The following is a 57,671-nucleotide window of genomic DNA, read 5'->3' on the forward strand; positions in this document are numbered from 1 at the left end:
GGAGGTGTCCACCGAAACCCCGGAGACCGCTCCTGCGGCCCCGGAGACCGTCCCCGAGGCCGGGGAAGCCGTGGCCGAGGACGCCGCTCCGCGCCGTTCCCGGCGTCGTGCGACGCGCAGCGTGACCTCCCCGGAGGTGTCCACCGAAACCCCGGAGACCGCTCCTGCGGCCCCGGAGACCGTCCCCGAGGCCGGGGAAGCCGTGGCCGAGGACGCCGCTCCGCGCCGGACCCGGCGTCGCGCCACGCGGCGCGCCGACGCGCCCGCCGCCGAGGAGACCCCGGTGACCGAGGCCCCCGAGCCCGTCCAGGCTCCCGAGCCCGTCCAGGCTCCCGAGCCCGCACAGGCTCCCGAGCCCGTCGCCGACGAGGCCGCTCCGCGGCGCCGGCGCCGGGTGGTCCGTAAGGCCGCCGCCGGTTTCGCCGAGCCCGCCGGGTCCGGCGAGGCGGAGACCCCGTCGCGGCGCCCCGCGCGTCCGGCCGTCGCCGTGTTCCAGCCGCCGGTGTTCACCGAGCCCCGCTTCCAGACCCCGGAGCGGGCCGCCGCCGAAGCGGCCGCCGAGGTCGCCGAACCGGTGGCGGAGCCGGAGCGGACCGAGGAGCCGGCCGAGGAGCAGCCCGCAGCCTCCCGCCGCCGTCGCCGGCGCCGGGGTGAGGAGCCCGAGGCCGCTCCCGTGACCCCCGCCGAGGACGAGGCGGAGGAGGACGAGGCGGAGGAGGCCGAGGACCACGCCGAGGCCGACGACCAGGACGACAGCGAGGCCGCCGGCTCGCGCCGGCGTCGTCGCCGCGGCGGCCGTCGCCGCCGGCGGGGTGACTCCGCCGAGACCGACATCGAGGGCGGCGAGCCCGCGGACGTCTCCGCCGAGCAGGCCGCCCAAGACGCCGAGGACACCGCCGAGCAGGTCGAGGAGGACGCCGAGGAGGCGGCCGAGCAGGCCGAGGACCGCGAGGACTCCGGGTCCAGCAGCAGCCGGCGCCGCCGTCGCCGTCGTCGCCGCGCCGGTGACGGCGGCGGTGAGACCGAGGCCGAGGCGACCGCCGACGACCCCGAGCGCACCGTCGTCAAGGTCCGCGAGCCGCGTCCGAAGGCCGAGCCGTCGGACGAGGTGCAGTCCATCAAGGGCTCCACGCGTCTGGAGGCGAAGAAGCAGCGCCGCCGCGAGGGCCGTGAGCAGGGCCGCCGCCGGGTGCCGATCATCACCGAGGCCGAGTTCCTGGCCCGCCGCGAGGCCGTCGAGCGCGTGATGGTGGTGCGCCAGCACGGCGACCGCACGCAGATCGGCGTCCTGGAGGACGACGTGCTCGTCGAGCACTACGTCAACAAGGAGCAGGCGACCTCGTACGTCGGCAACGTCTACCTCGGCAAGGTGCAGAACGTGCTGCCGTCGATGGAGGCCGCCTTCATCGACATCGGCAAGGGCCGCAACGCCGTGCTGTACGCCGGTGAGGTCAACTTCGAGACGCTCGGCATGTCGGGCGGCCCGCGCCGCATCGAGTCCGCGCTGAAGTCGGGCCAGTCGGTCCTGGTGCAGGTCACCAAGGACCCGATCGGGCACAAGGGCGCCCGCCTCACCAGCCAGGTCTCCCTCCCGGGCCGCTACCTCGTGTACGTCCCCGAGGGCTCGATGACCGGCATCAGCCGCAAGCTGCCCGACACCGAGCGGGCCCGGCTGAAGACCATCCTCAAGAAGGTCGTCCCCGAGGACGCGGGCGTCATCGTGCGCACCGCCGCCGAGGGCGCGAGCGAGGACGAGCTGCGCCGGGACGTCGAGCGGCTGCAGGCGCAGTGGGAGGAGATCAAGAAGAAGTCCAAGAACGGCGGCAGCGCGCCGACGCTGCTGTACGGCGAGCCGGACATGACCGTCCGGGTCGTGCGGGACATCTTCAACGAGGACTTCTCCAAGGTCGTCGTCAGCGGTGACGACGCCTGGGAGACCATCCACGGGTACGTGTCGCACGTGGCGCCGGACCTGGCCGGGCGGCTGTCCAGGTGGACCAGCGAGGTCGACGTCTTCGCCACGTACCGGATCGACGAGCAGCTCGCCAAGGCGCTGGACCGCAAGGTGTGGCTGCCCAGCGGCGGCTCGCTGGTGATCGACCGGACCGAGGCGATGGTCGTCGTCGACGTCAACACCGGCAAGTTCACCGGCCAGGGCGGCAACCTGGAGGAGACGGTCACCAGGAACAACCTGGAGGCGGCCGAGGAGATCGTGCGCCAGCTGCGGCTGCGCGACCTCGGCGGCATCATCGTGATCGACTTCATCGACATGGTGCTGGAGTCCAACCGGGACCTGGTGCTGCGCCGTCTGCTGGAGTGCCTGGGCCGCGACCGTACGAAGCACCAGGTCGCCGAGGTGACCTCGCTGGGCCTGGTCCAGATGACCCGCAAGCGGGTCGGCCAGGGCCTGCTGGAGTCGTTCTCGGAGACCTGCGTCCACTGCAACGGGCGCGGTGTCATCGTGCACCTGGACCAGCCCGCCGCCGGTGGTGGAGGCAAGCGCCGGAAGCGGGCGCGGGCCGGTGCGGCGGACCAGCCGCACGAGCACGAGGCGGTCGCGGGCGTGGAGACGGCCGAGCAGGAGGCGGAGACGGAGACGGCGGCCGAGGTCGCCGCCGAGGCCGCCGAGCCGGTCGCGCTCCCCGCTCCGGAGTTCGTGCCGGACGAGGAGCTGTACAGCAGCGCCGCCGAGGCGGAGGCCGCGGCCACCCGCGGGCGCACGCGCCGCCGGGCGAGCCGGCGGGCGTCGGCCCCGGCGGGCGCGCCGAGGCGGGAGACCGCCAGGGACAGGGCCGGCCGGCACAGGGCCGAGGAGAGCGAGCAGGCCGAGGTCGAGGCCCCGACGGCGCAGGACGTGACGGCCGCCGAGGAGGCCGCGCGTCCGGTGCGGCAGGAGCCGGCCGCCGAGGCGCTGGCCGAGCCCGCGGCCGTCGAGGACGCGGTGGTCCCCGAGCCGGCCGAGCCGGCCGCGGAGGAGGCCGCGCCCAAGGGCCGTACGCGGCGCCGGGCCACCCGCAAGGCGTCCGCGCCGGCCGGTTCCCCGGCGGGGGCGGAGGCCACGGTGGTGACGGTCGCGGAGCCCGCGGCCCCGGTCGCCGAGGCGCCCGCGCCCAAGCCCGAGGAGGCCCCGTCCGAGGCACCCGTCGAGGCACCCGCCGAGACCGGGGCCCCGGCCCGTCCGCGCCGCCGCGCGGTGCGCAAGCCGAGCACGTCGACAGCGTCCGAGGAGACGGCCGTCGTGGTCGTCCCGTCGGCGGTGACGGAGACGGTGACGGAGGCGGCGCCTGCCGAGGCGCCCGTCGAGGAAGCCGGAGCTGAGGCCGAGGCCGAGGCCGCTCCGGCCAGGAAGACCGCCCGCACGGCGGCCAAGAAGGCCACGGCGAAGAAGGCCGCCACGAAGAAGACGGCGGCCAAGAAGACCGCCGCCAAGAAGACGACGGCCAAGAAGGCGGCGGCGAAGACCACCAAGTCGGCCGCCACCAAGACGACCACCGCCAAGACGACCGCGAAGAAGGCGGCGTCGAAGAAGACCGCGGCGGCGGCCCAGCAGCCGCCGTCGTCGGTGACCGCCTCGACGGAGGACTGATCTCCGAATCGTTCGGTGATCGTGATCCGCCCCCGGTTCCGGCCGGGGGCGGATCATTTTTTGCCATTAGGCAACCACTCGGGGTTCGAATGCGTGAATGGCTGGTGAATCGTTGTTCCTGTCGCGTGGTTATGATGTGCCGACAGATTGACTGCGAAATCAGGCAAACGGGGATTTTCCATCCCTGTCAAGGTCCACAGTATTGGGGCGCCACACGTGAAGGCTCTCGTGCTTTCCGGGGGAGCGGGAACCCGCCTCCGTCCGATCACCCACACCTCGGCCAAACAGCTCGTACCGGTCGCCAACAAGCCCGTGCTCTTCTACGGACTGGAAGCGATCGCCGACGCCGGGATCACCGAGGTCGGGATCATCGTCGGTGACACCGCGGACGAGATCCGCGAGGCGGTGGGGGACGGTTCCCGGTTCGGCATCGAGGTCACCTACATCCCGCAGGACGCGCCGCTGGGCCTCGCGCACGCCGTGCTCATCGCCCAGGACTTCCTCGGTGACGACGACTTCGTCATGTACCTCGGTGACAACTTCATCGTCGGCGGCATCACCGGCCTGGTGGAGGAGTTCCGCACCGAGCGGCCCGAGGCGCAGATCCTGCTGACCAAGGTCCCCAACCCCACCTCCTTCGGTGTCGCCGAACTCGGCGCCGACGGCCGCGTGGTGGGCCTGGAGGAGAAGCCGAAGCAGCCGAAGAGCGATCTCGCCCTCGTCGGCGTCTACCTGTTCACCCCCGCCATACACGAGGCCGTCCGCTCCATCGAGCCTTCCTGGCGCGGCGAGTTGGAGATCACGCACGCCATCCAGTGGCTGATCGACCAGAAGCGGGACGTCCGTTCCACCACGATCTCCGGCTACTGGAAGGACACCGGCAACGTCACCGACATGCTGGAGGTCAACCGGTCCGTCCTGGAGGCCCTGGAGCCCCACGACGCGGGCACGGTGGACGAGGCCAGTGAGATCATCGGCCGGGTACGCATCGAGGAAGGCGCCCGGGTCAGCGGCAGCCGGATCGTCGGGCCCGTGGTCATCGGCGCCGGTACGGTGGTCAACGACGCGTACATCGGTCCCTTCACCTCGGTCTCCGAGGGCTGCCGGATCGAGGACAGCGAAATCGAGTACTCCATCGTCCTGCGGGGTGCGTCCGTGACCGGCGTGCGCCGGGTGGAGGCCTCGCTCATCGGGCGCGACGTCGAGGTCACGCCCGCTCCCCGTAACCCCAAGGCCCACCGGCTCGTGCTCGGTGATCACAGCAAGGTGCAGATCTCCTCATGACTACCAGGATCCTGGTGACCGGCGGCGCCGGCTTCATCGGCTCGCACTACGTCCGTACGGTGCTCGGCCCCCAGGGCCCCGGTGACGTCTCGGTCACCGTCCTGGACAAGCTGACGTACGCGGGCAACCCGGCCAACCTCGACGAGGTGCGCGAGCACCCCGGGTTCGCCTTCGTACAGGGCGACATCTGCGACCCGGAGCTGGTCGGCAAGCTGATGGCCGAGCACGACCAGGTGGTGCACTTCGCCGCCGAGTCGCACGTCGACCGGTCCATCGACGGCGGCGCGGAGTTCGTCCGTACGAACGTGGTCGGCACCCACACGCTCGTCGACGCCGCGCACCGGGCCGGCATCAAGACCTTCGTGCACATCTCCACCGACGAGGTCTACGGCTCGATCGACGAGGGCTCCTGGCCCGAGACCCACCCGCTGGAGCCCAACTCGCCCTACTCCTCGGCGAAGGCGTCCAGTGACCTGATCGCGCTGTCCTACCACCGCACCCACGGCCTGGACGTCCGCGTCACCCGCTGCTCCAACAACTACGGGCACCACCACTTCCCCGAGAAGGTCATCCCCCTCTTCGTCACCAACCTCCTCGACGGCAAGAAGGTCCCGCTGTACGGCGACGGCGGCAACGTCCGCGACTGGCTGCACATCGACGACCACGTCCAGGGCATCGAGCTGGTCCGCACCAAGGGCCGCGCGGGCGAGATCTACAACATCGGCGGCGGCACCGAGCTCTCCAACAAGGAGCTCACCGGGCTGCTCCTGAAGGCGTGCGGCGCCGACTGGGAGGCCAGCGTCGAGTACGTCCAGGACCGCAAGGGCCACGACCGCCGCTACTCCGTCGACTGCACGAAGATCCGCGAGGAACTGGGCTACGAGCCCCGCAAGAGCTTCGAGCAGGGCCTCGCCGAGACCGTCCAGTGGTACCGCGACAACCGCGCCTGGTGGGAGCCGCTGAAGGAGCGTGCGGCGCTGTGAGCGGTACGCGCAGCTGGCTGGTGACCGGCGCGGGGGGGATGCTGGCGCGGGACGTCCTGGCCCGGCTCACGACCGCCGGGATCCCGGCGGTCGCCGTCACCCGCGCCGAGCTGGACATCACCGACCCCGCGGCGGTGCGCGAGGTCCTCGCCGGGCATCGGCCCGCGGTCGTGGTCAACTGCGCGGCCTGGACCGCCGTCGACGACGCCGAGACCCGTGAGGACGACGCCCTGCGCATCAACGGCGACGGCCCGCGCCACCTGGCCGAGGCCTGCCGCGAGCTCGACGCCGTGCTCCTGCACGTCTCGACGGACTACGTCTTCCCCGGCGACGCGGACAAGCCGTACGCGGAGGACGCCCCGACGGGCCCGCGCAGCGCGTACGGCCGCACCAAGCTGGCCGGGGAACAGGCCGTCCTGACCACGCTCCCCGACCGCGGATTCGTGGTCCGCACGGCATGGCTGTACGGGGCGGGCGGCGGCAACTTCGTCCATACGATGATCAAGCTGGAGGCCGTCAAGGACACCCTCGACGTCGTCGACGACCAGCGCGGCCAGCCCACCTGGACCGTCGACCTGGCCGACCGCCTGGTGCGCCTCGGCCGGGCGGCCCTCGAGGGGAGCGCTCCCGCGGGTGTGTACCACGGCACCAGCGCCGGCGAGACGACGTGGTTCGGGCTCACCCGGGAGATCTTCCGGCTGCTGGGCGCTGATCCGGAGCGGGTCCGGCCGACCACCAGCGCGGCGTTCGCCCGCCCCGCGCCCCGGCCCGCGTACAGCGTGCTGGGGCACAGCCGCTGGCGGCAGGCCGGCATCGAACCGATACGCGACTGGTCCGAAAGTCTCAGCTCCGCGATGCCCGTGCTGGTCGCGGAGCTCCAGGAGGGGAACCCATGACCGTGAAGGTCAGCATCATCATCCCGGTGTACAACGCGGGGGTCTACATCGAGCGCCCGATCAACTCGATCCTGAAGCAGTCGCTGCCGCAGGACGAGCTCGAGGTGATCTTCGTCGACGACGGATCCACCGATGACTCCGCGGAGCGGCTGCAGGAACTGGCCGACGGGGCGGAGAACATGCGGGTGCTCTCCATGCCGAACTCGGGCTGGCCCGGCCGCCCTCGCAACGTCGGCGTCGCCCATGCGCGTGGTGAGTACATACATTTCCTCGACCAGGACGACGCCTTGGGCCCGAAGGCGCTGGAAGTGATGTACGACCGGGCACGGAAGAACGACTCCGACATCGTCGTCGGCAAGGTCAAGGGCAATATGCGCGGCCCCATACGCCTTTTCCGCGAGTCGGCCGACAGCGTCGGCCCGGAGTTCGCCGAGCTGTACGAGACGCTGACTCCGCACAAGATGTTCCGGCGTCAGTTCCTGCTCGACAACGACATCACCTTCCAGGAGGGGCGCTGTCGTCTCGAGGACCAGATGTTCCTGGCGAAGGCCTATCCGCTCGCCAAGAGCATCACGATCGTCGGCGATGTCGTGTGTTACGACTGGAGCAAGCGCGACGACGGCAGCAACAACAGCAAGAGCCGCACCGAGCCGGAGGACTACTACCCCTGGCTCGCCAAGACCGCGCAGATCGTCAAGGCCAACACGGACCCGGGACCGGTGCGCGACGCCTTCCTGACGCGTAACTACCGGGTCGAAGTCCTGCGGAACACCTCCACGCAGGGCTTCCTGAAGGGCGACCCCTTCAGCATGGGGCACTACGAGGCGGCCCGTAAGGTGGTGATGGAGGAGTACTCGGACTCCGTCCGCGAGGGGCTGCCGCCGCTCTGGCGGTTCCGCGCCGAACTGCTCGAGGCCGACCGTGTCGAGGACCTGCGCAAGGTGGCCGAGCGCTACCGCGACACCGTCAGCGAGGTCGAGTTCAGCGGCCCGGTGCGCTGGCGGCGGGGTGTGCTGGTGGCACCGTTCCGCGCCCGGCTGCGCTACCCGAGTGGCGCCACGGTGAAGGTCAGGAAGCTGGGCGACGGCTACGGCCTCGACCTCGCCGTGGTCCACGGGATAGACGGCGGACCGGAATGGTCCTTCAAGGACATGGAGAACCGTGCGGCCGTGGACTTCCAGCTGCGCCAGCGCAACAAGGCGCAGGCCTGGTTCGCCGACGTCGAGTCCAAGCTGAACGTCGCCTCCGACGGGACCGTGGAGATCACGGGAACCGTCCGTATCGACCCCGACACCGCGGCGTGCGGAGGTCGGCTCCCCAAGGGGCTCTACGACGTCTACGTCAACGTCCAGCTGCTCGGGATCGACCGCATGGCCCGCGTCGAGGGCGGCCCCGTGAGCGAGCTGCTGCCCTGCGGCGGTGAGCGGTCCCAGCGCCGGAACATCCAGGCCGCCCCCTACTGGACGAGGGACGGGCGGCTCGCTCTCGACATCGGCGGGAACATGCACCCGGTCCCGGAGAAGCCCGCAGAGTCCCAGGCCGCTTGGCGCAAGGTGGCCAAGAAGGTCAAACGAGCCCTCACATCCTGAACCGGAGGTTCCGCTACACCATGAAGCCCCTTTCGATCGAAGGCGCCTGGGTCCACGAGCCCAGCGTCTTCCCGGACGAGCGCGGCAGTTTCCACGAGTGGTTCCGCGGAGCGGATTTCCGCGCGAGCACCGGGCACGACCTGTCCCTGGCCCAGGCGAACTGCTCGGTCTCCCGCCGCGGCACCCTCCGCGGCATCCACTTCGCCGACGTGCCGCCGAGCCAGGCCAAGTACGTGAAGTGCGTACGCGGCGCCGTGCTCGACGCGGTCGTCGACATCCGGGTCGGCTCCCCCACCTACGGGCAGTGGGAGCTGGTCCGGCTCGACGACGAGACGCACGCCTCGGTCTACCTCTCCGAGGGCCTCGGGCACGCCTTCCTGGCGCTGACCGACGACGCGACGGTCGTCTACCTCTGTTCCGAGGGTTACGCGCCGCAGCGGGAGCACGGCATCCACCCCCTCGACCCCGAGCTGGGCATCGAATGGCCGGCGGATGTGGAACCGCTGCTTTCGGACAAGGACGCCGCCGCCCCGACGCTGGCGGAGGCGGCGGCGCGGGGACTGCTGCCCCGTTACGAGGACTGCGTCGCCTACCGTTCGGCACTCTGAAAGCCTTTTAAGTTACCGAACGGTAGGTGTTTACTCCCCGGTCGAACCCCGGCTAGCTTCCGTGAATCGCTTAGTCGTCACCCACCAGTGAAGGGCGCGCTTTACGTGGATCGGCACGGGTTCCTCCGCCAGTTGCACAAGGTTTACCGCCCCCGTAACTACCTTGAGATTGGAGTGAATGACGGTCGCAGCCTGACGCTGTCCCGGGTTCCCACGGTCGCCGTCGATCCGGCGTTCAAGGTGACGTCGGAGGTCAGCTGCGATGTGCACCTGGTCAAGGCGACGAGTGACGCCTTCTTCGCCCGCAAGGATCCGCTGATCCATCTGCGCAACGGCCGCAACCCGTTCCGTGCGCTCGCCCGCCGTGATCCGCTGAACCTCCTGGGCGGCGAGCCGCGGCTCGACCTGGCGTTCATCGACGGCATGCACCTCTTCGAGTTCGCGCTGCGGGACTTCATGAACGTCGAGCGGCACTCGCGCTGGTCGAGCGTGATCGTCCTGGACGACATGCTGCCGCGCGACGTCGACGAGGCGGCCCGCGACCGGCACACGGGGATGTGGACCGGTGACGTGTTCAAGGTGGCGCAGGTGTTGCGGCGCTTCCGCCCCGATCTGGTGGTGGTGGAGCTCGACACGAAGCCGACCGGTGTCGTGGCGGTCTTCGGAGCCGATCCGACCAGCACCGTGCTGAAGGACAACTACGACAGGATCATCGAGGAGTACCGCGCCGACGACCCGCAGGTCGTTCCGGAGGAGGTCCTGCTGCGCAAGAACGCCGTCCAGGGCGAGATCCTGCTCGGGGCGGACTTCTGGCCGGCCCTCATGCGGGCCCGCAACCTGCGCCGCCCCCGCTCGGCGTTCGCGCCGATCCGTCGCCGCATCCAGGCCGTGGCCGGCTGACGCCGGCTGCTCCGCCGGGCCGGACGCCTCCGGCCCGGCGGACGCGCGTCCGGTCCGGTCCCGCGGCCACTCCCGTTCCCCGGCCGGCCCGAGGTCCGGTTTGACCCTCACGTCGGGGCCCCGTAACCTTGACCGTCGGCGTGTCCATCGGGGCCGCCACGTCCCCGTAAACCTCTTCCTTCCGGGTGCTCCGGTGTCCGGGAGAGGTCGTCCGTGTTCTTGGCCGGGCGGCTGGCCTGCGGGGATGCCGTTCTTCGAGTGAGAGTGAGATCCGCGTGTACGCCATCGTGCGCAGCGGTGGTCGCCAGCACAAGGTTGCTGTCGGCGACATCGTTGAGGTTGACAAGATTTCCACCGCCAAGGTCGGCGACACGGTCGAGCTCTCGACCCTGCTCGTCGTCGACGGCGACGCTGTGACCAGCGACCCGTGGGTGCTGGCCGGCATCAAGGTCCAGGCCGAGGTCGTGGACCACCACAAGGGCCAGAAGATCGACATTCTGCGCTACAAGAACAAGACCGGCTACCGCCGTCGTCAGGGCCACCGCCAGCAGTACACGGCGATCAAGGTCACTGAGATCCCCGCGGCTGCGAAGTAAGGGACTGAGGAGACATGGCACACAAGAAGGGCGCATCGTCCACCCGGAACGGTCGCGACTCGAACGCTCAGCGGCTCGGCGTGAAGCGCTTCGGCGGTCAGGCCGTCAACGCGGGTGAGATCCTGGTCCGCCAGCGCGGCACCCACTTCCACCCGGGCGCCGGCGTCGGCCGTGGCGGCGACGACACGCTGTTCGCCCTGCAGGCCGGTGCGGTGCAGTTCGGCACCCACCGTGGCCGCAAGGTCGTGAACATCGTTCCGGTCGCCTGATCGGAAGCTTTCGAGAGGCGGACCTCACTTCCCGGTCGGGAAGGCGGGTCCGCCTTTCGCGCGTTAAGACAAGAAACCCCTGATACGTCTCTGGAGGCACCCCACCATGACCACCTTCGTGGACCGCGTCGAGCTGCACGTCGCCGCGGGTAACGGAGGCCACGGCTGTGCCTCCGTCCACCGTGAGAAGTTCAAGCCGCTCGGCGGACCCGACGGCGGGAACGGCGGACGCGGCGGCGATGTGATCCTCACCGTCGACCAGTCCGTGACGACCCTCCTCGACTACCACCACTCCCCGCACCGCAAGGCCACCAACGGCAAGCCCGGCGAGGGCGGCAACCGGTCCGGGAAGGACGGGCAGGACCTGGTCCTCCCCGTGCCGGACGGGACCGTCGTCCTGGACAAGGCGGGCAACGTGCTCGCGGACCTGGTCGGGCACGGGACGTCGTACGTCGCCTCCCAGGGCGGACGCGGCGGGCTCGGCAACGCCGCCCTCGCCTCCGCGCGCCGCAAGGCGCCCGGGTTCGCGCTGCTCGGCGAGCCGGGGGACCTGCGGGACATCGTCCTGGAGCTCAAGACCGTCGCCGACGTGGCGCTGGTGGGGTACCCGAGCGCCGGCAAGTCGTCGCTGATCTCCGTGCTCAGCGCCGCCAAGCCGAAGATCGCCGACTACCCCTTCACCACCCTCGTCCCGAACCTCGGTGTCGTCACCGCCGGGTCGACCGTCTACACCATCGCCGACGTGCCCGGCCTCATCCCCGGCGCCAGCCAGGGCAAGGGGCTCGGCCTGGAGTTCCTGCGGCACGTCGAGCGGTGCAGCGTGCTCGTGCACGTGCTGGACACCGCCACGCTGGAGTCCGACCGCGACCCCGTCTCCGACCTCGACATCATCGAGGAGGAGCTGCGGCAGTACGGCGGCCTCGACAACCGCCCCCGCGTCGTCGTCCTCAACAAGATCGACGTCCCCGACGGCAAGGACCTCGCCGAGATGGTGCGCCCCGACCTGGAGGCGCGCGGCTACCGCGTCTTCGAGGTGTCGGCCGTCGCCCACATGGGGCTGAGGGAGCTGTCGTTCGCGCTCGCCGAACTGGTGGCCCAGGCGCGGGCGGCCAGGCCGAAGGAGGAGGCGACCCGCATCGTCATCCGGCCCAAGGCCGTGGACGACGCCGGCTTCACCGTCACCCGCGAGGACATCGACGGGGAGCCGCTGTTCCGCGTGCGCGGCGAGAAGCCCGAACGCTGGGTCCGCCAGACCGACTTCAACAACGACGAGGCCGTCGGCTACCTCGCCGACCGGCTCAACCGCCTCGGTGTCGAGACCGAGTTGATGAAGGCCGGCGCCCGGTCCGGTGACGGCGTCGCCATCGGCCCCGAGGAGAACGCGGTCGTCTTCGACTGGGAGCCGACCGTCACGGCGGGCGCGGAGATGCTCGGCCGGCGCGGCGAGGACCACCGCTTCGAGGCACCCCGCCCGGCCGCCCAGCGGCGCCGCGACAAGCAGGCCGAACGGGACGACTCCGAGCAGGAGTACGACGACTTCGAGCCGTTCTAGCCGGTGCGGTGACGGCGGGTGAGGCCGTGGTGAACACCCGGGCAGCCAACGGGTGTCCCGGCCGGCCGCGCTGAAGGGCGACCCGACCGGTTCTACGACAGGACGCCCGCCATGACCGCGCCTTCCCCACGCCACGGGAACCTCACCCGCCCCGCACGGGTCGCGCTCGCGACTGGCGTGGCATTCGTCGCCGGCGCCCTCGCGGTGCCCGGAGCGTACGCGGCGCCCGCCGAGGGACCGGCCGCCGTCGCCGCGCAGCCGCGCGACGACTTCAACGGCGACGGCTACGCCGACCTCGCCGTCGCCGCGCCGGGGGAGAACTCCGGCGCCGGGTCGGTGTGGTACTTCCGCTCCACCCCGGCGGCCGTCACGGGGAGCGCCGGGACCTTCGGCGCGGGCACCCTCGGCACGGTGGCGACCGGGGCGAAGCTGGGCACCGCCTTCGCCGACTGACCGTACGGGCTCCGGCGGCCGTCGCCCGCCGCTCACCCGGCAGACCCGTCGTGGCCACGGGATGTTCCCGTGCCGCGGCGGGTTTTCCGTTGTCCCCCTGCTTGTCATGCACGCGAACTGCGGCGTTCAGCGGACGGACCGTCCGGACCGCGAGCTTCCCAGTGTCCGAGTGTCTTACGAGGCAGGGGAGTTCGCCCGATGTCCGGAGCAGTTCAGCCCGACCGCCGCCGCGTCCTGACCGCCGGTGCCGCCGTGCTCGGCGCCGCATCCGCCCAGCTGTGGCTGCCCGCCACCGCGCACACGGCCGGAATGAAGCTGCCCGACGGCGTGTTCGCCCTGGGGGTGGCCTCCGGCGACCCGCTGCCCGACGGGGTCGTCCTGTGGACCCGGCTCGCCCCGGACCCGCTGAACGGCGGCGGCATGCCCGACTACACCGTGGCCGTGGAGTGGCAGGTCGCCCGGGACTCCCGCTTCAAGAAGGTCGTCCGCCGGGGCGCCGCCCTGGCCCGGCGCATGTACGGGCACAGCGTCCACGTGGACGTACGCGGGCTGGACCCGGACACCACGTACTGGTTCCGCTTCCGCGCCGGCGGGCAGCTCTCGCGCGTCGGCCGCACCCGGACCGCGCCCGCCCCGCACAGCTCCGGCGGCCGGCTGAAGGTCGCGCTCGCCTCCTGCCAGAACTGGCAGCAGGGCTACTTCACCCCGTACGCCGACATGCTCCAGCAGGACCCGGACGTCGTGGTGTTCGTCGGCGACTACATCTACGAGTCCACGCCCTCGGCGACCGGCGTACGACGCCACGAGGGCACCGGTGAGCCGTACAGCCTCACCCAGTACCGCAACCGGTACGCCCAGTACCGCTCCGACCCGGACCTCGCGGCGATGCACGCGAACGCGCCCTTCGTGGTCACCTTCGACGACCACGAGGTCGACAACGACTTCGCCGGAGAGATCCCGCAGGACCCCGACAAGCAGGCGCACGACCCGTTCGTCGCCCGGCTGACGGCCGCCTACCAGGCGTACTACGAGCACATGCCGGTCCGCGCCACCGCCGTCCCGAACGGCCCGCACATCCGGATGCACCGCCGGCTGGAGTTCGGCCGGCTGGCCCGGCTCAACGTGCTGGACACCCGCCAGTACCGGAGCGACCAGGCCACCAGCCAGGAAGGCGCCCAGGACCCCTCGCTGACCATGCTCGGGGCCGCGCAGAAGCGCTGGCTGGTCGACGGGCTGCGGCACTCGCCCGCCCGCTGGAACCTGATCGCCTCGCAGATCATGATGGCGGAGACCGATCTCCAGGCCGGTGAGGGCAAGCTCTGGGCCTACGACGCCTGGGACGGTTACCAGGTCGAACGCAACGCGTTGCTGCGGGAGTTCCGGCGGGTGAGCAACCCCGTCGTCCTCACCGGTGACCGCCATCTGACCATGATCAGCGACCTGAAGGCGGACTTCGCCGATCCGAGGTCGGCGGTCGTGGGCGCGGAGTTCGTCGGCACGTCCATCTCCAGCAACGGCGACCAGGACCAGGCCGCGTTCCGCGCGCAGTGGGATCCGCGGCGCGCGGACAATCCGCACTGGAAGCTGCTCGACGCTCACCGGGGGTACCACCTGTTCGACATCCGTCGTGACGGCATCGACGCGCGGGTGCGGGTGGTGGACACGGTGGTGCGGCCGCGGGCCACGTCCCGCACGCTGGCCGCGCTGCGGGTGGAGGCGGGGAGGCCGGGCGTGCACCTGGTCTGAGCGGGGCGGGGGTGGGTCCGCGGCCCGGCGCTTTGCGGGGCGCCCGGTGTCGGGGTGGGCCGGGGGGTGGGGTTGCGCGGCCCGGCGCTTGCGGGGTGCCGTCGCGCCCACCCGTGCCGCCCTGCGGCACGACTGCCCGCGGATGCGGAGGGTGCGGCGGTCCGCGGATGTGGAGGGTGCGGCGGTCCGTGGGTGCGGAGGGTGCGGCGGTCCGTGGGTGCGGAGGGTGCGGCACTCAGCCGGGTCCCAGGTTGCTCTCACGGGATCCTCAGTGAGGCGTCCTACCGTGCCTCGGCATGGACACCGACTGTACGAGAGAAGAACTCCGCACCCCCGCCCTCCCCGCCGGTACCCGCCTGCTGCACATCGGTCCGCACAAGACCGGCACCACCGCCGTCCAGGGCGCGCTGTTCGCGGCGAAGGAGGAGATGGCGCGGCACGGCGTCGACTTCCCGGCGCACAGCCGGCACCCGATCGAGGCCGTCCTCGCCGCCTGCGCCAGGCCCGCGATGATGGGGGACACCGTCCCCACCGAGAAGCACTGGCGGCGGCTGCTGGACCAGGTGGCGGCCACGGGGGAGCGCACCTCCGTGATCAGCAGCGAGTTCTTCGCCGACGCCGAGGACGACGCGACGATCGCCCGGATCGTCGAGCAGCTCGGCGGCGACCGGGTGCACGTCCTGGTCACCCTGCGGCCCCTGGCGCGGATCATGCCCTCGCAGTGGCAGCAGTACGTGCAGAACGGACTGCGGCTGGGGTACGAGCCGTGGCTGGAGCACATGCTCCGCCGGGCCCCGTACGACAGGCCCACCCCCAGCTTCTGGCGCCGGCACCGGCACGACCGGCTGGTCGAGCGGTGGGTTGGGGCGACCGGTCCCGACCGGGTGACCGTCGTCGTGGTCGACGACCGCGACCGGGACGCGCTGATGCGCACCTTCGAGGCGCTCCTCGGACTGCCCGGGGGGCTGCTGCGGCCGGTCCCGGAGACCGCGAACCGTTCCCTCACCCTCGCCGAGACCGAAATGCTGCGGAACCTCAATAAGGAATTCCGCGGCAATGAGCTTCCGGAAGAGCTGTATTCGAGGCTGGTGCGGCACGGCGCGATCGCGCATATGAAGAACGCGTGCAGCCCCACCCCGCAGGACGTGAGGATCCGTACCCCGCAATGGGCCCTGGAGGCCGCCGCCGGGATCGGCGCCGAGACGGCCGCGCGGATCGGCTCCCTGGGCGTACGGGTCCTCGGTGACCCGGAGTCGCTGTCCCGCGTACCGGCGTCCGGGGGACAGCCGGGTGAGCCGCGGCTCGCTCCCGAGGTGGCCGCGCAGGCCCTGTTCGGGATGCTCGCCACGGTCGCCGCGACGAACGGCACCGACAAAGGGCGTACTGTTCACCGGACATCGTCGAAGGAACTCGTGAAGGTCCTCGGCCACCGCTGCCTGAAACGGCTGCGCCTGCGCTGAGCCGACCGGGTGGTGTCACGCCTGTCACGCACAGCAATGACACAACTCCTGTGGAGTTACTCACAAGAATTCACCGTGCGTCCCTGGAACCCTCACCGGGCGCCAGGAGTCCTAGGTGAATGACAGGTGGCGCGCACATATGCGGCAGAGGTCGCTCACCTTGCACTGCGGTAACCCCAAGTGGGACCATTTCGAAGTTCCCTGTCGCCCCAAGGTAGGTCACCTGTGTCCCAGCACATAGCCAAGCCCCGTACCACCGCAGTGATCCTGGCCGGCGGTACCGGTCAGCGGGTGGGTCTCTCGATCCCCAAGCAGCTGCTGAAGATCGCCGGCAAGGCAGTCATCGAGCACACCCTGGCCACCTTCGAGAAGGCCGACTCGATCGACGACATCATCGTGCTGATGGCGCCGGGATACGTGCCCGACATCGAGAAGATCGTCGCCAAGGCCGGGTTCACGAAGGTCACCAAGGTCATCGAGGGCGGCTCGACCCGGAACGAGACCACGGAGCGGGCCATCGCCGCGCTCGGCGAGGGCCTGGCCGAGGGCGAGGACCGCAACGTCCTCTTCCACGACGCCGTGCGCCCCCTGCTGTCGCAGCGCGTCATCGACGACTGCGTGACCGCGCTGGAGCGCTACCAGGCCGTCGACGTGGCCATCCCGTCCGCCGACACCATCATCGTCACGCGCACGCACGGCGGGGACGGCGAGTTCATCACGGAGATCCCGGACCGCTCCCGGCTGCGCCGCGGCCAGACCCCGCAGGCCTTCAAGCTGTCCACCATCCGCCGCGCCTACGAGGTCGCCGCCGGCGACCCCAACTTCCAGGCCACGGACGACTGCTCGGTCGTGCTCAGGTACCTGCCGGACGTGCCGATCCACGTCGTGGCGGGCGACGAGTACAACATGAAGGTCACCCAGCCCGTCGACGTCTTCATCGCCGACAAGCTCTTCCAGCTCGCCTCCACCGCCGCCCCCGAGCAGGTCTCCGAGGAGGCCTACCGGCAGCTGCTCACCGGCAGGACCATGGTGGTCTTCGGCGGTTCGTACGGCATCGGCAAGGACATCGCCGAGCTCGCCGAGTCCTACGGCGCCACCGTCTACGCGCTGGGCCGCTCCACCACCGGCACCCACGTGGAGAACCCGGAGGAGGTCGACGACGCGCTGTCCAAGGCGTACGGCGAGACCGGCCGCATCGACTACGTCGTCAACACCGCGGGCGTGCTGCGCATCGGCAAGCTCGCCGAGACCGACAACGCCACCATCGAGGAGGCGCTGAAGGTCAACTACCTGGCCCCGGTGCAGATCGCCCGCTCCGCCTACAAGTACCTCGCCGAGACCAAGGGACAGTTGCTGCTGTACACCTCCAGCAGCTACACCCGCGGGCGCGCCGAGTACAGCCTGTACTCCTCGACCAAGGCCGCGATGGTGAACCTCACCCAGGCCCTGTCCGACGAATGGGCCGGTGACGGCGTCCGGGTGAACTGCATCAACCCGGAGCGCACCGCCACGCCGATGCGCACCAAGGCTTTCGGACAGGAGCCGGCGGGCAGCCTGCTCTCCTCCGAGGCAGTCGCCCGGACCTCGCTGGACGTGCTGTTGTCCGAGCTCACCGGCCATGTCATCGACGTACGGCAGCAGGATCCGACGGCGGGCGCGGCGCGGGCCACCGGGTTCGAGCAGGCGCTGGCCGCGGTGCTGGACCGTCAGGACGGCGTGTAATAATTGCCGCCAAATAGTCTTCCGTAATTCAGGCCTCCACGGCCTCCTGTTCACGTAGTCAGTCGACGGGAGTTCGCGGGGGCCTGAATCCGTACCTCCCGAATTGCGCACAGGCACACAACCGGCACTCCCCCTCCAAGAGCAGGTTATTCGTGATATCCACCGCTATTCGCGTCGCCCGGGTGGGCAGCGCGGCCGAGCTGGCCGCGGCGGTCCTCATGTTGCTGGGCTTCCCCTGCCTCATGCTGGCCGCGCTCGTCCCGAGCATCCCCGCCTTCGCGGCAGCGGCCGCAGTGACGTACCTGGCGGACCACTATCTGCACCGCAAGGGCAGCTACCTGGTCAGCCGCCTCAGCAAGGTGCGGGCCGGCCTGTCGATCCGCTTCCTGATCCGGCAGCTCCTGCTGATCCTGCTGCTGGCCCGCCTGTCCCTCGCGGACAACCTGATCTACTACGGGGCGATCGCCTGCTTCATCGCCTTCTACGGTCTTCAGGCCCCGCACGGCGCGCTCACCACGCTGATCCGCAACCGCCGCCGGATGCCGGTCGCCACCCGCAACGTCGACCTGGCCTCCCGCATCCGCATCCCGGACGCGCCGCCGCAGGTGCTGCTGAACCGTGCCGCGGAGAAGATGCTCCACCTCGACCTCGCGGCGGTCGTCGGCATACTCGTCGGTGCCTTCCTGGAGTCGGCCGCCGTCGGCTACACCGGCATCGGCGTCACGGTCGCCGCGGGCGTCCTGTACGTCCTCGCCCTGCTGCCCTACGTGCGCGGCCGGAAGACCCCGCCGGTCCCGGAGAAGGTGCTGGACGCGGTCGACGACTGGCTGCGCGAGTACCGCCCGGAGACCGTGCTGTACTTCTCCGGCTCCAAGGACTCCGCCTACCAGGTCAACATGTGGCTGGAGACCATGGAGCAGCTGGACACCCGTCCGCTGGTCCTGCTGCGCGAGCGGGTCATCCTGCAGAACCTGGCGCCCACCACGGTCCCCGTCGTCTGCGTGCCCGGAGGGGTGCACCTGATGAACATGGACCTGTCCACGGTGCGGGTCGCGCTGTACGCGGCGAACGTCGGCAAGAACATCCACATGCTGCGCGTCCCCACCATGAAGCACGTCTTCATCGGCCACGGCGACAGCGACAAGCTCGCCAGCGTCAACCCGTACAGCAAGGTCTACGACGAGGTGTGGACGGCCGGCCGCGCGGGCCGCGACCGCTACGCCATCGCCGACGTCGGTGTCCGCGACGACGACATCGTCGAGGTCGGCCGCCCGCAGCTGGCCCCGATCCGGACCTGGCAGGGCGTCCCCGGCGACCGCATGCCGACCGTCCTGTACGCCCCCACCTGGGAGGGCTGGGACGACAACCCCGGCAACACCTCGATCCTGCTGGCCGGCGAGAACATCGTGAGGAAGCTGGTCGAGGCCGACCCGGCGGTGCGCGTCCTGTACAAGCCGCACCCCTTCACCGGCACCCGCAGCGCGAAGGCGAAGGCCGCCCACCAGCGGATCACCGCGCTGATCGAGAAGGCCGCCGCCGCGCGCGCCGCCGACCCGCGCTTCACCGCCGACACCACCGCCCAGGCCGAGGCCGGGGCCGAGCTGGCGCGCATCGAGGCCCGGCTGGCCGAGCTGACCGGCGGCACCGAGAAGGGCGACGAGGCCGAGGCCTCCCGCGACGGGGTGCTCGACGTGGCCCGGCACGAGGAGACCGCCCGGCTGCGCGCCGAGTGGAACACCGCGTACTGGCGCTCCTTCCCCGACTGGGAGCACCGCGTCATCACGGGCGCCGAGCCGCGGCTGTACGACTGCTTCAACGTCTCCGACGCGATGGTCTCCGACATCTCCAGCGTGGTCTCCGACTTCATCGCCAGCGGCAAGCCGTACGCCGTCACGGACTCCGCCGAGCTGGGCGTGGAGGAGTTCAAGCGGCAGAACACGGCGGTGCGCGCCGCGGTGATCCTGTCCAACGGCGCGAAGGAGCTCGGCGGGCTGCTCGACGCGGTCCGCGACCCGGCCGCCGACCCGCTGGCCGGGGACCGGGGGGAGCTCAAGCGCTACCTCCTCGGCCCGGACGAGCCGAAGTCCATCGACCAGTTCAACACCGCGGTCGGGCAGCTCGCGCTGAAGGCCGAGACCCGCAACCTCGGCCAGGAGTCCCGGATCACCACCGGCGGCCCCGACGTGGAGCTGGCGGACGCGGTGCCCGTGCCGCGGGCGTCGGCGGCCGGTGAGGCGGACGGCGTCGACGCCGTCTGACCGGCCCGGCGGGTTCAACGGGGCTCGGCCCCCGAGGAGTTGATCCTCGGGGGCCGAGCCCTTTCGCACACCCGACGGGCGACGGCGCCCCTATGACGTGGACCACCGAAACAGGTGTCCGGGCAACCCCTTGTCCCGAACGCCCGTCTAACAAGCAGCGAATGAGGCGGTACGGGGGCTATCAACGTGAACAGGGGGAAATGTGACCGTGGCGCAGCCTGATGTCACCGTGGTCATCGGGGCGTACGAAGCGATGCCGTATCTGGTCGAGTGCCTCGCCTCCGTGGAGGCACAGACCATCGACCCGGAGCGCATCGAGGTCATCGCGGTCGACGACGGCTCGACCGACGGCACGGGGGAGTACCTGGAGGAGTTCGCGGCCCGCGCGCCCATGCCGGTCACCGTGCTGAGGCAGGAGAACTCGGGCGGCCCCAGCGGCCCGCGCAACGTGGGCCTGGGCGAGGCCACCGGGCGCTACGTCTTCTTCCTGGACGCCGACGACCGGCTGGGCCCCGAGGCCCTGGAGCGGATGGTCGGCATGGCCGACCGGGCCGGCACCGATGTCGTACTGGGCCGGATCGAGGGCGTCGACCGGGGCGCGCCGAAGTCCATGTGGAGGAAGACGCTGGAGCGTACGGACGTCTACTCCTCCAACATCAAGTTCACGCTCAGCGCGCAGAAGCTGTTCCGCCGCGCGTTGCTCGACCGGCACGGCATGCGGTTCGACGAGTCGCTGTTCACCGGCGAGGACGCGCTGTTCACCATGGAGGCCTATCTGCGGGCCGACGGTGTCTCCGTGATCGCCGACTACACCTGCTACTACCTGGTGGGCCGCGACGACGGCAAGCACGTCACCAGGAGCGGCGGCTACCCCCTGCGGTTCGACTCCGCCCGCGCCCTGATGAACCTGATCGCCGGCCTCGTCCCCGAGGGCCCCCGCCGCGACCTGCTCATGGTGCGGCCCTTCACCATCACCCTGCTGCCCCAGTTCGGCCCCCGGTTCCTCAAGGACACCGACGACGTCCGGCGGCGCAAACTGGAGCTGGCGCGGCCGCTGACGGACGTCCACTGGACCGAGGGCGTCGCCCGGCTGCTGAAGACCGAGGAGCGGCTGCGGCTGCACCTGGTGGCCGGGCAGCGGCTGGAACTCCTCCTGGACGTCCTCCGGTTCGTCCAGGAGAAGAAGCAGCCGCAGGCCGTGCTGGAGCGCCGGGGCCGCCGCGTCTACCTGGCCTACCCGCACTTCCGAGACCGCGCGGCCGGCATCCCCGACTCCGTGTACCTGGCCACCCCGCGCGAGGCCCGCGCGGTCCCCGGCCACCGCGCGGGCGGCACGGGCTCCGTACTGCGCCGAGTCGCCCGCAAGGTCCGCCGTCTGCTGACCCCGTCCCGCAAGGCCGCACCGGCCTGAACCTTCCTCGCCCCCGCCGCCCCTTCCCGTCCCGACCTGGGGCTCCGCCCCAGACCCCGCTCCTCAAACGCCGGAGGGGCTAAATCCAGCCCCTCCGGCGTTTGAGGAGCGGGAGTCCGGGGGCAGCGCCCCCGGGATGGGACGGGTAAGGGCGGCGGGGGCGAAAACCCTCCTGTGCGGCGCGCCCGCCCGGCCGTGGTGTTACGCGGGGCGGGACGGCCGGTGCGGGATGAGTGTGACGGGTGCCGGCGCGCCGGCGGTCTGATGGCGCTGACCGGGAAGTTCCGCGGCGAGGCGGCGGGTCGCACGGGCCCTGTGCTCCTGCGCCGCCGCACACAGGGCTTGGACGGCCGCCGCGAAGCGCTGCTGGGACGTCGGCGCGGCCGGGCCCAGCAGGCGCCGCTTCAACTGCGCACGGGCGGCCACGAAGTCGTCCTTGCGCGGATCGCGGACCGACTCCAGCAGGGCCGGCACCCCGGTCGCGTCCGGCGTCAGCACCGTCGCCGCCGCCACCGTCGGGAACGCCGTACGGAACGCCTCCTCGGACAGCCCGCTGGTGTTCACCACCGCGTACGGCTTCTCGCTCGCCAGGAAGTCGCTGATCACGCTCGACACATCACTGATCAGCAGGTCGGCGACGTCGAAGCAGGAGTACAGCTCGGGCCGGGCGTCCGTGACGACCTGGTGCTCCCACTCCGGCAGCGACGCCCAGTACGCCTCCTCCCAGGCCGCCGTCGCCCGCGCCACCGCCTGTGCCCGGCCCGGCTCCGGCGCGGACTGCACCAGCATCCGCTCGACCTGGTCGGCGCCCGCCCGGAACACCGCCGTGGTGAGCCGGTCCAGCTCCGCGGCGCGCCGGTCCGGCTCCCCCGACGGCGCGGGACGCGGAGCGGACCGCTCCCGGTTCGCCGTCCGGATCAGCTCCCGCACGCGCAGGTCGGCGGCGCCCGCCCGCGGATCCACCGAGCCGGTCAGCGGATGCGGCTTGTACAGCAGCCGCACCCCCGGGTCGGCGAGCAGCGCCCGCACCAGGTTCTCACCGGCCGTGACCACCGACGTGTTGCCCGGGTTGCCGTCCCAGCCCTCCCAGGTCGGCGCGTACAGCACGGTCGTGTACGCGCCGGTGGGCGGTCCCGCGTACGGGCGTACGGCGTCCAGCTGCGGGCGGCCGATCTCCACCACGTCCTTGTCCTCGACCCCCACCTCGGCCAGCGCGTACCGCTCGCGCGCCGCCGGACCGGCCACCCACACCTCGTCGTACGCCTTCGCGTACGGGTTGCAGGACGACAGCTTGTCGCTCTCGCCGTGGTTGACGAAGGCGTGCTTGATCGTGGGGATCCGCAGCACCTGCGAGGTCTTGCCGGAGTTCGACGGGTGGATGAGCACCTGGAGCGTGGACTGCTCCAGCCGCATCAGCGTGGACACCTTCGGCAGGCACACGACGGGGATGTCGGTCGCCGCGATCCTCGGCACCATGAACCGCTCCCGCAGCACGATCACCGGCCGCCCGCCGAGCCCGGCCAGCGGCTCCAGCCACATGTTGGCCTGGTAGGCGGAGGACGGGCCGCCGGAGAAGTACAGGCCGACCGTCGGCCGGTACTCGGCCAGCCACGCGTCGAACCAGTCGAGCACCTCCTGCTCGCCCGCCGGACGCCGCCCCGGCAGCAGCCGCAGCAGCAGCGCGCACAGGCCCGCGGCCGTGAGCAGCAGCGCCAGCGCGACACCGGCCGCCGCGTACCGGGCGTCGTCGGTGACCGCCGTCGCGGCCAGCCCGGCCGTGGCCGGCAGGCCGAACACCAGCAGCCGCTGGCCGGGGCGGCGCAGCAGTACGGCCGGGGCGGGGGACAGGCGCAGCGCCGAGGCGTCGATGTTGCGGGTCAGCACCGGCAGCGTGCGGGTGCGGCGGACCAGTACGGACACCGCCTGGACCGTGCAGTGCAGCGCGTAGAAGGCGAGCAGTCCGGCGACCAGCGGGGCGTACTGCGTCTCCCGGTACTGCTCGCCGAGCCGCAGCAGGCCCACCACCAGCAGCAGATCGCGCAGCACATGGCGGACGGTGACGTCCGCGTGCGACTTGGCGAACAGCGACACCATGCCGGGCTGCCACCGGTACAGCACGCCCTCGACCGCCAGGGACACGGCGGTCGAGACGAGCAGCAGCGGCGCATGGGGGCGCAGCGCGGCGACGGCCTGCGCGGCGAAGGCGGCCGACAGGACGGCGAGGACGAGCAACTGGGCGGCGGTCCGCCGCCGGGGGGACGAGGGTTCGGGCACTGCGGTCACTCCAGGGTCGACGCAGAAGCGGGCGCCCGGGTTAACGCGCGCCCACCTCCGGACGACACGCGGGTGTCCTCGTCGTAGGGAGTGACCAGGGGGCTACGACCCCCCGGAACCCTGGTTCCGGCCTCCCCGCAGCGCCCGGCGCAGGGGGGCGCCCACCACGCGGCGGGCCCGGCGGTACACCGACGTGGTCGCGGGACCGGCCGCGTACCCGCGCGCACCGGACCTCGCCCGGTCCAGGTCCCGCCTCAACCGGGTGTTCTCCTCGGTCAGTTCGCCCACCCGGTTGTTCAGCCAGCCCATGCGGGAGGCGAGGGAGGCGAGGTCGGTGTCGATCCAGGGGCGCACGCCCGCCGGGAAGTCCAGCGAGCGCAGCCTCTTCTCGAAGGCCGCTCCGCCGTCGCCGTGCGAGAAGGTGTTCTCCAGGCCGTTGCGGTCCAGGAACGCGGTGAACCGCTCGAACCGCTCGTGGTGGTTGCCCGTCAGCGCGCCGAGGTCCGTCTCCTCGTACAGCCGCGCCGGGTCGACGTCCTCGGGCAGCTTGTCGATCCGGCGGTGCGGGATCTCGAAGTAGCGGCACAGCTCCAGCGTCCGCGAGTCCGAGCACAGCACGGTCGCGGGCGTGCCGGCCAGCAGCGCGGCGATGTTGCCGTGGATGCGGGAGCCGAAGGAGTAGTCGAAGTCCCGCAGGTCGTCGATCCAGGTGACCGGGTCGACGTAGACGCGGGCCTTGTCCTCCCGGTACATCGGGTGGTCGGGATGCGTCGGCATCGCGGTGACCTTCCCGTTCGGGTCGGACAGGTCCCGCCAGTGCAACTGCTTGGCGTCGCTGAGGTTCTGGCCTATGAACCGCAGGTTCGGGTAGCGGGAGTGGGTGCGCGAGATGATCCGGCCCATGCCGAGTCTGCGCACGGCGTTGTGCGAGCCGTTGACCGCTATGCGCGAGTCGGCGGTCAGCGCCTGCGTCCGCTTCTGTACGACGAGTTCCTTGCCGTACATGAACAGCGACGGGCAGCCGATCACCTCGACGTCGCGGAAGCCCATGTCCTTGAGGTACTTCTCGGTGAACTCGCCCCGCACGCCGATCGAGGCGCTGTGGTCGAGCACCGCGGAGACGAAGGCGCGCACGGACGGCTCCATCGGCTTCAGCCGGTCCGGGTTGTAGTTCAGCCCGGTCTGCGCGCCGACCCCGAGGACGACCACGGGGATCTTCAGCCGGCCGATCAGCCGCGTGAGCCGCTTCAGGCCCGGCTCGAAGGACGGGCGGAAGGCGTTGGCGAGCGGGACGACGAAGGCGTCGTACTCCTCGTCGATACGCGCCGCCGCGGCCACCTCGGTCCGCATCTCGTTCGAGACCACCTCGGTGCGGGGCGTCTCGAGGATCTTGTGCGCGGCGTCGCTGAAGATCAGGTTGCCGGAGTTGGTGGCGATGACGTCACGGTGGAGGGCCTCCTCCACGGACATGACCGCGTAAGGGCTCTTGCCGGATCTGAGGAGGATGCGCTTCGTGGGGGGAACGTTGTGTGACACGGAGTTCAAAGTACGTTCGCGGAATCTTTGATTTCTATAGGCAACCGACACAACCTTTCTCTTGTGAGCGAGCCGTGACCGCACGGTTATCCGCACCGGCCCGTTCCGGAGGCTGGAACGACCGCGCGCCGTGCGATCCGCTTCGCGTAGATTGCCTGACGGGTGATCGATCGACGTGAGGGACGGGCGGCAAGGTGGCAGGGGCAAGGCAGGCCGTGGGCGAGGCACGCAGGATCGTCGTCAAGGTCGGCTCCTCGTCGCTGACCACCGCGGCGGGCGGTCTGGACGCGGACCGCGTGGACGCGCTCGTCGACGTGCTGGCCAAGACCCGCAGCGGAGGGGAACGGGAGATCGTCCTCGTCTCCTCCGGCGCCATCGCCGCCGGGCTCGCCCCGCTGGGCCTGCGCCGCCGCCCCCGGGACCTGGCCCGGCAGCAGGCCGCCGCCAGCGTCGGCCAGGGGCTGCTGGTCGCCCGCTACACCGCCTCCTTCGCGCGCTACGGCGTCCGGGTCGGCCAGGTGCTGCTGACCAGCGACGACATGAGCCGCCGCGCCCACCACCGCAACGCCTCCCGCACCCTGGACAAGCTGCTGGCGATGGGCGCGTTCCCGATCGTCAACGAGAACGACACCGTCGCCACCGACGAGATCCGCTTCGGCGACAACGACCGGCTCGCCGCCCTCGTCGCCCACCTGGTCCACGCCGACCTGCTGGTCCTGCTCTCCGACGTGGACGGCGTCTACGACGGCGACCCCAGCCGCCCCGGCACCTCCCGCGTCGCCGAGGTCAGGGGCCCCGAGGACCTCGCCCACGTCGAGATCGGCAGCGCCGGCAAGGCGGGCGTCGGCACCGGCGGCATGGTGACCAAGATCGAGGCAGCCTCGATCGCCGCCGCCGCCGGCATCCAGGTGGTGCTGACCAGCGCGGTGCACGCCGCCGACGCCCTCACCGGCGGCGACACCGGCACCTGGTTCCACCCCACCGGCCGCCGCTCCGCCGACCGGCTGCTGTGGCTCCAGCACGCCTCCGCCCCGCAGGGTTCGATCACCCTGGACGACGGCGCGGTCCGCGCCGTCGTCCAGGGCCGCAAGTCGCTGCTGCCGGCCGGGATCGCGGGCGTCGAGGGCGAGTTCAGCGCGGGCGACCCGGTGGAGCTGCGGGACGGCGAGGGGCGGGCGGTGGCCCGGGGGCTGGTCAACTTCGACGCCAAGGAGATCCCCCTCCTGATCGGCCGCTCGACCCATGAACTCGCCCGGGATCTCGGACCGGAGTACGAACGTGAGGTCGTACACAGGGACGATCTGGTGGTCCTGCATCCGTAATGTGCCGAAACGTCCGCCCTCGGTGGTGGACGTTCCGCAAAAGTGCCCCGCGGGCCCCGGCGGCCTGCTCAACTTTGTCGCGAGGACACATCCGCCCGACCACCGGGTGGGTCCGCGCGTGAAGGAGGCCGTCGTGAGACGAGTGCGCCCGGGGACGACATCGTCTCGCGGTGCCGGCTCCCGTGCGGCCGGCGACGAGCGCGCCCTGAGCAGCGTCGCGGCCGGTGACCGGTTCCAGGGCGGCGACGACCCCCGGGACCTGCCGCGCCTGTGGCACGTCACCCTCAGCGTCTCCGGCCGGCCGGCCCCGGTCACGGAGGTCCGGCGGGCGCTGGAACAGCTCGCCCACGACCACCCCTTCCTGCTGACCAGCCGCTACGCCGACGACCACGCGGAGATCCGCTACTGGGAGGAGGCCCGCGACCTGCACGACGCGGCCGCCGTGGCGCTGCGCCTGTGGGGCGAACACCGCCGGACCGCCGGACTGCCGCCCTGGGAGATCGTCGGCCTGGAGGTCATCGACCGGGCCACCTACCACCAGCGCGTCGCGGCGGGCTACGGACCGGTCCTGGCGACCCCTGCCGGCGTCCACCCGTTTTGAACCTGTGTCTCATGGTTCGGGATGACCGCCGATCGCGCCTGCCGCCCGCACTACCCTTCCCCCATGACCACGCTCTCGCCGTACGACTCGATGTCCCCGGTCAGCCAGGCCGCCTACCGGGCCAAGGGGGCCGCCGCCACCCTCGCGCCGCTGCCGCGGGCCGCCAAGGACGACGCGCTGCTCGCCATCGCCGACGCGCTGGAGGTCCGTACGAGTGAAATCGTCGAGGCCAACGCCCAGGACGTGGTCAGGGCCCGCGAGGCCGGCGTCAGCGAGGGCATGATCGACCGGCTCACCCTGACCCCCGAGCGGGTGCGCGCGATCGCCGCCGACGTGCGGGACGTGGCCGCGCTGCCCGACCCGGTCGGCGAGGTCGTCCGTGGTTCCACCCTGCCCAACGGCATCGACCTGCGCCAGGTCCGGGTGCCGCTCGGCGTCGTCGGCATCATCTACGAGGGCCGGCCGAACGTCACGGTCGACGCCGCCGCCCTCTGCCTGAAGTCCGGCAACGCGGTCCTGCTGCGCGGCTCGTCCTCCGCGTACCGGTCGAACACCGCGCTGGTGCGCGTCCTGCGCGACGCCGTGCACGGCGCCGGGCTGCCCGCCGACGCCGTCCAGCTGGTGCCCGGCGAGAGCCGTGACAGCGTGCGCGAGCTGATGCGCGCCCGCGGCCTGGTCGACGTGCTCATCCCGCGCGGCGGCGCCTCCCTGATCAACACGGTCGTCCAGGAGTCGGTCGTCCCGGTCATCGAGACCGGCACCGGCAACTGCCACGTCTACGTCGACGCGGCGGCCGACCTCGACATGGCCGTCGACATCCTGGTCAACTCCAAGGCCCAGCGGGTCGGCGTCTGCAACGCCGCCGAGACCCTCCTGGTCCACCAGGACATCGCCGCCGAGTTCCTGCCGCGCGCCCTGGACGCCCTCGCCGACGCCGGGGTGACCGTGCACGCCGACGAACGCGTGATGGCGTACGCCAAGGACTCCCGCGCCACCGTCGTGGAGGCCACCACGGAGGACTGGGAGACCGAGTACCTCTCCCACGACATCGCCGCCGCCGTCGTCGACTCCCTCGACCGGGCCGTCGAGCACATCCGGCTGTGGACCTCCGGCCACACCGAGGCCATCGTCACCACCTCGCAGCAGGCCGCCCGCCGCTTCACCCAGTTGGTGGACTCCACCACGGTCGCGGTGAACGCCTCCACCCGGTTCACCGACGGCGGCCAGTTCGGCTTCGGCGCGGAGATCGGCATCTCGACGCAGAAGCTGCACGCCCGGGGGCCGATGGGCCTGCCCGAGCTGACCAGCACGAAGTACATCGTCACCGGCGACGGACACGTACGGCGCTGACCCGCCCACGGAGGGGGAGCGGCGGCGGGGCCGTCCCAGCGGACGGATGAATTTCCGTACCGTCTGCCCAAAATGACCCCCCAGGTCTACTCTGGATGCGTGCCGGAGGACGTGGGGGGCACGCCGTTCCCTGACGGCTGGGAGCCCGACGACGACCACGACCGCGGGGTGTCGGACGAAGAGTTCGCCTCCGTGGTCTTCGACGAGGCCTTCGTACGGGCGGCCGAGGTCCACGAGCCGACCGCCGTCGAACGCCTCCTGGCCGCCGCGCAGGCCAGAGCCGAGGCCTCCGAGGCCGAGGCCCACCGGGCCCGCACGCGCGGCGAGCGGTACGACGGGTACGGCGGCCACCGGGGCGGCGGCTACGACGACCCGGACGACGACCTCGACGTCCTGGAGGACGACTACGGCTCCCCGGGCCCGTACGGCAGGCAGGTGCGCTGGCACCGCCCCGTCGCCTGGGTGCTCGCCCTGGTGATGGGCATCGGCATGGTCGCGCTCGCCTTCTCGGCCGTCTACCGGGGCGCCTCCGGGAGCCGCCAGGACCCGGCCCCGCCGCCCGCCACCACCGGCGTGGAGCAGGGCGGCGCGGCGGCACACTCCGCGGCGCCCTCCGCGTCCGCCGACTACTCCCAGCCGACCGTCCCGGTGATCCCGCGCGGCGGCCCCTGAGACCGGCCGCCGGCCTGGTGAGAACCTGTCAGAACTTGTGCCCCGGCCGGGCGTTTACCGGGACCTCCCCGGACCTACCCTGAAGATATGGGAGGGCCTTCGGACCCACCCGAGGGGACGCCCGAGGGAGCCCCCTCAGGTGGCGAGGACGAGTACAGGTCCGTCGTCTTCGACGAGTCCTTCGTCCGCGCTGCCCGGCTCCAGGAGTACTCCGCCGAGCAGCGCGTCACCGACCACGCGCCCGCCGTGCGCCGCCGCCCGCCACGGAGCCGCGGCGGCCTGCCCCGGCAGGCGCTGGTCCTGGTCCTGCTGATCGCCGTGGCCTTCGGTACCGCCGTCTACATGGGCCTGCGCCACCCCTACCGCAACCCCGCCGCCGACGACCCCGCCGAGCCGCTGCGGATGACCGTCGTCCCACTCGCCCCGCAGGACGAGGTCCCCGGCACCGCCGACGTCGAACAGCTGTACGCGCACAGTCCGGCGGCGCAGTTCCGGCCCGGCGCCGAGGGGGTGCCGCTCCCGGCGTCCCGGCGCACCGCGCACTTCTCCGACGGCCAGGTGGTGACCGCGCTGCTCACCGCCAAGGACTACCTCGTGCGGTCCGCCCTCGACCCGGGCGTGCTCACCGGCGGCGAGACCAGGCCCGTGCGGGCGCTGCTCGACTCCGGGCAGCTCGACCAGTTCGACCGGAGCTTCGACCGGCCCACCGCCGACGGACGGCACGCGCCCACCGGATGGCTGGTCCGCTTCGACCCCGCCCGCGTGCGGCTGGCCGACCGCGAGATCCGGGCCCAGGGCACCATGCGGGCCGCCGAGACCGACTCCTCCACCCTCGAGGTCACCACGGACCACACGTTCGTCTACGCGCTGCGCCCGGCCGGCACGGGACCGGACGCCGAGGCGTCCCTGTTCACCGTCCGGCGCGAACTGCACTTCCGCTTCGACCGCGACGACCTGCGCCTGCACCAGGCGGAACTCGTCGTCGCCCAGGTCCAGGCCGGCCCGCTCTCCTGCGCCGAGGACTCCGCCGCCCGGCTGCGCCCGCTGCTGGCCGGTCAGGCGGCGAAGGAGGCCGCCCCCGCCGGCACCGACCCGTACGCCACGGGCAGCACCCCGGCCCTGTGCGGCGCCCTGGCGCCGGGCGCCCAGCCGAAGTTGTGAGCGCGGGGCGGCTGCTGCGGGTCCGAGAGGGTTTTTTCGCCCCCGCCGCCCCTTCCCGTCCCGAAACTGGGGCTCCGCCCCAGATCCTGTTCCTCAAACGCCGGAGAGGCTGATATTCAGCCTCTCCGGCGTTTGAGGAACAGGGGTTCGGGGGCAGCGCCCCCGGGGGGACGGGAACGGGAAGGGACGGCGGGGGCGAAAAACACCGTGGTCCGTCGGCCCGCGGCCGGACGGACCTACGCGCTGTCGCGCGGCGGCTCGTCGTCCTCCGTGCCCGGCTTCGGCGGCCTCGGCTCCGAGGACGTGAACCCGCCGAAGCCGCGGCGCACCCGGCCGCCCAGGTCTCCGGCACCGCCCGCGATGTCGCTGACCAGCTTCATCAGCGGGTCCTTGGAGTTGCGCACCTCGTCCGCGTAGCTGCTCGCCGACTCCCGCCAGGAGTCCCGTACCGAGGCGTCCTTGTCCTCGTCGCGGCGCGGGTAGTGGCCGTCCATGATCCGCTGGTGGTCGCGGGAGGCCGCCCACTTCTTCAGCTCGGCGGCCCGCACCGTGGTGAACGGGTGCGAGCGGGGCAGCACGTTGAGGATCTTCAGCACGGAGTCGCGCAGGTCGCCCGCCGCCTCGTACTCCTCGGCCTGCTCCAGGAACGCGTCCACGTTCATCTCGTGCAGGTGGTTGCCGCCCGCGATCTTCATCAGGCCGCGCATCGAGGCCCGCACGTCCTGGCCGACCAGCAGCCCCGCGCGGTCCGCCGACAGCTCCGACTTGCGGAACCACTCGCGCAGTGCCGTCACGATCGCCATGATCGCGACGTTGCCGAGCGGGATCCACGCGACGCGGACCGCCAGCGACGTCAGGAACAGCAGGATCGTCCGGTACACCGAGTGCCCGGACAGCGCGTGCCCGACCTCGTGCCCGACGACCGCCCGCATCTCCTCCTCGTCGAGCAGCTCCACCAGCCCCGTGGTCACCACGATGATCGGCTCGTCCATGCCGATGCACATCGCGTTCGGATTCGGGTCCTGCTTGACGTACATCGGCGGGACCTTCTCCAGGTCCAGGATGTAGCAGGCGTCCCGCAGCATGTCGTTGAGATGTGCGAACTGCCGGTCCGAGACCCGCACCGAGTCGGACAGGAACAGCAGCCGCAGACTGCGCTCGGGCAGCAGACCGCTCAGCGCCTTGAACACCGTGTCGAAACCGGTCAGCCTGCGCAGCGCCACCAGCGCGGAACGGTCGGCCGGATGTTCGTACGCCCGCGTGGAGATCCCGGGGAAGCGCCTGCGCTGCCTGCTCGGCACGCTCTCGTGCCCGTTGTGCTGATGGCCGTCGGACATGTATCCCCCATGTGCGTCTGAGTGACCCTTCGCGGAGCCTCGTACGGCCCTTCGCTCCCCGAGGCGATGCCCGGCCCAGGCGGAGGTGCCGTGGACGGGCGGTGACGGACGGGACGGCCGAGGAGATGCGGGGATCTTGCTCCGGGTGCTTCTGATCGTGATGGTGGTGGGCTGTGCGCTCACCGCGTGGTTCCTGTCGCGCGGCTACAGCCGGAAGGACGACTGAGCGGCGGGGAAGGTTCCTTCCGCCCACCACCGGGCCCGCAACGGCGGAGTCGGCGTGATCGACGCGAAGGCCCCCGCATACGATGAGGCGACGTCTTTATACCGCCCACACGCGATAGGTTCTGCCGAAGATGAGCATCCACAGCACCGCTGCCCAGTTCGCCACCCTCGCCGCCGAGGGCGGAGAGCACGGAGGCAACCACGAGAGCCTCAGCCCCGCCCTCACCGGCGGCGGCGCCCTGTTCGTCCTGCTGCTCCTGCTGTGGATCACCACCCGCTTCAACCGCGACCGCTGAGCCCTCCGCCGGCCGCCCTGGCGGACGGGGTGTTCAGGCCGGGCCGGTAGGGTCTGCACGCATGGGAGAGCAGGACATGCCTACCGGCCCCGGCAGCGGCCCGGCGCGGCAGGGCAGGCGCCGTCTCGGCGTGATGGGCGGCACCTTCGACCCGATCCACCACGGGCACCTGGTGGCGGCCAGTGAGGTCGCGGCGCAGTTCCGCCTCGACGAGGTGGTGTTCGTCCCCACCGGCCAGCCGTGGCAGAAGAGCCACCGCGCGGTGTCCGCCGCCGAGGACCGCTATCTGATGACGGTCATCGCGACCGCCGAGAACCCGCAGTTCTCGGTGAGCCGCATCGACATCGACCGCGGCGGCCCCACCTACACCACGGACACCCTGCGCGACCTGCGCGCGCTCAACCCGGACAGCGACCTGTTCTTCATCACCGGCGCCGACGCCCTCGCCCAGATCCTCACCTGGCGCGACAGCGAGGAACTGTTCTCCCTGGCACACTTCATCGGCGTGACCAGGCCCGGCCACCACCTGACCGACGCGGGCCTGCCCGAAGGCGGTGTCTCGCTCGTCGAGGTCCCCGCCCTCGCCATCTCCTCCACGGACTGCCGTGCGAGGGTCTCCAAGGGGGCACCCGTCTGGTACCTGGTGCCGGACGGAGTCGTGCGCTACATCGACAAGCGCGAGCTGTACCGCGGCGAGTGAGCCGAGAGGGGCACCGGTGAACGACCGATACGACGCGGGTTACGGGGCCGACGGGGGCGGCGCCCCGTACGAGCTCGTCGGCTACGACGAGTACGGCAGGCCCGTCTACCGCCAGGCCACGGACCAGCAGGGCCGGCAGGCCCAGCAGTACGACGGCTACCAGCAGCAGGGCTACGGCTACGACCCGTACCACACGGGCGGGCACCAGCAGCCCTCGTACGACCCCTACGGGACCGGGACCACGGCCCCGCAGCAGCCGCAGGCGCCGTCCTACGACCCCTACGGCACCCAGCAGGGCGGCCAGGGCGGCCAGGGCGGCCAGGGCGGCCAGAGCACCCCGTACGACCCCTACGGGCAGACCGCGCACACCGGGCAGCAGCCCCGTGTCACCGAGCAGACCGCGCACATTCCGCAGCAGCCCGGCCCGGCCGACGACGAGCAGGACACCGCCGGACCCGCACCGGACTACCGCACCGAGCAGTTCGCCTTCGTCGAGGAGCCCGACGGCGACTCCGAGGACGTCATCGACTGGATGAAGTTCACGGAGAACCGCACCGAGCGCCGGGAGGAGGCCAAGCGCCGCGCCCGCAGCCGGATCATCGCCCTCGTCGTGGTGTTCGCCCTGGTCGCGGCCGGCGGCGTCGGCTACCTCTGGTACGCCGGGAAACTGCCCGGCCTGTCCGACTCCGGCCCCGGCACGGGCACCACGACGGCCGCGGGCGCGCAGAAGCGGGACGTCATCGTCGTGCACCTGCACGACACCACCGACGGCGGCACCGCCACCGCCCTGCTCGTCGACAACACCACCACCGAGCAGGGCACCACCGTGCTGCTGCCCAACTCCCTCACCCTGACCGCCGACGACGGCACCACCACCACGCTCGCCAAGTCCGTCGAGGACGACGGCTCCGAGGGCACCAGGGCCGCCCTCGACACCGTCCTCGGCACCGACATCGAGGGCACCTGGCGGCTGGACACCCCCTTCCTGCTCACCCTCGTCGACCTCGTCGGCAACATCGAGGTCGACACCGACACCGACGTGCCCGACCCGGACGCCGGGAAGAAGGGCGAGGCACCCCTGGTCAAGAAGGGGAAGAACCAGACCCTCAGCGGCAAGATGGCCGTCGCCTACGCCACCCACCGCGGCTCCGGCGAGTCGCAGAACGCCCAGCTGGAGCGGTTCGGGCAGGTCCTGCACGGCGTCCTGCGCAAGATGACCTCCGACCCGGACGCCGCCACGACCACCGTCCAGACCCTCGGGCAGATCATCGAGCCGCCGCTCACCGACAAGGACCTCGGCTCCTTCCTCGCCCGGCTCTCCGACCGCGCCAAGGGCGGCGACCACAAGAGCGCGCTGCTGCCCGTGCAGGACGACGGCACGCTCACCGCGGAGGCGAGCGACAGCGTCGTCAAGGACGTCCTCGGCGGCACCGCCAAGAGCCCCGACGAGGACGCCGCCGTCAGCGTCTCCGTGCGCAACGCCACCGGGACGAAGGACAACACCGAGAAGGCCCGCGTGGTGCTCCTCAACGGCGGCTTCACCTTCCGCGACGCGGGCACCGCCGGCACCGCCGAGACCACCTCGAAGGTCGTCTACGCCGACGCCGCCGAGAAGGAGAACGCCACCGAGGTCGCCAAGACCCTGGGGCTGCCCGCCGGCTCCGTCACCAAGGGCGAGGTCTCCGCGAACGCCCGCGTCTCGGTCGTCCTCGGCCAGGACTACGACCCCGGCTCGTAGCGCGCTCCGGGCGCACCCTCCGTAATTGCGGAGGGTGCGCCCGGCGGTCCGTGAGACCCTTGGGAGCAAGTGTCCACCGACCGAAAGCCTCGCAGTGACCGCAACCGACCGTTCCCTTGAGCTCGTCACCACCGCCGCCCAGGCGGCCGCCGACAAGCTCGCGCACGACATCGTCGCCTACGACGTCAGTGACGTGCTGTCCATCACCGACGCCTTCCTGCTGGCCTCCGCGCCCAACGACCGCCAGGTCAAGTCGATCGTCGACGAGATCGAGGAGCGGCTCAGCAAGGAGCTCGGCGCCAAGCCGGTCCGCCGCGAGGGCGACCGCGAGGCCCGCTGGGTGCTGCTCGACTACGTCGACATCGTCGTCCACGTCCAGCACAGCGAGGAGCGCGTCTTCTACGCCCTGGAGCGGCTGTGGAAGGACTGCCCCGAACTGGAGCTGCCCGAGGACGCCAAGGCCACCCGGGGCAAGGCCGCCGAGCACGCCAGGCTCCAGGAGACCGAGGAGGCGGCGCAGCCGGGCGGTGACTGGCGGTGAGCGCCACCGGTGAGGTGAGCGGGTCCGCGCGCCGGGGCCGCCGCGTCATCCTGTGGCGGCACGGCCAGACGTCCTGGAACGTGGAGCGCCGCTTCCAGGGCTCCACGGACGTGGACCTCACCGAGACCGGCGTCGCCCAGGCCCGCCGGTCCGCCCGCCTCCTCGCGGGGCTCAAGCCCGACGCGATCGTCGCCTCCGACCTGAGGCGGGCCGCGGCCACCGCCGCCGAGCTCGCCGCGCTCACCGGCCTCGACGTCACCTTCGACGAGGCCCTGCGGGAGACCTACGCGGGCGTCTGGCAGGGCCTGACGCACGACGAGATCATCGCCAGGTACGGCGACGAGTACACCGCGTGGAAGCGCGGCGAGCCGGTCCGCCGGGGCGGGGGCGAACTGGAGACCGAGGTCGCCGACCGCGCCGCCCCCGTGGTGCTGCGGCACGTCGACAAGCTCCCCGGGGACGGCACGCTCGTCGTGGTCAGCCACGGCGGCACCATCCGCACCACCATCGGCCGGCTGCTCGGACTCGACCCGCACAACTGGGAGAGCCTGGGCGGTCTCACCAACTGCTGCTGGTCCGTCCTCGGCGAGGGTGCCCGCGGCTGGCGGCTGCTCGAGCACAACGCCGGCACCCTGCCGGAACCGGTGCTCGGCGACGACGACTGAGAGTGCTTCGATCCGGCCCCGGGACGCCCCGGGACCCGGATTTCACTTTCCGGCAGGTCACAGGCTAAAGTTCTTCTTGTTCGCCCCGCCGAGCGGGAGGGAACACCAGGAAGCCGGTCACATGGCAACCAGGGGCTATAGCTCAGTTGGTAGAGCGCCTGCATGGCATGCAGGAGGTCAGGAGTTCAATTCTCCTTAGCTCCACATGACGAAGATCCCGCCTCCCCCAGGGAGGCGGGATCTTTTGTTGTCCGCCGTTGAGCAGGACGGCTCTCACGGGCGTATACCTCCGCGAGGCGTCGAGCCGTGTCCCTACCGGTACCCCGGCGTCGCTGACCGTGTCGGCCCGGTCGTGGCAGAATCAAACGGCCGGAAGGGGGCGCGGCCCGACGGGAGGGAGTTGTGATGCCTGCGAGCATCCTCGAGGAGGTCGACCACCTCCTCGGAGCGGTGTCGACGCGACGGACCTCTACCCGCCTCAGCTGCCCTTCCTGCGGCTCCGCGCACGTCGCCCAGGTGCTCGGCGACAACGGCGGGATCTCCTACGTGTGCACGGCCTGCGGCCACAGCTGGAGCTGACCGATGGGTGCACACAGGCGGAAGTGCGACTGGTGCGGCAGCGGGACGCCGATCGTCCGGGACATGGAGCCGCTCAACCCCGACTACCAGTACTGGTGCGAGGAATGCGCGCGGGCGCTGATCATAAAAGGCGACCCCATCGAGACGTACCGCGAACTCGAGGGGGAGCCGATCTACGGTCGGCTGCTGGAGGAGCACTGCACGCTCAAGCGCTTCTATTCGTTCGTGACCGCGTGACCCTCGGTGAGGGAAATTCGGGACATAGGTGAGCGAAGCGAAACCGATTTGGTGTTGGCCCGGGTCGACCGTGTAAAGTTGGCGTCGCCGCCGGGGAAACCGGGCGGACCAAGCAAGGGGCTATAGCTCAGTTGGTAGAGCGCCTGCATGGCATGCAGGAGGTCAGGAGTTCAATTCTCCTTAGCTCCACAGAAGTCGAGGGCGGATCATCCGAACGGATGGTCCGCCCTCGACGGTTGTCCGGGACCTCGCTGCTTGTCCCGGACCGTGCTGGTCGTCCCGGGACCTCGTCGGTCGTCCCGGACCGCCGCAGCGGCCCGGGACCCGTCTCAGCGGCCCGGGACCCGTCTCAGCGGCCCAGGGCGCGCCGGCCGCGCCCCTGCGAGAGCACCGGCAGATTGCGGGACGGCGCCTTCGCCTGGGGCGACTCGTCCTCGATGCGCAGGGCCAGCGCCGGGCAGCGGCGCACCGCCCGCAGCGCCTTCGCCTCCGCGAAACGCGGCACCTGGGCCTGAGCCACCGTCGGGAAGCCGTCCGCGCCGAGCTGGAACACCTCCGGGAGGATGTCCGCGCACAGGCCGTGGCCCCGGCACAGCGTCCAGTCGACGTAGATCTTCTGGCGGCTGGGCCCGTTCTCCTCGCCTCCGCCGCCCGGGATGCCCGTAGGGGCCCTGCCCCCCTCGAAGAGCGGCAGGACGCCCGCCACGGGCCGTCCGCAGCCGTTGCCGAGGACATGCGCGGCGAGGTCGTCGGTGAACGCCTTGACGGTCGACTCCAGGAACATCGCGGAGCCGTCCGGGTGCGAACACGCCCCGCGCCGCTTCACGTTCTTGGCGACCTGCTTGACCGCCTCCAGGGCGGCGGGACCGCCGCCGTTGAGGATGTCCTCCAGGCCGCGCGCGGCGGCCGGCAGCCCCAGGTAGCAGGGGCCGCACTGGCCGGCGCTCTCCTCCGCCAGCCACTGGGCGACCCGCAGCGACTCGCCCAGCGGACAGGTGTCCTGACTGATCGGCAGGATCGCCCCGGCGCCGAGCGCACCGCCCACGGCGTCCAGGGAGTTGCGGGAGACGATCGCCTCGTTGACGGTCGCCGCGTCGATCCACTTGCCGTGGTAGCCGCCCGTCAGCACCCCCTGCGGCACCGGGGGAGCCCCGGCGAGCTGGAGGATGTAGCGCAGCGGCACACCCGTCGGCGCCTCGATCACCATCGGGCGGGCCACCGCCCCCGACACCGTGAGCATCACGGTGCCCGGTTCGTCGTACAGGCCGGTGTTGCCGTAGCGCTCCGGGCCGATGCGGGCGGCGATGGCGAGCTGGGCGAACGTCTCGGCGTTGGACAGCAGCGTGGGCGCGCCGCCGACGCCGTTCTTCGAGGCGCTGGTCTTGCGGCCCGGCGGGATCGCCGGGCCGCCGTCGATCGAGCGGATCAGGGAGGCCGCCGCGCCGGTGACCATGCGGACCGGGTTGCGCTGCACACGGGCGCGCAGCGCGGAGCGGCGTCCGTTGTTCAGGCCGCGTTCGGCGAGCGCGGCCTCCATGGAACGCTGGGTGGACTCCCGGGTGACCCCCACCACGAGCGTGCGGGCACCCATGGCCTCGGCACACAGCAGCGCGCCGTCCAGGATGAGGTGCGGGGCACGGTTGATCAGCACCGTGTCCTTGCGGCAGGCCGGTTCGTCCTCGCTGCCGTTGACGACGACGACCGGCCGCACGCCGCGCTTGATCGCCGTTTCGGCGACCGAGCGCAGCTTCTTGTGGAAGGGGAACCCCGCGCCGCCGCGGCCCCTGAGGTTGATGCGTTCGGCGAGCTGCGCGAGCTGCTCGCCGCCCAGGGGCTCGAGCGGCCCGTGCACCTTGAGGTGCATGGGCAGATCGAGCCGGTCCACAAGGTCGAAGCCCGACGTGAGCTGGGGAAGCCCGACCACGCGGACTTCGGGTACGTCGGGCAGGGCCTCGTTCACCAGCGACCTCCGAGGGTGCCCCCGGCTTCGGCCGGGAGAGGAATCGGGCTCCTGCGCGGCAGGGCGGGAAACGGGGTTCCACCCCGAGGGCGGCAGACGGACCGGTCGGCCGGATGGGCCGACTGCCGTGTGCCGCGAGGACCAGGCACGCGCAGCTCTTCCAGTGCTGTTGTCGGGGGAGGGCTCAATTGAAGCCTCCGGAAGACGTGTTCGGTGTGTTCGTCGTGTTCCAGGATTCGCCCGAACCCGGTGCGTCGAAGTCGTAGGACGACGACGCGCCGGGGTTCGGTGCGGGGGCGGGACCGCTGTTGTACGTGTCACTCGGGTTGTACGTGCCGTAGAGGCCGTTCGTCTCACCGGTGTCGCGCACATCACGTGAACCGAACCCGGAGGCGGCCGAATTGTCATAGGCCGGGATGTTGTATCCGGTGTCCTGGAGCGGGTCGTACGCCGACGGCGGGGCCTCGCCGACCGGCGGCGGGGACGGGATCGGCCAGCTGCCCGAGGTGCTGGAGGGGCCGTCCACGCGCGGGATGGCCTCCGTGGGCTGCATGTCCAGCGGCAGTTCCATGCGGGCGGTCGCGTCGGTGAGGGGGGTCTGTCCGAGCGGCGTCCGGCCGGGCGCCGACACCGCGCGGTAGGCGGCCGCGAAGCCGTTCGCCGGTTCCGGGGCGGGCGCGCGCTCGGCGGTCTCGTACAGCGGGCGCTCCCCGCGCGGGTTCTCGCCCCGCCAGTCGCCGTCCCCGCGCGGGCGCCCCTCGTCCCGCGCGGAGCCGTGCCCGCCGTCGTATCCCGGCAGGGGGGACCCGGCCGCCCGGGACCTGCTCTCCTCCCACTGCTTCTCACGGCTCCGCGGCTGGTCGGCGGCGCCGAGCAGTGCGGTGAGCCGGTCGGCGATCCTGCGCTTCACGCGGGGCGGGGAGGCGCGCACGGCGAGGGCCGCCATGACGCCGACCACGGACAGCCCGTAGAGGATCGTGAAGATCGGCTTCGCCGCTCGACCCGCGTAGAGGCCGTGCACCAGCGCGGCGCACCAGGCCGGATAGGCCAGCATGTGCATCGCCCGCCAGCGGGCCGCGACCGGCGCCGGGGAGGCGAAGCGGTTGCGCAGCACACCGGTGATGCCGACGAAGACCATCAGCATTCCGGCGAGGGTGCCGAGCCCGATGAGGACCCCCCTGCCGGCGACGGCCTCGTCGTCGGTGAGGAGCAGCCCGAAGGGGATCACCGCGGCGATCCAGGTGGTGTGTTCCTGCAGCAGCTTGACGACGATGTGCACCAGCAGGAAGACGATCGAGGCGACCGCGGTCGTCCGGTGCACCGCCTGCGCCAGGATCCGCTGCCGGGGGCCGAGCAGGATGCGGTCCTGGGCGACGAGTCCCCAGATCACCGAACAGCTCAGGCAGACCAGGGACAGCACGCCCGCACCGAAGCTGAGGAACTCGACGAGCCAGTCGTCCGCCGTGCTGTCGTCCGGCCTCACGACCTGCCTCCCGGCGTCCCGACGCGGAGCGGACACGACGGAGTCGCAGCCGACCGGCCCCGAGCGGGGGGTGGGCTGCTGTCTGGACGAGGGTTCATGGGGCGTCTCCGAAGGTTCGGTAAAGCGGTCCCGCCGCCGAACTCTAAGGGTCGTCATACCGACGAGTACGAGGTTTGAGTTATTGCGCTGTTATCAAAAGACAATGAGGCCGTTGTGATGTCCCTTAGCAGTCGTTACGCGAAGTAATCTTTGACCTTGGGTCAACGCGTCGTGGAAGCGCGTCGCGGCCGGATCGGCGGCTGCGGTACCCTGGCGCCATGCGTGCCGTACGCCTTCTGCTTAGCGAGCCGCGCTGATCAGTCCCGACCGCCGGTGACCGGCAGGTCGGAATCGGCGCGGCGTCCCCTCCTGTGCGAGGGGATTTTTCATTTCCGGGAAGTTCGCAGCAGCAGGCAGAGACGATCGATGGAGCATTGAGGATCATGAGCGAGACGAACCCCGCTGCCACCGCAGCCGCGGAGGCCGCGCCGCACCGCTACACGGCCGCCCTGGCCGCCGAGATCGAGGCACGCTGGCAGGACTTCTGGGACGCCGACGGCACCTACGCCGCGCCCAACCCGAGCGGCGACCTGTCGGGCGATCCGGAGACGGCCGCCAGGCCCAAGAAGTTCATCATGGACATGTTCCCGTACCCCTCCGGTGCGGGACTGCACGTCGGACACCCGCTGGGCTACATCGCCACCGACGTCTTCGCCCGCTTCCAGCGCATGACCGGGCACAACGTCCTGCACACCCTGGGCTTCGACGCCTTCGGCCTGCCCGCCGAGCAGTACGCGGTGCAGACCGGCACGCACCCGCGCGTGTCGACCGAGGCCAACATGGAGAACATGAAGTCCCAGCTGCGCCGGCTGGGCCTGGGCCACGACAAGCGCCGCTCGTTCGCCACGATCGACCCGGACTACTACAAGTGGACCCAGTGGATCTTCCTGCAGATCTTCGACTCCTGGTACGACGACGAGGCGAAGCGGGCCCGCCCGATCTCCGAGCTGGTCGAGAAGTTCGAGTCCGGTGAGCGCGGCGTCCCCGGCGACCGCTCCTGGAGCGAGCTGACCGAGGCCGAGCGCGCCGACGTCCTGGGCGAGTACCGCCTGGCCTACGCCTCCGACGCGCCGGTCAACTGGTGCCCCGGCCTGGGCACCGTGCTGGCCAACGAGGAGGTCACCGCCGAGGGACGCTCCGAGCGCGGCAACTTCCCCGTCTTCAAGGCCAAGCTGCGCCAGTGGAACATGCGCATCACGGCTTACGCCGACCGCCTGCTGGACGACCTGGACGCCCTGGACTGGCCCGAGGCCATCAAGCTGCAGCAGCGCAACTGGATCGGCCGCTCCGAGGGCGCCCGCGTCGGCTTCCCCATCGACGGCGAGAACATCACCGTCTTCACCACCCGCCCCGACACCCTGTTCGGCGCGACCTACATGGTGCTGGCGCCCGAGCACCCGCTGGTCGAGAAGTTCACGCCCCAGGAGTGGCCCGAGGGCACCCACGAGGTGTGGACCGGCGGGCACGCCACACCCGCGGAGGCCGTCGCCGCCTACCGCGCGCAGGCCGCCTCCAAGTCCGACGTCGAGCGGCAGGCCGAGGCCAAGGACAAGACCGGCGTCTTCATCGGCGCGTACGCCACCAACCCGGTCAACGGCGAGCGGGTCCCCGTCTTCATCGCCGACTACGTCCTGATGGGCTACGGCACCGGCGCGATCATGGCCGTCCCGGCGGGCGACCAGCGCGACTTCGAGTTCGCGCGCGCCTTCGAGCTGCCGATCCGCTGCATCGTCGAGCCGACCGACGGCCGCGGCACCGACACCTCCACGTGGGAGAACGCCTTCTCCTCGTACGACGCGAGGATCATCGACTCGTCGAACGACGAGGTCTCCCTGGACGGCCTGGGCGTCGCCGAGGCCAAGGCGCGCGTCATCGAGTGGCTGGAGCGGTCGGGCCACGGCGAGGGCACCGTCAACTTCCGCCTGCGCGACTGGCTGTTCAGCCGGCAGCGCTACTGGGGCGAGCCCTTCCCGATCGTCTACGACGAGGACGGCGTCGCCCACGCCCTGCCCGAGTCGATGCTGCCGCTGGAGCTGCCCGAGGTCGAGGACTACAGCCCGCGCACCTTCGACCCGGACGACGCCGACACCCGGCCCGAGACGCCGCTGTCGCGCAACGAGGACTGGGTCAACGTCACTCTGGACCTGGGCGACGGGCCGAAGAAGTACCGCCGCGAGACCAACACCATGCCCAACTGGGCCGGTTCCTGCTGGTACGAGCTGCGCTACCTGGATCCGCACAACAGCGAGAAGCTGGTCGACCCGGCCATCGAGCAGTACTGGATGGGCCCGCGCGAGGGCATGCCGCACGGCGGCGTCGACCTGTACGTCGGCGGCGCCGAACACGCCGTGCTGCACCTGCTGTACGCCCGCTTCTGGTCCAAGGTGCTGTACGACCTGGGGCACGTGTCGTCCGCGGAGCCGTTCCACAAGCTGTTCAACCAGGGCATGATCCAGGCCTACGTCTACCGCGACAGCCGGGGCATCGCCGTACCGGCCGCCGAGGTGGAGGAGCGCGACGGCGGCTACTGGTACCAGGGCGAGAAGGTCTCCCGGCTGCTGGGCAAGATGGGCAAGTCCCTGAAGAACGCCGTCACTCCGGACGAGATCTGCGCCGAGTACGGGGCCGACACGCTGCGCCTGTACGAGATGGCCATGGGTCCGCTGGACGTCTCCCGGCCGTGGGACACCCGCGCGGTGGTCGGCCAGTTCCGGCTGCTGCAGCGGCTGTGGCGCAACATCGTCGACGAGACGACGGGGGAGGTGACCGTCGTCGACACCCAGGACGTCGACGAGGACACCCTGCGCGCCCTGCACAAGGCGATCGACGGCGTGCGCGGCGACCTGGAGGGCATGCGCTTCAACACCGCCATCGCCAAGGTCACCGAGCTGAACAACCACCTGACCAAGCGGGGAGACGCGCTGCCGCGCCCCGTCGCGGAGTCCCTGGTGCTGCTGGTCGCCCCGCTGGCCCCGCACATCGCCGAGGAGCTGTGGCGCAAGCTGGGGCACACGGATTCGGTGGTGCACCGGGACTTCCCGGTCGCCGACCCGGCGTACGTGGTCGACGAGACCGTCACCTGTGTCGTGCAGATCAAGGGCAAGGTCAAGGCGCGGCTGGAGGTGTCCCCGGGCATCGCCGAGGACGAGCTGGAGAAGGTCGCGCTGGCCGACGAGCGGGTCGTCGCGGCACTGGACGGGGCCGGGATCCGCAAGGTGATCGTCCGGGCGCCGAAGCTGGTGAACATCGTCCCGGCGTGAGGTGAGCGTTCCGGGGTCCGGCCGGTGTGATCCGCCGGACGGGCTTCGGGCTCCAGGGCGCCCGGTGGTCCGGGTGGTCCCCTAAGGGCAGGTTCGGGGTTTTCCAGGAACTCCGGACCTGCCCGCTGCGTTTACCGTTGAAGAGCGGCGCGAAGTGCGCCGGGACGGCCGGAAGGGCCCGGAGGAGGAGCTTCGTGGAGACGGTGTTCGCAGTGGTCGCCCTGCTCTTCGTGCTCTTCGTCGTGCTCGGCGCCTACGCCACGGTGAAGGTCGTCGGCGCCGCCAAGCGCAGCGCGGACCGCCACATCACCCAGGCCCGCCGCACGGTCGAGGACCACACCCTGCGGGCCAAGGCCTTCGCGCAGCCCGGTCCGGCCGGCGAGATCGCCCAGCTCCGGCTGGGGCTGCGCACCTCCATGCGGGCCACCCAGGACGCCCTGGAGGCCGCCGTCGCCGAGGACGAGTCCCTCAAGGAGTCCCTCGGCCTCTTCCAGCGGCTCAGCGCGCACGGCCACGAACTGGACGGCGAACTCAGGCGCCTGGAGTCCGAACCGGACCGCACCACCCTCGCCGCCCGGCTGCCCGAGCTGCGCGAGCGCACCGAGCGCATCACGAGCGCCGCGGACTCCCTGCGCTGGGCGGCCCGCGACCGCGCCCGCCGGTTCGCCTCCGACGACCTGGACTCGCTGAGCGAGCAGATCGACATGGAGGCCGGGGCCCTGCGCCACTGGACCACCACGGAACAGCACCCGGCACCCCCGCCCTGGCCCGAGACCCCCGCCACCGACGCCCCGACGGCCGGCCGGACCCGGCAGGACACCCCGGAGCCCGCCACGGCGAAGGAACCGGAACAGCGGCCCGCCATCACCCCGCCGGCACCGCGCCCCACCTACTCCTGGCAGAAGAAGCCCCGCCCCGAGAGCACCACATGAGCACCCCCTGATCCGGCCACCGTCGGCCCCGCCCCGCGAGGCCGGGCTGCCGCACGGGCACCACGGCAGGTAACCTCCAGCTCATGTCCCGCCATGTCGCGATCGTCACCGATTCAACGGCCTACCTGCCGGCCCGGACGATGGAGCGGCACCGCATCACGGCGGTACCCCTGACCGTGGTCCTGGGCGACCGCGCGCTCGAAGAGGGCACCGAGATCTCCACCCGCTCCCTCGCCCAGGCTTTGCAGAAGCGGCGCCCGGTCACGACCTCGCGGCCCGGCCCCGAGGTGTTCGCCGAGACCTACCGCAGGGTCGCCGAGTCGGGCGCGACCGGCATCGTCTCCCTCCACCTCTCCGCCGAGCTCTCCGGCACCTACGACGCGGCGGTCGTCGCGGCCCGGCAGGCTCCGGTGCCGGTACGGGTGGTGGACACCGGGATGATCGCGATGGCGCTCGGGTTCTGCGCGCTGGCGGCGGCGGAGACCGCGGAGGCGGGCGGCACGGTGGACGAGGCGGTCACGGCCGCGGAGAAGCGGGCGGCGGACACGTCCGCCTACTTCTACGTCGACACGCTCGACTATCTGCGCCGGGGCGGCCGGATCGGCGCCGCGCAGGCCCTGCTGGGCTCGGCCCTCGCGGTCAAGCCGCTGCTGCAGCTCGCGGGCGGCCGTATCGAACCGCTGGAGAAGGTACGCACGGCGTCGAAGGCGATCGCCCGCCTGGAGGAGATCGCGGCCGAGCGGGCGGGCGGGGCGGAGGTCGACGTCGCCGTCCACCATCTCGCCGCGCAGGAGCGCGCGTCGGCCCTCGCCGACCGGCTGCGGACCCGGCTGCCGGGACTGGCCGACCTGCACGTCAGCGAGGTGGGCGCGGTGATCGGGGCGCACACGGGGCCAGGGCTGCTGGGGGTCGTGGTCTCGGCCCGGTGAGGCCGGTGTGCTCGTACGGGTGACGGGGTTGTCCACAATCGGGCGGTAGTCCCCGGAAATCGAGCAAGATCATCGCGAGTGGGCCGATGTGCCGGATCCTCCTGGCATGGCACTTCGATCACGCTCACGCACAGCGACGGCGACCAGCGGCCCGGGCCGCCCACCCGCCTCCGACGGCCGCGCCCGCCACCGCCGGCCCACCGGACCCCGCGGACGGACCCCACAACGGGACCGCCGGACGGCGGCGGAGGAACTCCGCCGCCGGGCGGAGTCACTGTTCGACGGCGACGACCACACCACGCACGGCAGGCGCCCCCCGGCCTGGGCCCTGACCGGCACCCGACGTATCACACGGGCCGGTCCTTCGGAGGCCGGGGACCGGTCGGGGGCTGTGGGGCGGGCGGGGGGTGCGGACCGCGTGAGCGGTGCGGACCGTGGGACGGCCGCGGATCGCGTGCCGGCCCAGGGCCGCCCGGCGGCCCTGGAGCGTCGGGGCGCCGGGGAGCATGCGGCGGTGGCCGGGAACCGGGCGGTGGATGTGGGCCGGTCGGGGTCTGAGGGCCGGTTGGCGGATGTGGGCCGGTCGGGGTCTGAGGGCCGGTTGGCGGATGTGGGCCGGTCGGGGTCTGAGGGCCGGTTGGCGGACGTGGGCCGGTCGGGGCCTGGGGGCGGGCCGGCGGACGTGGGCCGGTCGGGGGCTCCGGAGCGGTCGGTGGGGCCGGGGCGGGCGGCGGCCGTGGACCGGCAGGCTGCGCAGGGACGGGCGACGGCTGGGGAACTTCTCGCGGCGGGGCCCGGTGGTGGTGCGGGCGCGGTGGACGACGAGGGCGACATCGCGGGCCCGGAGGAAGCCGGAGGTGTGTCCGCACGGGGACGGCGGCGGGAGCGGGCCGGGCTCGCGCTGCGGGAGCGCCTGCCGTTGTGGGTGCAGACGCGGTGCGGGATGGAACGGCGGAGCGTGGTCGCGCTGTCGGTGCTGCTCGTGGTCGCCGTGGGATTCGCCGTACAGCACTTCTGGACCGGGCGGACCCAGCCGGTACGGGCACCGGAGGTGGTGCGGGCGGCGGCGGTTCCGCACGGGGAGCACGTCAAGGACGCGGCGAAGGGAGCGACCGCGCCGGACGGTGCGGTGAAGCCCGGCGCCCCGGGGCCGGCGGGGACCGAGATCGTGGTCGACGTCAGCGGCAAGGTGCGGGACCCGGGAATCCACCGCCTGCCCGCCGGTTCACGCGTCGAGGACGCGCTGCGGGCAGCCGGCGGAGTACGCCCCGGCACCAGGACCGACACCCTGAACCGCGCCCGTTTCCTCGTCGACGGCGAACAGGTGGTCGTCGGGGGCCCGGCACCGGCCGGAACAGCCCCCGGCGGCAGCCCCGGTACGGCGGGAACGGCGGCGGGAGCCGGCCCCACCGCCCCGGTGTCCCTCAACACCGCCACCGTGGACCAGCTCGACACCCTGCCCGGAGTCGGTCCCGTGCTGGCCCGGCACATCGTCGACCACCGCACCCGCAACGGCGGTTTCCGCTCGGTGGACGAACTCCGCGAGGTGAACGGCATCGGCGACCGCCGTTTCGCGGATCTGCGGAACCTCGTACGGCCATGAGGACCGAGCCGACGGACCCGGCGGCGCCACCGCCCCCGCAGCCCACCGCCCGGCGGCACGTCCACGCCGCCTCCGGGAAGCGGCTCGGAGCCGCGCACCCGAGGCAGGAGGGACCGGCGGACCTACGACTGGTCCCGCCCGCCCTGGCCGCCTGGGCCACGGCCGCCGTGATGCTGCACGCCCCGCCCGGCCGGGCGGCGGGCGCGGTGATCGTCTCCCTGCTGACGGCCGGCGCTCTCCTCGTGGCGCGCGGCCGCCTGACCGGGCGGGCACGGGCCACCGCCCACGCCACCACCGCCGTCCTGCTCTGCGTCGCGGCGGCCGCCGGATCGGCGGGACTGCACGGCGCGGACCTGCGACGGGGCCCCGTGCCCGCACTGGCGCGGGAGTACGCCCCGGTGACCGCCGAGGTCGAGACCACCTCCGACCCCCGGCTCACCCGGCCCAGGGGCAGCGGCAACCACATGGCCCCGGCATCCGTACTGATCGAGGCCGACGTACGACGGGTGGAGCGGGCCGACGGCACGGCGGAGACGACCCGCACGCCCGTACTGCTGATCATCGACCCGGGCCCGTCCGAACGCACCGCACCGGACGCCGAGGGCCGCTCCCCTTGGCTCGCCCTCCTGCCCTCCACCCGCCTCCGCGTCGAGGCACGGCTCGCCCCGGCGAGGGCGGGCGGCGACCGGTTCGCCGCAGTGCTGCGGGTGAAGGGCCGCGACGGCCCGGAGACCGTGGGCCGGCCGTCGGGTCCGCAGCGGCTGGCGGGACGGCTGCGGGCCGGACTGCGGGAGGCGACCGACGGACTGCCGGCGGACGCGCGGGCGCTGCTGCCCGGCCTGGTCGTGGGCGACACCGCGAGGATCACCCCGGAGCTGGACGAGGCGTTCCGGGAGACCGACCTCACCCACACGCTCGCCGTCTCCGGCGCCAACTTCACCATCCTCCTCGCCCTGCTCCTCGGGCCGCCCGGCCTGGCGCAGCAGGCCGAGCGCCGCGGACTCGCGCCCCGCCTCGGCATCTCCCTGCGGGCCACCGCACTCCTCGGCGCCGTGCTCTCCCTCGCCTTCGTCGTCGTGTGCCGGCCCGACCCCAGCGTGCTGCGGGCCGCCGCCTGCGGATCCGTCGCCCTGCTCGCGCTCGCCACCGGCCGCCGCAGATCACTGATCCCGGCGCTGGCGACGGCGGTCCTGCTCCTGGTGCTGTACGACCCGTGGCTGGCCCGCGGTTACGGCTTCCTGCTCTCCGTGCTGGCCACCGGAGCGCTGCTCACCCTCGCGCCGCGCTGGAGCGCGGGACTGCGGCGGCACGGGGTGCCGCCCCGCCTCGCGGAGGCGCTGGCCGCCGCGGGTGCCGCGCAGGCCGTGTGCGCACCGGTGGTCACCGTGCTGGCGGCGCGGGTCAGCCTGGTGGCGATCCCGTGCAACCTGCTCGCGGAGTTCGCGCTCGCACCGGCCACGGTGCTGGGCTTCCTGGCCCTGGCCACGGCACCGGTGGCGATGCCGGCGGCGAAGGCACTGGCCTGGTGCGCGAGCTGGCCGGCCCAGTGGCTCGCACAGGTCGCCAGAACGGGGTCCGCGCTGCCCGGCGCGGGAGTGGACTGGCCCGGCGGCTGGACCGGCGCGGCAGCGCTCGGCGCCCTCACCCTGGCGGCGCTGCTCGTAGGACGGCGGCTGCCGAGACACCCCTGGTGGTGCGCTGCCTGCGCACTCCTGCTGGTACTGGTGGTGCTGCAGCCACGGCCCCTCACCCGGGCGATCACGGGCTGGCCCCCGCCGGGCTGGCGGATGGTGATGTGCGATGTCGGCCAGGGCGACGCGCTGGTGCTGGCGGCGGGCGGGAACGCCGGCGTGGTCGTGGACGCCGGCCCCGACCCGGCCCTCGTCGACCACTGCCTGCGCTCCCTCGGCATCACCAGCGTCCCGCTCGTCGTCCTGACCCACTTCCACGCCGACCACGTGGCGGGCCTGCCCGGCGTACTGCGCGGACGCGCGGTGGGCGCAGTCGAGACGACGTCCTTCGAAGAACCCGCCGACCAGGCCGCGTTCGTCCGAAGACTCGCCGCCGCCCGGCACATCCCGGTGACGCACGCCGCGGCCGGTGAGGCACGGCGTACGGGGGAGCTGTCCTGGGAAGTGGTGTGGCCACCGCCGGACGCCCCGTCGGCCACGGGCCCACAGCCCACGGGCCCACAGCCCACGGGCCCACAGCCCACGGGCCCCGTGCCGGAGGGCCCGAACGACGCCAGCGTGGCCATGCTGGTCCGCACGGCCGGCCTGCGCCTGCTGCTCCTCGGAGACCTGGAACCCCCGGCCCAGCGGGCCCTGGCGAGATCACCGGCGGTCCGGCGACTGGCCGGCGTGGACGTCCTCAAGGTCGCCCACCACGGCTCGGCGTACCAGGACCCGGACCTGATGCGCCGCGCGGCCCCACGGCTGGCACTGATCAGCACGGGGGAGGACAACACGTACGGGCATCCGGCTCCGGGCACGGTGGCCGCCCTGCGTGCCGGGGGAGCGACGGTGCTGCGTACGGACCGGGACGGGGCGCTGGCGGTGGCCGGCGGCGAGAATGGGAGCAGGGAGCTGAGGGTGGCGCGACACTGACGTTCCCCGCCCCGGCTTCGTCAGCTGTTCGCTCTCCAGGCGCCCACGGGTCCCCGCCGCCTTCGGGCGGCGGGGACCTTTCGTCGTGCCCGGAAGAGGGGAGCCGCGCAAGGCGCTCGCACAGAACCGACCTCGCCCCCTGTTCGGGCGGTGACGAAGCTGCTGGGAGGGGCGAGGCCGTGATGTCTTCGGACGCTGCCCCGGATCCGTACGCCGACCCGCTGAAGTCCGGGCAGCGAGTGCAGGTCCTCGACGCCTCCCAGCCGGCGCCGTCTTCTCGGTCGTTCTGGACGGGGCGTGTACGGGAGGCAAGGGCCCCGGACGGCCTCCGCCGCGGCGCGACCGGCTCCCCGCTCCACCGTCGGCCACTTCCCTGTCCGGCTCCGGGCGGCGTTGCTCGAAGGGGCAGCTTCCGCTGTCTGTGCGGGCATTCCGGCAGGCTGCCCTTGTGAGGCTTCGGAGTCGACCCGTATCGTCCGGCCCTGACGTGCGTCCGGATCTGGTTGCGGACGGGAACTGCCGCGGTGAGCAAGGAGTTTGTTGTGCGAATGGGCGGCCGGGAGAAAGCGGACGAGCGGTCTGACGCGAAGGCGTTGGCGAACTCCGGGCGGCGTCGGCCGTCCGCCGCGCCGCACGCCGGCGGTCTGCTCTCGCTGCAGTTGGCCTTCGGCAACCAGGCTGTCGTGCAGATGCTCCGGCAGACGGGACATCCGTGGGCGCGGGAGGAACACCAGCACGGCGCGGGCTGCGGCCACGAGAGCGCGCAGCAGCCCGCGGTGCAGCGCTCGGCCGTGTCCGAAGTGCTGCGCGGGGCCGGTCGTCCGCTGGACTCGGCCCTTCGCGCCGATCTGGAGCCCAAGATGGGCGCGGACTTCTCCGGCGTCCGGGTCCACGACGACGCCGCTGCCCAGGCGTCGGCCGCCGAGATCGGGGCCGGCGCCTACACCGCCGGCAACCACATCGTCATCGGCAAGGGCGGGGCCGACCGGCGCACCATGGCCCACGAGCTGACCCATGTGATCCAGCAGAGCCGGGGTCCGGTCGAGGGGACGGACAACGGTTCGGGGCTGCGGATCTCGGACCCCTCCGACCGTTTCGAGCGCGAAGCCGAGGCGAACGCGGCGCGCATCGTGTCGGGCCCGGCTCCGGTCCAGCGTCAGGTGGACGACGCCGCGCACGGGGCCGTGCCCCTCCAGACCGCCTCGGGGGCGTCCGAGGTCATGGTGCAGCGCACGGTGGAGGAGGACCTGACCGACAATCCGCGGGACTTCCTGGCGGCCAACATGCTCTCCATGGACGTGGTGGCGGGCATGAAGGCGCGCTGGAGCCGACCGGCACTGAATGACGCGTACCACAAACTCGGGTCGATCCTGGGCGGCCTGACCCGTCACTGGTTCGTCCTGACGGCCGACCCGCGGCGACAGGGTTCCGGCCCGGCGTACCTGTTGACCCCCGCCCTGGAGATGTACGTGGCGGACCAGGAGCACCGGGCGGCGTACCCGTTCCTGCAGGAGCTCGCCGGGCACCCGGACCTGCCGCCCGTCCAGCCCGAGAGCAGCTACCTCCACTCCTCGTACGTCCCCTACCTCACGGGTGGCGCGCGCAATCCCGAGACGCAGGTGGGCCACCAGGAGATCCCGAAGGAGCCGGGGGACGCTCCGGGTGCGGGCCTCGTCTTCACGGCCACGATGAACGGATGCGCCTTCGCCGTCACCGGGAGCTCCCAGGGGCCGGGCATGTTCCGGGCCTGGCACTACCAGTCGCCCGGCAGTCGGATGGCGGACGCGCTGGAATTCCAGCACACCCACCGCACCACGGACTGGTTCGGCGACGAGGAGTACATGGGGCCCGGGGCCGGCAGGACCCTGCCCGAGGTCACGAACATGCTGAGCTTCGGGCAGAACGGCTGGGAGGTCCTCGGCCAGGAGGTCCTGGTGTCCGCGTCCGACATGAACGACGCGCGCATCGGCAAGACCTCCGCCCGTCCGCTCAACCTGGGACCGGCTGACGGCGACCGGAGATTCAGCCAGGCCGGCGCGGTCTACAAGGGCCTGGCCCACAAGCACCTGGGCATCGTCAGCGGCGCGGGCGAGGCGATCAAGGCGCGCAAGGCCCCGAAGGACGTGCAGGACGTGGTCACCGAGGCCCAGAGGAGGGTGGCCGACGGTGTGGGGGAAATCCTCCTCGCCGGAAATGCCGCCAAGCTGCACGAGGGCACCGGCTTGGCCGTGCGCTTCGCCGGTGTCACGTGGGTGTCGCTGCAGACCGTGCTCAACAAGCACGAGAACAGCAGGGAGGACTGGAGCGGCAAGCTGAACTACTTCGTCGAGACGTTCGGGAACTACCGTCAGTGGCTGTCGGATCTGCGGACCGCCGCGGAGCGCCTGCGGCAGCCCGCCGACCAGTAGCGCTTCTGCCGGGCGGCGAGCAAGCCGAGCGCGGGACACAGCTCCCGGCCCGACCCGAACACGGTCACCGGGCCGCGGACCGGGAACGACGGCGCTGTGGACGGACCGGGACGGGGCACCGGCGGTGACCGGGGGCGGAAACGGGAGCGGGGAACCGCGGGTGGCGCGACACTGAGGGCATGACTGAGGGGATGAACACCGCGGGAGTCGACGCCTATCTGCGCCGCCTGGGCGTCGAGCAGCCCGCCTGGCCCACCGTGGACGCGCTGCGCGAGCTGCACCTGCGGCATCTGGAGACCGTGCCGTTCGAGAACCTGTCCATTCATCTCGGCGAGGAGGTCGTGCTGGAGGGGAAGCGGCTGCTGGACAAGGTGGTGGAGGCGCGGCGGGGCGGGTTCTGCTACGAACTCAACGGCGTCTTCGGGGCGTTGCTCGCCGCCCTCGGCTATGACGTCCAGCTGCTCGCGGCGCGGGTGTACGGCGACGGGGGCCGGCTCGGCATCCCGTACGACCATCTCGCGCTGCGGGTACGGACGGTGGACGGCGGCGACTGGCTGGCCGACGTCGGTTTCGGCGCCCACTTCCACCTGCCGCTGGCCTTCGGGGAGCGCGGGGAGCAGGAGGATCCCGGGGGCACGTTCCGGATCGCCGAGGCGGGCGCCGACGCGGCCGGGGTGCGCGGCGGGTCCGACCGGGTGGAGGCGGCGGACCTGGACGTGAGCCGGAACGGGCTGCCGGTGTACCGGCTGGAGGTCCGGCCGAGGACGCTCGCCGACTTCACGGCCGGGGCGTGGTGGCACAGCAGCTCACCGGCCTCCCACTTCACGCGGTCGCCGGTGTGCTCGCGGATCACCGGGGACGGGGGCAGGATCACGCTCAGCGGCCGGCGGTTCACGGTCACCGCGCCGGACGGGACGCGGCAGGAGCACGAGACCGGGACGGACGAGGAGGTGCTCGCGCTCTACCGGGACCGGTTCGGGATCGCGCTGGACACGGTGCCGACGGTGCGCGCCACCGTGACGGGCGGCTGACCGGGCACCGGGACGGGCGGCCGACCCCCGTACCGGACAATGGCCCGTGTGAGTGATGTGCGACATGTGCTGGTGCTGCCCGACCGTGATGCCGCGGAGGAGGTGGCCGAGGCCCTCGGGGAACGGTTCGGCGTGGACGAGGAGCCGCGGCTGGTACGGGACGCCCTGGCGGGGGAGGACGACGCGGAGGACGCGCAGTGGCTCGTCGTCCTGCGGGACGAACCGGCCCGGCTGGACCCCGGGGAGCTGAACGAGTTCGTGGCCGGGTGGGACGGCTGGCGGGAGGAGCCGTAGCCCGGTAGCCGTCGGCGGGAGGAGCCGTAGTCCGGTAGCCGTCGGCCGGGGAGCCGTAGCCCGGTGACCGCCGGCCGGGCGGCGGTGTCAGTGGCGCGTGGGATGCTTGTCGCGATGGCCAGGAAGACCGCATCCGACGACCTCCTCGCCCCGGTGACGCTCGCCGTGGGCCAGGAGGACCTGCTGCTCGACCGTGCCGTACGGGAGGTGGTGGCCGCCGCGCGGGCCACCGACGCCGACACGGACGTACGCGACCTGACACCGGACCGGCTCCAGCCCGGCACCCTCGCCGAGCTGACCAGCCCGTCGCTCTTCGCGGAGCGCAAGGTCGTGGTCGTACGCGATGCGCAGGACCTGTCCGCCGACACCGTCAAGGACGTGAAGGCGTACCTCGGCTCGCCCGCCGAGGAGATCACGCTGGTCCTGCTGCACGCGGGCGGCGCCAAGGGCAAGGGGCTGCTCGACGCGGCGCGCAAGGCGGGGGCGCGCGAGGTGGCGTGTCCGAAGATGACCAAGCCGGCGGACCGGCTGGCCTTCGTGCGCGGCGAGTTCCGGACCACCGGCCGGTCGGCCACCCCGGAGGCGTGCCAGGCGCTGGTCGACGCCATCGGCAGCGATCTGCGGGAGCTGGCCTCGGCGGTGTCCCAGCTGGTCGCGGACGTCGAGGGCACGATCGACGAGGCGGTCGTCGGCCGGTACTACACCGGGCGGGCCGAGGCGTCGAGTTTCGAAGTCGCCGACCGGGCGGTCGAAGGACGTGCGGCGGAGGCGCTGGAAGCCCTGCGCTGGTCGCTGTCGACCGGGGTGGCCCCGGTCCTGATCACCAGTGCGCTGGCCCAGGGGGTACGGGCGATCGGCAAGCTGTCGTCGGCGCGCGGCGGCAGATCCGCCGATCTCGCCCGCGAGCTGGGCATGCCGCCCTGGAAGATCGACCGGGTCCGGCAGCAGATGCGTGGCTGGACCCCGGACGGCGTGGCCGTGGCGCTGCGCGCGGTCGCCGAGGCGGACGCGGGTGTGAAGGGCGGCGGGGACGACCCGGAGTACGCCCTGGAGAAGGCCGTCGTCACCATCGCCCGCGCGGCGCGCTCGCGGGGACGGGCGTAGCACCCGCGGTGAGACGGCGCGGGCGGGAGGCCGGGCGTGGCACGCGCGGCGCGACCCTGTGATCGAGTCGCCACCCTCCCGCCGGGGAGGAGAATAAAGGGTGACGGCCTTCGACCGCCCAGCAGTGGGAAGGTGGCGAGCGTCATGGCCGAACACCCGCACGCAATGCTCGTCCGCAAGAGCTACGAGGCGTTCTCGCGCGGCGACATGGATGCCCTGCGGGGACTGATGTCCGCGGATGCCACCTACCACGCACCCGGGAGCCATCCTCTGGCGGGCGACTACAAGGGGCAGGACGCGGTCATCGGCTTCCACGAGCAACTCGCCCAGGAGTCCGGCGGGACCATGGACATCGAGCTGCGCCACGTCCTCGTCGACGGCCGCGGTCATGCGGTGGCGGTGCACCGCGTGCGTGCCGAGCGGCAGGGGGAAAGCTTCGAACAGATGGCGTGCTACGTCTTCCGGATCGTCGGAGACAGGATCACCGATGTCGACGAGTGCATCGAGGACCTCGAGGCGGCCGACGACTTCTGGGCGTGAGGAGAAGGCCGAAGGCCCCGCCCACCACCCGGGGAAGGGTGTGAGGGCGGGGCCTTCGGTCGAAGCGTGTGAGCTCGCACCCGCGTGGCGAACGCAGGCCGCGTACGAGCTCGGGGTGCCGGCCGGGGGCGGATGAGAGAGGGCCCGCCCGGGGTCCCGCCGGCGGTCAGATCAAAAGGGTGGTTCAGCCCTTGACGGCCGCGACCTTCTGAGCCAGCGCCGACTTCTTGTTGGCGGCCTGGTTCTTGTGGATGACGCCCTTGGAGACGGCCTTGTCGAGCTGACGCGCGGCGGCGCGCTGGTACTCGGTGGCCTTCTCGACGTCACCCGCGGCGGCGGCCTCACGGGCCTTGCGGACCGCGGTCTTCAGAGAGGACTTGACGGCCTTGTTGCGCAGCCGGGCCTTCTCGTTGGTCTTGTTCCGCTTGATCTGGGACTTGATGTTCGCCACGAATGAGCCTCTACAGGTTCTGGCACGGGACCGCTCGGGACCCGTACCGGTGATTTCTTGGGGTGTGCCTCGCGCTGAGAGGGCATGAGACACAGCCCCTCACACTACCAGCGGCCTGTTCGGTGGCCCAAACCCGTTCCCGGTCGCCACCCGTGGGACCATGGAAGCTACGTATCGATCCGACCCGAGACCGCAGACGCACAAGCACACGTATGCGGACGCCTCAAGAATCAGGACCCTGCGTGCCCGCGATCCCCAGCCATGTGCCCGAGCCGAGCCGTACCGACCCGGCGCTGATCCGCAATTTCTGCATCATCGCGCACATCGACCACGGCAAGTCCACGCTCGCCGACCGGATGCTCCAGCTGACCGGAGTGGTCGAGCAGCGGCAGATGCGCGCTCAGTACCTCGACCGCATGGACATCGAGCGCGAGCGCGGCATCACGATCAAGTCCCAGGCGGTGCGTCTGCCGTGGGCGCCCACGCACGACAAGAGCGCCACGCACATCCTCAACATGATCGACACCCCCGGGCACGTCGACTTCACGTACGAGGTCTCCCGCTCGCTCGCCGCCTGCGAGGGCACCGTCCTCCTGGTCGACGCCGCCCAGGGCATCGAGGCCCAGACCCTCGCCAACCTCTACCTGGCGATGGAGAACGACCTCACGATCATCCCGGTGCTCAACAAGATCGACCTGCCGGCCGCGCAGCCCGAGAAGTTCTCCGAGGAGCTGGCGAACCTGGTCGGCTGCGACCCCGACGACGTGCTCAAGGTCTCCGCGAAGACCGGCCTCGGCGTCGAGGCGCTGCTGGACAAGGTGGTCGCCGAGATCCCCGCCCCGGTCGGCGTCAAGGACGCCCCCGCCCGCGCGATGATCTTCGACTCGGTCTACGACTCCTACCGCGGTGTCGTGACGTACGTCCGTGTCATCGACGGCCAGCTCAACAAGCGCGAGCGGATCCGGATGATGTCCACCGGCGCCACCCACGAGCTGCTGGAGATCGGCACCAACTCGCCGGAGATGCTGTCCGCCGACGGCCTCGGCGTCGGCGAGGTGGGCTACCTCATCACCGGTGTGAAGGACGTCCGCCAGTCGAAGGTCGGTGACACCGTCACCAGCCAGCACAAGGGCGCCGAGGAGGCGCTCGGCGGCTACAAGGACCCCAAGCCGATGGTGTTCTCGGGCCTCTACCCGCTGGACGGCTCCGACTACCCGGAGCTGCGCGAGGCCCTCGACAAGCTCCAGCTCAACGACGCCGCCCTGGTCTACGAGCCGGAGACCTCCGCCGCCCTCGGCTTCGGCTTCCGCGTCGGCTTCCTCGGCCTGCTGCACCTCGACGTGATCCGCGAGCGCCTGGAGCGCGAGTTCGGCCTCGACCTCATCGCGACCGCGCCGAACGTGGTCTACCGGGTGGTCATGGAGGACGGCAGCGAGCACACCGTCACCAACCCGAGCGAGTTCCCCGAGGGGAAGATCGGCGAGGTGTACGAGCCGGTCGTGCGCGCCACCATCCTGGCGCCCAGCGAGTTCATCGGCTCGATCATGGAGCTGTGCCAGACCCGGCGCGGTGTCCTGCTCGGCATGGACTACCTCTCCGAGGACCGCGTGGAGATCCGCTACACCCTCCCGCTCGCGGAGATCGTCTTCGACTTCTTCGACCAGCTGAAGTCCAAGACCCGCGGTTACGCCTCCCTCGACTACGAGCCCACCGGTGAGCAGACCTCCAGTCTGGTCAAGGTCGACATCCTGCTGCACGGCGACAAGGTGGACGCGTTCTCCGCGATCACCCACAAGGACGCGGCGTACGCCTATGGGGTGCGGCTCGTCGCCAAGCTGCGCGAGCTCATCCCGCGCCAGGCCTTCGAGGTGCCCATCCAGGCCGCCATCGGTTCCCGCGTCATCGCCCGCGAGACCATCCGCGCCATCCGCAAGGACGTCCTCGCCAAGTGCTACGGCGGTGACATCTCCCGTAAGCGGAAGCTGCTGGAGAAGCAGAAGGAAGGCAAGAAGCGGATGAAGATGGTGGGTTCGGTGGAGGTTCCGCAGGAGGCCTTCATCGCCGTCCTCTCCAGCGACGACAGCGCGGGATCCGGCAAGGCCAAGAAGTAGCCGGGGAAGCGACCGGAGGTTACCGCGGGTCACTCCGCGAACCGGGCGTAACGGGGCCCGTCGTACGCGAGTACGGCGGGCCCCGCGCGTCCACGGGGTAGCCCTCTGTGTGAAGTGACAGGCCGTGACCCCTTACGCCGTGGCCGGTCGACCTTTACTCTGTCCGTGCTCGATAGTTACTCGCGAGTTAAACAACGACGCGAGGAAACCCCAGCCGCACTGAGCCAGCCGCACCGTCGCGGGCCCCGGAGGATGTCGTGAGCGACACACAGACACTGATCGAGAACCGTCCGCCGAGCGTGGCGACCCTCTT

46 protein-coding genes and 2 tRNA genes (1 of these 48 cut by a window edge) are annotated in these 57,671 nt (G+C 71.8%); 42 read left to right on the forward strand and 6 right to left on the reverse strand.

Going from position 1 to position 57,671, the window contains the following annotated elements; genetic code table 11:
* The 16 genes from ACIA6T_RS04360 to ACIA6T_RS04435 all read left to right on the forward strand — a co-directional run.
* Window positions 1-3,586, forward strand: a 3,586-nt coding sequence (locus ACIA6T_RS04360) for an Rne/Rng family ribonuclease (protein WP_399445038.1), incomplete at its 5' end; no start/stop codon positions are given.
* 216 nt (window positions 3,587-3,802) lie between these two features.
* Entirely contained in the window at window positions 3,803-4,870 is a 1,068-nt protein-coding gene (locus tag ACIA6T_RS04365) for a glucose-1-phosphate thymidylyltransferase (RefSeq protein ID WP_399445039.1), read from the forward strand.
* Window positions 4,867-5,853 carry a dTDP-glucose 4,6-dehydratase gene (gene rfbB, locus ACIA6T_RS04370; protein WP_399445040.1) on the forward strand — a complete coding sequence of 329 codons (987 nt, stop codon included), beginning with the start codon at window positions 4,867-4,869 and terminating at the stop codon, window positions 5,851-5,853. The genes ACIA6T_RS04365 and rfbB overlap by 4 nt, the downstream gene beginning before the upstream one ends.
* On the forward strand, window positions 5,850-6,749 hold the full coding sequence (rfbD, locus tag ACIA6T_RS04375; RefSeq protein WP_399445041.1) for a dTDP-4-dehydrorhamnose reductase: 900 nt from the start codon (window positions 5,850-5,852) through the stop codon (window positions 6,747-6,749). The genes rfbB and rfbD overlap by 4 nt, the downstream gene beginning before the upstream one ends.
* Complete coding sequence (locus ACIA6T_RS04380) at window positions 6,746-8,338, forward strand: glycosyltransferase family 2 protein (protein ID WP_399445042.1); 1,593 nt, start codon at window positions 6,746-6,748, stop codon at window positions 8,336-8,338. Before rfbD ends, ACIA6T_RS04380 begins: the two co-directional genes overlap by 4 nt.
* A gap of 20 nt (window positions 8,339-8,358) precedes the next feature.
* Window positions 8,359-8,946, forward strand: coding sequence for a dTDP-4-dehydrorhamnose 3,5-epimerase (rfbC, locus tag ACIA6T_RS04385; protein ID WP_399445043.1), 588 nt, complete (start codon window positions 8,359-8,361; stop codon window positions 8,944-8,946).
* 105 nt (window positions 8,947-9,051) lie between these two features.
* Complete coding sequence (locus tag ACIA6T_RS04390; RefSeq protein WP_399445044.1) at window positions 9,052-9,846, forward strand: class I SAM-dependent methyltransferase; 795 nt, start codon at window positions 9,052-9,054, stop codon at window positions 9,844-9,846.
* Between the two features lie 275 nt (window positions 9,847-10,121).
* The gene (gene rplU, locus ACIA6T_RS04395; RefSeq protein ID WP_004931419.1) at window positions 10,122-10,442 is read left to right on the forward strand and encodes a 50S ribosomal protein L21; all 321 of its coding nucleotides are present in this window, start codon (window positions 10,122-10,124) and stop codon (window positions 10,440-10,442) included.
* Window positions 10,443-10,456: 14 nt separating this feature from the next.
* The gene (rpmA, locus tag ACIA6T_RS04400; RefSeq protein WP_003976205.1) at window positions 10,457-10,711 is read left to right on the forward strand and encodes a 50S ribosomal protein L27; all 255 of its coding nucleotides are present in this window, start codon (window positions 10,457-10,459) and stop codon (window positions 10,709-10,711) included.
* Window positions 10,712-10,817: 106 nt separating this feature from the next.
* On the forward strand, window positions 10,818-12,263 hold the full coding sequence (gene obgE, locus ACIA6T_RS04405) for a GTPase ObgE (protein ID WP_399445045.1): 1,446 nt from the start codon (window positions 10,818-10,820) through the stop codon (window positions 12,261-12,263).
* A gap of 111 nt (window positions 12,264-12,374) precedes the next feature.
* Window positions 12,375-12,716 (forward strand): FG-GAP repeat protein, encoded by a 342-nt coding sequence (locus ACIA6T_RS04410; protein WP_399445046.1) that lies wholly within the window; start codon window positions 12,375-12,377, stop codon window positions 12,714-12,716.
* A gap of 198 nt (window positions 12,717-12,914) precedes the next feature.
* Window positions 12,915-14,462, forward strand: coding sequence for an alkaline phosphatase D family protein (locus tag ACIA6T_RS04415; protein WP_399445047.1), 1,548 nt, complete (start codon window positions 12,915-12,917; stop codon window positions 14,460-14,462).
* A gap of 296 nt (window positions 14,463-14,758) precedes the next feature.
* Window positions 14,759-15,922, forward strand: coding sequence for a hypothetical protein (locus tag ACIA6T_RS04420; RefSeq protein WP_399445048.1), 1,164 nt, complete (start codon window positions 14,759-14,761; stop codon window positions 15,920-15,922).
* Between the two features lie 225 nt (window positions 15,923-16,147).
* Window positions 16,148-17,644 (forward strand): D-ribitol-5-phosphate cytidylyltransferase, encoded by a 1,497-nt coding sequence (locus tag ACIA6T_RS04425; RefSeq protein WP_399445049.1) that lies wholly within the window; start codon window positions 16,148-16,150, stop codon window positions 17,642-17,644.
* A 182-nt stretch (window positions 17,645-17,826) separates the two neighbouring features.
* Window positions 17,827-19,902 (forward strand): hypothetical protein, encoded by a 2,076-nt coding sequence (locus tag ACIA6T_RS04430; RefSeq protein ID WP_399445306.1) that lies wholly within the window; start codon window positions 17,827-17,829, stop codon window positions 19,900-19,902.
* A gap of 202 nt (window positions 19,903-20,104) precedes the next feature.
* Window positions 20,105-21,313 (forward strand): glycosyltransferase family 2 protein, encoded by a 1,209-nt coding sequence (locus tag ACIA6T_RS04435; RefSeq protein WP_399445050.1) that lies wholly within the window; start codon window positions 20,105-20,107, stop codon window positions 21,311-21,313.
* A 201-nt stretch (window positions 21,314-21,514) separates the two neighbouring features.
* On the opposite strand, the gene ACIA6T_RS04440 is transcribed toward ACIA6T_RS04435, so the two are convergent.
* Together ACIA6T_RS04440 and ACIA6T_RS04445 are read right to left on the reverse strand one after the other, a co-directional pair.
* Window positions 21,515-23,587, reverse strand: coding sequence for a hypothetical protein (locus ACIA6T_RS04440; protein ID WP_399445051.1), 2,073 nt, complete (start codon window positions 23,585-23,587; stop codon window positions 21,515-21,517).
* A 102-nt stretch (window positions 23,588-23,689) separates the two neighbouring features.
* Window positions 23,690-25,123, reverse strand: coding sequence for a polysaccharide pyruvyl transferase family protein (locus ACIA6T_RS04445; RefSeq protein ID WP_399445052.1), 1,434 nt, complete (start codon window positions 25,121-25,123; stop codon window positions 23,690-23,692).
* A 194-nt stretch (window positions 25,124-25,317) separates the two neighbouring features.
* On the opposite strand from ACIA6T_RS04445, the gene proB reads away from it, so the two are divergent.
* From proB to ACIA6T_RS04470, 5 genes are all read left to right on the forward strand, one after another.
* The gene (gene proB, locus ACIA6T_RS04450) at window positions 25,318-26,445 is read left to right on the forward strand and encodes a glutamate 5-kinase (RefSeq protein ID WP_399445053.1); all 1,128 of its coding nucleotides are present in this window, start codon (window positions 25,318-25,320) and stop codon (window positions 26,443-26,445) included.
* A 133-nt stretch (window positions 26,446-26,578) separates the two neighbouring features.
* Window positions 26,579-27,046 (forward strand): hypothetical protein, encoded by a 468-nt coding sequence (locus ACIA6T_RS04455; RefSeq protein WP_399445054.1) that lies wholly within the window; start codon window positions 26,579-26,581, stop codon window positions 27,044-27,046.
* 63 nt (window positions 27,047-27,109) lie between these two features.
* Window positions 27,110-28,396, forward strand: a complete 1,287-nt coding sequence (locus tag ACIA6T_RS04460; protein ID WP_399445055.1) for a glutamate-5-semialdehyde dehydrogenase — start codon at window positions 27,110-27,112, stop codon at window positions 28,394-28,396.
* Window positions 28,397-28,468: 72 nt separating this feature from the next.
* A complete protein-coding gene (locus ACIA6T_RS04465) occupies window positions 28,469-29,068 on the forward strand; it encodes a hypothetical protein (RefSeq protein ID WP_399445056.1) in 600 nt (199 codons plus the stop codon).
* 87 nt (window positions 29,069-29,155) lie between these two features.
* The gene (locus tag ACIA6T_RS04470; RefSeq protein ID WP_399445057.1) at window positions 29,156-30,229 is read left to right on the forward strand and encodes a hypothetical protein; all 1,074 of its coding nucleotides are present in this window, start codon (window positions 29,156-29,158) and stop codon (window positions 30,227-30,229) included.
* A gap of 236 nt (window positions 30,230-30,465) precedes the next feature.
* On the opposite strand, the gene ACIA6T_RS04475 is transcribed toward ACIA6T_RS04470, so the two are convergent.
* Window positions 30,466-31,566 carry a M48 family metallopeptidase gene (locus tag ACIA6T_RS04475; RefSeq protein WP_399445058.1) on the reverse strand — a complete coding sequence of 367 codons (1,101 nt, stop codon included), beginning with the start codon at window positions 31,564-31,566 and terminating at the stop codon, window positions 30,466-30,468.
* Between the two features lie 356 nt (window positions 31,567-31,922).
* Between ACIA6T_RS04475 and ACIA6T_RS04480 the strand changes: the two genes are divergently transcribed.
* The 9 genes from ACIA6T_RS04480 (at window position 31,923) to ACIA6T_RS04520 (ending at window position 36,736) form a co-directional block, all read left to right on the forward strand.
* A complete protein-coding gene (locus ACIA6T_RS04480; RefSeq protein ID WP_385052503.1) occupies window positions 31,923-32,087 on the forward strand; it encodes a hypothetical protein in 165 nt (54 codons plus the stop codon).
* A gap of 61 nt (window positions 32,088-32,148) precedes the next feature.
* Complete coding sequence (nadD, locus tag ACIA6T_RS04485; protein ID WP_399445059.1) at window positions 32,149-32,787, forward strand: nicotinate-nucleotide adenylyltransferase; 639 nt, start codon at window positions 32,149-32,151, stop codon at window positions 32,785-32,787.
* A gap of 16 nt (window positions 32,788-32,803) precedes the next feature.
* On the forward strand, window positions 32,804-34,525 hold the full coding sequence (locus tag ACIA6T_RS04490; RefSeq protein ID WP_399445060.1) for a LytR C-terminal domain-containing protein: 1,722 nt from the start codon (window positions 32,804-32,806) through the stop codon (window positions 34,523-34,525).
* Window positions 34,526-34,619: 94 nt separating this feature from the next.
* Window positions 34,620-35,066 (forward strand): ribosome silencing factor, encoded by a 447-nt coding sequence (gene rsfS / locus ACIA6T_RS04495; RefSeq protein ID WP_399445061.1) that lies wholly within the window; start codon window positions 34,620-34,622, stop codon window positions 35,064-35,066.
* Entirely contained in the window at window positions 35,057-35,731 is a 675-nt protein-coding gene (locus tag ACIA6T_RS04500; RefSeq protein ID WP_399445307.1) for a histidine phosphatase family protein, read from the forward strand. The genes rsfS and ACIA6T_RS04500 overlap by 10 nt, the downstream gene beginning before the upstream one ends.
* Before the next feature lie 131 nt (window positions 35,732-35,862).
* A tRNA-Ala gene (locus tag ACIA6T_RS04505) sits at window positions 35,863-35,935 on the forward strand.
* A gap of 201 nt (window positions 35,936-36,136) precedes the next feature.
* Window positions 36,137-36,310: a hypothetical protein gene (locus ACIA6T_RS04510; RefSeq protein ID WP_006136075.1), complete on the forward strand. Its 174-nt coding sequence runs from the start codon at window positions 36,137-36,139 to the stop codon at window positions 36,308-36,310.
* Between the two features lie 3 nt (window positions 36,311-36,313).
* Window positions 36,314-36,547: a hypothetical protein gene (locus ACIA6T_RS04515; protein WP_019523121.1), complete on the forward strand. Its 234-nt coding sequence runs from the start codon at window positions 36,314-36,316 to the stop codon at window positions 36,545-36,547.
* Between the two features lie 116 nt (window positions 36,548-36,663).
* Window positions 36,664-36,736: transfer RNA gene (locus ACIA6T_RS04520), tRNA-Ala, on the forward strand.
* A 160-nt stretch (window positions 36,737-36,896) separates the two neighbouring features.
* Here ACIA6T_RS04520 and ACIA6T_RS04525 read toward each other — a convergent pair.
* Together ACIA6T_RS04525 and ACIA6T_RS04530 are read right to left on the reverse strand one after the other, a co-directional pair.
* A complete protein-coding gene (locus ACIA6T_RS04525) occupies window positions 36,897-38,507 on the reverse strand; it encodes an NADH-ubiquinone oxidoreductase-F iron-sulfur binding region domain-containing protein (protein WP_385058074.1) in 1,611 nt (536 codons plus the stop codon).
* Window positions 38,508-38,691: 184 nt separating this feature from the next.
* A complete protein-coding gene (locus tag ACIA6T_RS04530) occupies window positions 38,692-39,990 on the reverse strand; it encodes a cytochrome b/b6 domain-containing protein (protein ID WP_399445062.1) in 1,299 nt (432 codons plus the stop codon).
* Between the two features lie 482 nt (window positions 39,991-40,472).
* On the opposite strand from ACIA6T_RS04530, the gene leuS reads away from it, so the two are divergent.
* The 10 genes from leuS (at window position 40,473) to ACIA6T_RS04580 (ending at window position 54,796) form a co-directional block, all read left to right on the forward strand.
* Complete coding sequence (leuS, locus tag ACIA6T_RS04535) at window positions 40,473-43,349, forward strand: leucine--tRNA ligase (protein ID WP_399445063.1); 2,877 nt, start codon at window positions 40,473-40,475, stop codon at window positions 43,347-43,349.
* A gap of 194 nt (window positions 43,350-43,543) precedes the next feature.
* Window positions 43,544-44,281 carry a hypothetical protein gene (locus ACIA6T_RS04540; protein WP_399445064.1) on the forward strand — a complete coding sequence of 246 codons (738 nt, stop codon included), beginning with the start codon at window positions 43,544-43,546 and terminating at the stop codon, window positions 44,279-44,281.
* Window positions 44,282-44,364: 83 nt separating this feature from the next.
* Window positions 44,365-45,210 (forward strand): DegV family protein, encoded by an 846-nt coding sequence (locus ACIA6T_RS04545; RefSeq protein ID WP_073931930.1) that lies wholly within the window; start codon window positions 44,365-44,367, stop codon window positions 45,208-45,210.
* A 637-nt stretch (window positions 45,211-45,847) separates the two neighbouring features.
* Window positions 45,848-46,813: a helix-hairpin-helix domain-containing protein gene (locus ACIA6T_RS04550; RefSeq protein ID WP_399445065.1), complete on the forward strand. Its 966-nt coding sequence runs from the start codon at window positions 45,848-45,850 to the stop codon at window positions 46,811-46,813.
* On the forward strand, window positions 46,810-49,419 hold the full coding sequence (locus tag ACIA6T_RS04555; RefSeq protein ID WP_399445066.1) for a ComEC/Rec2 family competence protein: 2,610 nt from the start codon (window positions 46,810-46,812) through the stop codon (window positions 49,417-49,419). Before ACIA6T_RS04550 ends, ACIA6T_RS04555 begins: the two co-directional genes overlap by 4 nt.
* 548 nt (window positions 49,420-49,967) lie before the next feature.
* Complete coding sequence (locus ACIA6T_RS04560) at window positions 49,968-51,827, forward strand: DUF4157 domain-containing protein (protein WP_399445067.1); 1,860 nt, start codon at window positions 49,968-49,970, stop codon at window positions 51,825-51,827.
* A gap of 191 nt (window positions 51,828-52,018) precedes the next feature.
* Entirely contained in the window at window positions 52,019-52,858 is an 840-nt protein-coding gene (locus tag ACIA6T_RS04565; protein WP_399445308.1) for an arylamine N-acetyltransferase, read from the forward strand.
* Between the two features lie 39 nt (window positions 52,859-52,897).
* The gene (locus tag ACIA6T_RS04570) at window positions 52,898-53,152 is read left to right on the forward strand and encodes a hypothetical protein (protein ID WP_385058088.1); all 255 of its coding nucleotides are present in this window, start codon (window positions 52,898-52,900) and stop codon (window positions 53,150-53,152) included.
* Between the two features lie 114 nt (window positions 53,153-53,266).
* Window positions 53,267-54,256: a DNA polymerase III subunit delta gene (gene holA / locus ACIA6T_RS04575; protein ID WP_399445068.1), complete on the forward strand. Its 990-nt coding sequence runs from the start codon at window positions 53,267-53,269 to the stop codon at window positions 54,254-54,256.
* Between the two features lie 144 nt (window positions 54,257-54,400).
* Entirely contained in the window at window positions 54,401-54,796 is a 396-nt protein-coding gene (locus ACIA6T_RS04580) for a nuclear transport factor 2 family protein (RefSeq protein ID WP_399445069.1), read from the forward strand.
* A 184-nt stretch (window positions 54,797-54,980) separates the two neighbouring features.
* On the opposite strand, the gene rpsT is transcribed toward ACIA6T_RS04580, so the two are convergent.
* The gene (gene rpsT / locus ACIA6T_RS04585) at window positions 54,981-55,247 is read right to left on the reverse strand and encodes a 30S ribosomal protein S20 (RefSeq protein WP_399445070.1); all 267 of its coding nucleotides are present in this window, start codon (window positions 55,245-55,247) and stop codon (window positions 54,981-54,983) included.
* A gap of 242 nt (window positions 55,248-55,489) precedes the next feature.
* Between rpsT and lepA the strand changes: the two genes are divergently transcribed.
* Window positions 55,490-57,358 carry a translation elongation factor 4 gene (gene lepA, locus ACIA6T_RS04590; protein WP_399445071.1) on the forward strand — a complete coding sequence of 623 codons (1,869 nt, stop codon included), beginning with the start codon at window positions 55,490-55,492 and terminating at the stop codon, window positions 57,356-57,358.
* Between the two features lie 257 nt (window positions 57,359-57,615).
* Window positions 57,616-57,671, forward strand: partial view of an AMP-dependent synthetase/ligase gene (locus ACIA6T_RS04595; protein ID WP_399445072.1) — the 5' end (the start) only. It continues 1,819 nt past the right edge of the window; only the first 56 of its 1,875 coding nucleotides appear in the window; the start codon lies at window positions 57,616-57,618; its stop codon lies off the right edge, out of view.

The sequence above is a fragment of the Streptomyces sp. NPDC051740 genome (assembly GCF_044453165.1).
GTDB classification, from domain to species: Bacteria; Actinomycetota; Actinomycetes; order Streptomycetales; family Streptomycetaceae; genus Streptomyces; species Streptomyces atrovirens.

Coding starts and splice junctions, on each gene's coding strand:
- rfbB (WP_399445040.1), top strand. CDS start 4,867: ATGACTACCAGGATCCTGGTGACCGGCGGCGCCGGCTTCATCGGCTCG.
- ACIA6T_RS04380 (WP_399445042.1), top strand. CDS start 6,746: ATGACCGTGAAGGTCAGCATCATCATCCCGGTGTACAACGCGGGGGTC.
- rfbC (WP_399445043.1), top strand. CDS start 8,359: ATGAAGCCCCTTTCGATCGAAGGCGCCTGGGTCCACGAGCCCAGCGTC.
- rpmA (WP_003976205.1), top strand. CDS start 10,457: ATGGCACACAAGAAGGGCGCATCGTCCACCCGGAACGGTCGCGACTCG.
- obgE (WP_399445045.1), top strand. CDS start 10,818: ATGACCACCTTCGTGGACCGCGTCGAGCTGCACGTCGCCGCGGGTAAC.
- ACIA6T_RS04410 (WP_399445046.1), top strand. CDS start 12,375: ATGACCGCGCCTTCCCCACGCCACGGGAACCTCACCCGCCCCGCACGG.
- ACIA6T_RS04415 (WP_399445047.1), top strand. CDS start 12,915: ATGTCCGGAGCAGTTCAGCCCGACCGCCGCCGCGTCCTGACCGCCGGT.
- ACIA6T_RS04420 (WP_399445048.1), top strand. CDS start 14,759: ATGGACACCGACTGTACGAGAGAAGAACTCCGCACCCCCGCCCTCCCC.
- ACIA6T_RS04460 (WP_399445055.1), top strand. CDS start 27,110: ATGACCACGCTCTCGCCGTACGACTCGATGTCCCCGGTCAGCCAGGCC.
- ACIA6T_RS04465 (WP_399445056.1), top strand. CDS start 28,469: ATGACCCCCCAGGTCTACTCTGGATGCGTGCCGGAGGACGTGGGGGGC.
- ACIA6T_RS04470 (WP_399445057.1), top strand. CDS start 29,156: ATGGGAGGGCCTTCGGACCCACCCGAGGGGACGCCCGAGGGAGCCCCC.
- ACIA6T_RS04475 (WP_399445058.1), bottom strand. CDS start 31,566: ATGTCCGACGGCCATCAGCACAACGGGCACGAGAGCGTGCCGAGCAGG.
- ACIA6T_RS04480 (WP_385052503.1), top strand. CDS start 31,923: ATGAGCATCCACAGCACCGCTGCCCAGTTCGCCACCCTCGCCGCCGAG.
- nadD (WP_399445059.1), top strand. CDS start 32,149: ATGGGAGAGCAGGACATGCCTACCGGCCCCGGCAGCGGCCCGGCGCGG.
- ACIA6T_RS04510 (WP_006136075.1), top strand. CDS start 36,137: ATGCCTGCGAGCATCCTCGAGGAGGTCGACCACCTCCTCGGAGCGGTG.
- ACIA6T_RS04515 (WP_019523121.1), top strand. CDS start 36,314: ATGGGTGCACACAGGCGGAAGTGCGACTGGTGCGGCAGCGGGACGCCG.
- leuS (WP_399445063.1), top strand. CDS start 40,473: ATGAGCGAGACGAACCCCGCTGCCACCGCAGCCGCGGAGGCCGCGCCG.
- ACIA6T_RS04545 (WP_073931930.1), top strand. CDS start 44,365: ATGTCCCGCCATGTCGCGATCGTCACCGATTCAACGGCCTACCTGCCG.
- ACIA6T_RS04555 (WP_399445066.1), top strand. CDS start 46,810: ATGAGGACCGAGCCGACGGACCCGGCGGCGCCACCGCCCCCGCAGCCC.
- ACIA6T_RS04560 (WP_399445067.1), top strand. CDS start 49,968: ATGGGCGGCCGGGAGAAAGCGGACGAGCGGTCTGACGCGAAGGCGTTG.
- ACIA6T_RS04565 (WP_399445308.1), top strand. CDS start 52,019: ATGAACACCGCGGGAGTCGACGCCTATCTGCGCCGCCTGGGCGTCGAG.
- ACIA6T_RS04570 (WP_385058088.1), top strand. CDS start 52,898: ATGGCCCGTGTGAGTGATGTGCGACATGTGCTGGTGCTGCCCGACCGT.
- holA (WP_399445068.1), top strand. CDS start 53,267: ATGGCCAGGAAGACCGCATCCGACGACCTCCTCGCCCCGGTGACGCTC.
- ACIA6T_RS04580 (WP_399445069.1), top strand. CDS start 54,401: ATGGCCGAACACCCGCACGCAATGCTCGTCCGCAAGAGCTACGAGGCG.